The 57671-nt window shown below is 72.3% G+C and carries 49 protein-coding genes and 1 pseudogene (1 of these 50 running past the window's edge); 19 read left to right on the plus strand and 31 right to left on the minus strand.

What is annotated here, in order from left to right; all coding sequences use genetic code 11:
• The 5 genes and pseudogenes from ABZ815_RS14620 to ABZ815_RS14640 form a co-directional block, all read right to left on the minus strand.
• Positions 1-903 (minus strand): annotated as a pseudogene (locus ABZ815_RS14620) (hypothetical protein); the annotation flags it as partial.
• A 27-nt stretch (positions 904-930) separates the two neighbouring features.
• Entirely contained in the window at positions 931-2115 is a 1185-nt protein-coding gene (locus ABZ815_RS14625; protein ID WP_357697782.1) for an FAD-dependent oxidoreductase, read from the minus strand.
• Positions 2112-2852: a hypothetical protein gene (locus tag ABZ815_RS14630; protein WP_357697784.1), complete on the minus strand. Its 741-nt coding sequence runs from the start codon at positions 2850-2852 to the stop codon at positions 2112-2114. Before ABZ815_RS14630 ends, ABZ815_RS14625 begins: the two co-directional genes overlap by 4 nt.
• Positions 2853-2889: 37 nt before the next feature.
• Entirely contained in the window at positions 2890-3090 is a 201-nt protein-coding gene (locus ABZ815_RS14635; RefSeq protein WP_357697786.1) for a hypothetical protein, read from the minus strand.
• 495 nt (positions 3091-3585) lie between these two features.
• Positions 3586-4317 carry a hypothetical protein gene (locus ABZ815_RS14640; RefSeq protein ID WP_357697788.1) on the minus strand — a complete coding sequence of 244 codons (732 nt, stop codon included), beginning with the start codon at positions 4315-4317 and terminating at the stop codon, positions 3586-3588.
• A 222-nt stretch (positions 4318-4539) separates the two neighbouring features.
• On the opposite strand from ABZ815_RS14640, the gene ABZ815_RS14645 reads away from it, so the two are divergent.
• Positions 4540-5796 (plus strand): Scr1 family TA system antitoxin-like transcriptional regulator, encoded by a 1257-nt coding sequence (locus ABZ815_RS14645; protein ID WP_357697790.1) that lies wholly within the window; start codon positions 4540-4542, stop codon positions 5794-5796.
• 190 nt (positions 5797-5986) lie between these two features.
• The gene (locus tag ABZ815_RS14650; protein ID WP_357697792.1) at positions 5987-6796 is read left to right on the plus strand and encodes an SAM-dependent methyltransferase; all 810 of its coding nucleotides are present in this window, start codon (positions 5987-5989) and stop codon (positions 6794-6796) included.
• Positions 6797-6832: 36 nt separating this feature from the next.
• On the opposite strand, the gene ABZ815_RS14655 is transcribed toward ABZ815_RS14650, so the two are convergent.
• Genes ABZ815_RS14655 through ABZ815_RS14670 form a run of 4 tightly spaced genes read right to left on the minus strand, consistent with a single transcriptional unit; the run spans position 6833 to position 11295 of the window.
• Positions 6833-8452: an MFS transporter gene (locus tag ABZ815_RS14655; RefSeq protein WP_357697794.1), complete on the minus strand. Its 1620-nt coding sequence runs from the start codon at positions 8450-8452 to the stop codon at positions 6833-6835.
• Positions 8453-8489: 37 nt separating this feature from the next.
• On the minus strand, positions 8490-8909 hold the full coding sequence (locus tag ABZ815_RS14660) for a hypothetical protein (protein ID WP_357697796.1): 420 nt from the start codon (positions 8907-8909) through the stop codon (positions 8490-8492).
• On the minus strand, positions 8906-10423 hold the full coding sequence (locus ABZ815_RS14665; protein ID WP_357697798.1) for a hypothetical protein: 1518 nt from the start codon (positions 10421-10423) through the stop codon (positions 8906-8908). The genes ABZ815_RS14660 and ABZ815_RS14665 overlap by 4 nt, the downstream gene beginning before the upstream one ends.
• A 53-nt stretch (positions 10424-10476) precedes the next feature.
• The gene (locus tag ABZ815_RS14670; RefSeq protein WP_357697800.1) at positions 10477-11295 is read right to left on the minus strand and encodes a DUF4253 domain-containing protein; all 819 of its coding nucleotides are present in this window, start codon (positions 11293-11295) and stop codon (positions 10477-10479) included.
• 126 nt (positions 11296-11421) lie between these two features.
• On the opposite strand from ABZ815_RS14670, the gene ABZ815_RS14675 reads away from it, so the two are divergent.
• On the plus strand, positions 11422-12006 hold the full coding sequence (locus ABZ815_RS14675; RefSeq protein ID WP_357697802.1) for an HAD-IA family hydrolase: 585 nt from the start codon (positions 11422-11424) through the stop codon (positions 12004-12006).
• A 55-nt stretch (positions 12007-12061) separates the two neighbouring features.
• Here the strand turns inward: ABZ815_RS14675 and ABZ815_RS14680 are convergent, their stop codons facing one another.
• Positions 12062-12424, minus strand: coding sequence for a hypothetical protein (locus ABZ815_RS14680; RefSeq protein ID WP_357697804.1), 363 nt, complete (start codon positions 12422-12424; stop codon positions 12062-12064).
• A gap of 244 nt (positions 12425-12668) precedes the next feature.
• On the minus strand, positions 12669-13790 hold the full coding sequence (locus ABZ815_RS14685; protein WP_357697806.1) for a TIGR03118 family protein: 1122 nt from the start codon (positions 13788-13790) through the stop codon (positions 12669-12671).
• A gap of 119 nt (positions 13791-13909) precedes the next feature.
• On the opposite strand from ABZ815_RS14685, the gene ppgK reads away from it, so the two are divergent.
• From ppgK to ABZ815_RS14700, 3 genes are all read left to right on the plus strand, one after another.
• Positions 13910-14638, plus strand: a complete 729-nt coding sequence (ppgK, locus tag ABZ815_RS14690; protein WP_357697808.1) for a polyphosphate--glucose phosphotransferase — start codon at positions 13910-13912, stop codon at positions 14636-14638.
• Positions 14639-14742: 104 nt separating this feature from the next.
• Entirely contained in the window at positions 14743-18615 is a 3873-nt protein-coding gene (gene hrpA / locus ABZ815_RS14695) for an ATP-dependent RNA helicase HrpA (protein ID WP_357697810.1), read from the plus strand.
• Between the two features lie 31 nt (positions 18616-18646).
• A complete protein-coding gene (locus ABZ815_RS14700) occupies positions 18647-19312 on the plus strand; it encodes an HAD family hydrolase (protein ID WP_357697812.1) in 666 nt (221 codons plus the stop codon).
• 18 nt (positions 19313-19330) lie between these two features.
• Here the strand turns inward: ABZ815_RS14700 and ABZ815_RS14705 are convergent, their stop codons facing one another.
• The 4 genes from ABZ815_RS14705 to ABZ815_RS14720 all read right to left on the minus strand — a co-directional run bounded on the left by ABZ815_RS14705 (position 19331) and on the right by ABZ815_RS14720 (position 24407).
• A complete protein-coding gene (locus ABZ815_RS14705) occupies positions 19331-19657 on the minus strand; it encodes a DUF5709 domain-containing protein (RefSeq protein ID WP_357697814.1) in 327 nt (108 codons plus the stop codon).
• Between the two features lie 81 nt (positions 19658-19738).
• Positions 19739-21277: a gamma-glutamyltransferase gene (locus ABZ815_RS14710; protein WP_357697816.1), complete on the minus strand. Its 1539-nt coding sequence runs from the start codon at positions 21275-21277 to the stop codon at positions 19739-19741.
• Between the two features lie 26 nt (positions 21278-21303).
• The gene (locus ABZ815_RS14715) at positions 21304-22554 is read right to left on the minus strand and encodes an MFS transporter (protein ID WP_357697818.1); all 1251 of its coding nucleotides are present in this window, start codon (positions 22552-22554) and stop codon (positions 21304-21306) included.
• Positions 22555-22673: 119 nt separating this feature from the next.
• Entirely contained in the window at positions 22674-24407 is a 1734-nt protein-coding gene (locus tag ABZ815_RS14720; RefSeq protein ID WP_357697819.1) for an ABC transporter ATP-binding protein, read from the minus strand.
• Positions 24408-24477: 70 nt separating this feature from the next.
• On the opposite strand from ABZ815_RS14720, the gene ABZ815_RS14725 reads away from it, so the two are divergent.
• Positions 24478-24897: a MarR family transcriptional regulator gene (locus ABZ815_RS14725; RefSeq protein ID WP_357697821.1), complete on the plus strand. Its 420-nt coding sequence runs from the start codon at positions 24478-24480 to the stop codon at positions 24895-24897.
• Positions 24898-24959: 62 nt separating this feature from the next.
• Here the strand turns inward: ABZ815_RS14725 and ABZ815_RS14730 are convergent, their stop codons facing one another.
• Positions 24960-26048: a hypothetical protein gene (locus tag ABZ815_RS14730; RefSeq protein WP_357697823.1), complete on the minus strand. Its 1089-nt coding sequence runs from the start codon at positions 26046-26048 to the stop codon at positions 24960-24962.
• A 60-nt stretch (positions 26049-26108) separates the two neighbouring features.
• Positions 26109-27263, minus strand: a complete 1155-nt coding sequence (locus ABZ815_RS14735; protein ID WP_357697825.1) for a helix-turn-helix domain-containing protein — start codon at positions 27261-27263, stop codon at positions 26109-26111.
• Positions 27264-27373: 110 nt separating this feature from the next.
• Between ABZ815_RS14735 and ABZ815_RS14740 the strand changes: the two genes are divergently transcribed.
• Both ABZ815_RS14740 and ABZ815_RS14745 read left to right on the plus strand, forming a co-directional pair.
• A complete protein-coding gene (locus ABZ815_RS14740) occupies positions 27374-29485 on the plus strand; it encodes a M6 family metalloprotease domain-containing protein (RefSeq protein WP_357697826.1) in 2112 nt (703 codons plus the stop codon).
• A 161-nt stretch (positions 29486-29646) separates the two neighbouring features.
• The gene (locus ABZ815_RS14745) at positions 29647-32073 is read left to right on the plus strand and encodes a tetratricopeptide repeat protein (RefSeq protein ID WP_357697828.1); all 2427 of its coding nucleotides are present in this window, start codon (positions 29647-29649) and stop codon (positions 32071-32073) included.
• Between the two features lie 25 nt (positions 32074-32098).
• Here ABZ815_RS14745 and ABZ815_RS14750 read toward each other — a convergent pair whose 3' ends face one another.
• Positions 32099-33139, minus strand: coding sequence for a hypothetical protein (locus tag ABZ815_RS14750; protein WP_357697830.1), 1041 nt, complete (start codon positions 33137-33139; stop codon positions 32099-32101).
• A gap of 73 nt (positions 33140-33212) precedes the next feature.
• Between ABZ815_RS14750 and ABZ815_RS14755 the strand changes: the two genes are divergently transcribed.
• Positions 33213-33995, plus strand: coding sequence for a tyrosine-protein phosphatase (locus ABZ815_RS14755; protein ID WP_357697832.1), 783 nt, complete (start codon positions 33213-33215; stop codon positions 33993-33995).
• Positions 33996-34004: 9 nt separating this feature from the next.
• Here ABZ815_RS14755 and ABZ815_RS14760 read toward each other — a convergent pair whose 3' ends face one another.
• Positions 34005-35045, minus strand: a complete 1041-nt coding sequence (locus ABZ815_RS14760) for a Gfo/Idh/MocA family oxidoreductase (RefSeq protein ID WP_357697834.1) — start codon at positions 35043-35045, stop codon at positions 34005-34007.
• Between the two features lie 89 nt (positions 35046-35134).
• Positions 35135-36034, minus strand: a complete 900-nt coding sequence (locus ABZ815_RS14765; protein WP_357697836.1) for a PAC2 family protein — start codon at positions 36032-36034, stop codon at positions 35135-35137.
• Between the two features lie 196 nt (positions 36035-36230).
• Here ABZ815_RS14765 and ABZ815_RS14770 point away from each other — a divergent pair, with 196 nt between their 5' ends.
• The gene (locus ABZ815_RS14770; RefSeq protein ID WP_357697838.1) at positions 36231-36425 is read left to right on the plus strand and encodes a hypothetical protein; all 195 of its coding nucleotides are present in this window, start codon (positions 36231-36233) and stop codon (positions 36423-36425) included.
• 206 nt (positions 36426-36631) lie between these two features.
• On the plus strand, positions 36632-37552 hold the full coding sequence (locus ABZ815_RS14775) for a hypothetical protein (RefSeq protein WP_357697840.1): 921 nt from the start codon (positions 36632-36634) through the stop codon (positions 37550-37552).
• Between the two features lie 10 nt (positions 37553-37562).
• Here ABZ815_RS14775 and ABZ815_RS14780 read toward each other — a convergent pair whose 3' ends face one another.
• The gene (locus tag ABZ815_RS14780; RefSeq protein WP_357697842.1) at positions 37563-39683 is read right to left on the minus strand and encodes an AAA family ATPase; all 2121 of its coding nucleotides are present in this window, start codon (positions 39681-39683) and stop codon (positions 37563-37565) included.
• A gap of 431 nt (positions 39684-40114) precedes the next feature.
• Between ABZ815_RS14780 and ABZ815_RS14785 the strand changes: the two genes are divergently transcribed.
• Positions 40115-40591 carry a VOC family protein gene (locus tag ABZ815_RS14785; RefSeq protein WP_357697844.1) on the plus strand — a complete coding sequence of 159 codons (477 nt, stop codon included), beginning with the start codon at positions 40115-40117 and terminating at the stop codon, positions 40589-40591.
• On the opposite strand, the gene ABZ815_RS14790 is transcribed toward ABZ815_RS14785, so the two are convergent.
• From ABZ815_RS14790 to ABZ815_RS14800, 3 genes are all read right to left on the minus strand, one after another.
• On the minus strand, positions 40584-41432 hold the full coding sequence (locus ABZ815_RS14790) for an ABC transporter permease subunit (RefSeq protein ID WP_357697845.1): 849 nt from the start codon (positions 41430-41432) through the stop codon (positions 40584-40586). The two genes, ABZ815_RS14785 and ABZ815_RS14790, sit on opposite strands and share 8 nt — an antisense overlap.
• Entirely contained in the window at positions 41429-44215 is a 2787-nt protein-coding gene (locus tag ABZ815_RS14795; protein ID WP_357697847.1) for a CocE/NonD family hydrolase, read from the minus strand. The genes ABZ815_RS14790 and ABZ815_RS14795 overlap by 4 nt, the downstream gene beginning before the upstream one ends.
• Before the next feature lie 98 nt (positions 44216-44313).
• Positions 44314-44721 (minus strand): PaaI family thioesterase, encoded by a 408-nt coding sequence (locus ABZ815_RS14800; protein ID WP_357697849.1) that lies wholly within the window; start codon positions 44719-44721, stop codon positions 44314-44316.
• 25 nt (positions 44722-44746) lie between these two features.
• Here ABZ815_RS14800 and ABZ815_RS14805 point away from each other — a divergent pair, with 25 nt between their 5' ends.
• Complete coding sequence (locus ABZ815_RS14805) at positions 44747-46189, plus strand: cytochrome P450 (protein ID WP_357697851.1); 1443 nt, start codon at positions 44747-44749, stop codon at positions 46187-46189.
• A 78-nt stretch (positions 46190-46267) separates the two neighbouring features.
• Positions 46268-47452 (plus strand): hypothetical protein, encoded by a 1185-nt coding sequence (locus ABZ815_RS14810; protein ID WP_357697853.1) that lies wholly within the window; start codon positions 46268-46270, stop codon positions 47450-47452.
• Here the strand turns inward: ABZ815_RS14810 and ABZ815_RS14815 are convergent.
• Both ABZ815_RS14815 and ABZ815_RS14820 read right to left on the minus strand, forming a co-directional pair.
• Positions 47410-48444 carry a CopD family protein gene (locus tag ABZ815_RS14815; protein ID WP_357697855.1) on the minus strand — a complete coding sequence of 345 codons (1035 nt, stop codon included), beginning with the start codon at positions 48442-48444 and terminating at the stop codon, positions 47410-47412. The two genes, ABZ815_RS14810 and ABZ815_RS14815, sit on opposite strands and share 43 nt — an antisense overlap.
• Entirely contained in the window at positions 48441-49067 is a 627-nt protein-coding gene (locus ABZ815_RS14820) for a copper resistance CopC family protein (RefSeq protein ID WP_357697857.1), read from the minus strand. Before ABZ815_RS14820 ends, ABZ815_RS14815 begins: the two co-directional genes overlap by 4 nt.
• Positions 49068-49118: 51 nt before the next feature.
• Between ABZ815_RS14820 and ABZ815_RS14825 the strand changes: the two genes are divergently transcribed.
• Positions 49119-49880 (plus strand): class I SAM-dependent methyltransferase, encoded by a 762-nt coding sequence (locus tag ABZ815_RS14825; protein ID WP_357697859.1) that lies wholly within the window; start codon positions 49119-49121, stop codon positions 49878-49880.
• A gap of 58 nt (positions 49881-49938) precedes the next feature.
• On the opposite strand, the gene ABZ815_RS14830 is transcribed toward ABZ815_RS14825, so the two are convergent.
• The 4 genes from ABZ815_RS14830 to ABZ815_RS14845 form a co-directional block, all read right to left on the minus strand.
• A complete protein-coding gene (locus ABZ815_RS14830; protein WP_357697861.1) occupies positions 49939-50736 on the minus strand; it encodes an SDR family oxidoreductase in 798 nt (265 codons plus the stop codon).
• Entirely contained in the window at positions 50733-51704 is a 972-nt protein-coding gene (locus ABZ815_RS14835) for a diiron oxygenase (protein WP_357697863.1), read from the minus strand. Before ABZ815_RS14835 ends, ABZ815_RS14830 begins: the two co-directional genes overlap by 4 nt.
• Positions 51705-51773: 69 nt before the next feature.
• Positions 51774-52373, minus strand: coding sequence for a TetR family transcriptional regulator C-terminal domain-containing protein (locus ABZ815_RS14840; RefSeq protein ID WP_357697865.1), 600 nt, complete (start codon positions 52371-52373; stop codon positions 51774-51776).
• Between the two features lie 11 nt (positions 52374-52384).
• Positions 52385-53746: a HAMP domain-containing sensor histidine kinase gene (locus tag ABZ815_RS14845; RefSeq protein WP_357697867.1), complete on the minus strand. Its 1362-nt coding sequence runs from the start codon at positions 53744-53746 to the stop codon at positions 52385-52387.
• A 158-nt stretch (positions 53747-53904) separates the two neighbouring features.
• Between ABZ815_RS14845 and ABZ815_RS14850 the strand changes: the two genes are divergently transcribed.
• The 3 genes from ABZ815_RS14850 to ABZ815_RS14860 are packed head-to-tail and all read left to right on the plus strand — an operon-like array spanning position 53905 to position 57611.
• Positions 53905-55071: an acyl-CoA dehydrogenase family protein gene (locus ABZ815_RS14850; RefSeq protein WP_357697869.1), complete on the plus strand. Its 1167-nt coding sequence runs from the start codon at positions 53905-53907 to the stop codon at positions 55069-55071.
• On the plus strand, positions 55068-56102 hold the full coding sequence (locus ABZ815_RS14855) for an acyl-CoA dehydrogenase family protein (protein WP_357697871.1): 1035 nt from the start codon (positions 55068-55070) through the stop codon (positions 56100-56102). Before ABZ815_RS14850 ends, ABZ815_RS14855 begins: the two co-directional genes overlap by 4 nt.
• The gene (locus ABZ815_RS14860; protein ID WP_357697873.1) at positions 56103-57611 is read left to right on the plus strand and encodes an AMP-binding protein; all 1509 of its coding nucleotides are present in this window, start codon (positions 56103-56105) and stop codon (positions 57609-57611) included. It begins immediately after the preceding gene.
• On the opposite strand, the gene ABZ815_RS14865 is transcribed toward ABZ815_RS14860, so the two are convergent.
• On the minus strand, positions 57572-57671 hold the 3' end of the coding sequence (locus ABZ815_RS14865; RefSeq protein ID WP_357697875.1) for a C45 family peptidase. 1013 nt of this gene lie beyond the right edge of the window; only the last 100 of its 1113 coding nucleotides appear in the window; its start codon lies off the right edge, out of view; it ends in the stop codon at positions 57572-57574. The genes ABZ815_RS14860 and ABZ815_RS14865 overlap by 40 nt on opposite strands.

A 57671-nucleotide genomic window follows, 5' to 3' on the forward strand; every position in this document is an offset into this window, starting at 1 on the left:
CTTGCCCCCCCACACTCTTCCCCCCCCCCCCCCTCTCCCGATCGGGGGGGCGGCGGCCCCCCCCCCCCCCGACCAGGGCTTTCCCGGTGTCGCCGTCGTGGGGTCGGCGACCGGGGGCCTCGGCGTTGCCTCCACGCCCGGCGGGGCCCCGAGGGGCTCCACCAGGGTGCGTGCCTGCACGGGGAAGCCGTCAGCCCGCCAGAAAGGTGCGTCGGCGGGCAGCGGCTGCGCCGAGGCGAGCCGGGTGGGCAGTGTGCCGGGCAGCGCCGCGATCGGCAGCCGGCGCAGCAGCGTGGCGGCCGACATGGTGCGGGGCGCGGCCCGGCAGGCGGCGCAGCCCTGGATGTGACGGCTGATCCGGGCGCGGGCCCGCCGCCCCGGCGAGGTGACCCAGGCCGCCACCCGCGTGGTCAGATCAGGACATCCCGTATGGCCGCGCGCGGCGATGATCGCGGCGAACCAGCCCTCCAGCCCGTCGGACGCCCGCGTCACGACGGCCCGGACCTCGTCCTGGCTCAGGCTGAAGACGGTGGCCAGCTCGGCGTCGGACAGGCCGTGGCGCAGGGACAGGTCGAGCAGCTCGCGCAGCGGCCGGTCGAGGGAGAGCAGCGCCTCGGGCAGCAGCTCCGACATCCGCCCGGGACGCGACCACGAGCCGATGCTGGCCGGCTTGGCCACGAACGCGCGATGGGCGCGGGCCAGGGCGTAGAGCCAGGGCCGGTGCAGGGCGGGGTCGGGCAGCCGGCCCGCGTAGAGGTGGGCGGACACCAGCGCGCCCGCGACCGCCTGCTCGGCGTCGCCCGCGGCCAGCTCGGTGCGGCAGTAGTCGTAGAGGCCGGAGCCGTGCGTGTCGCACAGCTCGCGGATGGACTGGCGCGCTTCGTCCGAGAGCGTTCGCCACATGCGGTGTCACACCTCCTCAGCGGTGTCTCAGACGGGCCGGGCTCCGCCGGTGGAGCCGGGAACGGTGTCGAGCAGCGAGGCCTGCGCGAGATAGGCCCGCGTGGCCTCCGGGTCGCCGGCGATGGCCCGCAGCCCGGCCATCGCCGCGGCCAGCCGGGCGCTGTCGCGCTCGCGCACGCCGGCCGGCCGCGTCCCGCCGCGCGGCATCACCCGCTGCAGCAGCACGGACCGCCGCCGCCACGCCCACGCCTCCAGCGCGGTGGGCGGCGCGAAGCCGCCGAGCACGGCCGCGATCACCTGGCCGACCTCGGCGGCGTCGTGGATGCCGGCGTTCATGTTGAGGCCGCCGACCGTGGAGGTCAGGTGGGCGGCGTCGCCGACGAACAGCACTCGTCCGCAGCGGTAGGAGGTCAGCACGCCCCTGGACAGCCCGAACCGGTCGGCCCCGGTCACGTGGATGGGCCCGCTCGCCCCCGGCAGGGCGCGGCGGACCAGCATCGAGACGTTGGGCGAGGACAGCGGCTCGGTGGCGTCGCAGGGGATCCTGAAGATGATCCGCCAGTGGTCGGGCAGCGCGAGCAGCGTGCACGACTGCTGCACGTCGCGGACGTGGGTGAGCGGCGCCAGGCTCGGCAGCAGCCGGTCGAGCGGCGAGTCGGTGAACACCCGCAGCGCCTGCGTCGGGTAGGCCGACCGGGGGAAGGGCAGCCCGAGCGAGCCGCGTACCGTGCTGTGGCCGCCGTCGGCGGCGATCATGTACCGGGCCCGCGTCCAGGTGTGGCCGACGCGGACCCGGATGCCGGTGCCCCCCTCGGAGACCCCGTCGACGCGCGTGCCGAAGCGCACGTCGACGTCGGGGTAGGCGTTCAGGGCCGCGAGCAGCAGCGGGGTGAGCGCGGCCTGGTCGGCGTGGAGCTTGAACGGGTGCTTGGTCAGGCCGTTGAGCCGGTTCATGCCCATCTCGGCCAGCACGATCCCCGACCGGTCGCGCCACTGCACCCGGTCGACCACGCGGCCCTTGGCGACCAGTTGCGAGGCCACGCCCAGCTCGTCGAGCAGGTCGAGCGTGGCCGGGTGGAAGGTGCAGGCCCGCGCCTGCACGGCGAGCTCGTTCTCCCGTTCCAGCACGGTGACCGGGATCCCGGCCCTGGCCAGCGAGAGCGCCGCGGTCAGCCCCGCCGGGCCGGCCCCGACCACGATGACGCCGTTCATGCGGGGCGCCTCCCCTGTTCCGCCATGTGGCGGCGGTAGGGCACCCGGCTGAGCGTGACGTGCTCGCCGATGGCCCGCGACAGGGCCCACCAGGCGGTGCAGAGGTTGGACGTGAGCAGCGTGCGGTCGTTGCCGGCGCTGAGCGGCCCGAGCACGGGCAGCGTGGCCATGCCGGTGCCGGTGAACAGCAGCACCGCGTCGCCGGGCACCTCGGCCCGCTCGACCTGGGTGATCAGCTCGGCCGGGGTGACCGCGTAGGAGGAGTAGCCGCCCTTGGCGGCCCGCACCTGGACGACCTGCGTGACGTTGAGCCCCGCCGTCTTCCAGAAGCGCTCGGCCAGCTCGGTCAGCCACGGCTGGTACGGCGAGACCAGCACGATGTCGCTCGCGCCGACGTGCTCGACCGCCTCCCTGGTGGCCTGTGTGGAGGACGCGAACGGCACGCCGGTCGAGGCCGACAGCCGGGCGCACTGGTCGCCGTCCTCGTCGGGCCCCAGCAGGTAGCGCGCCTCGCTGCAGGCCATGACCAGGGCGTCGAGCGGCAGGCCGTCGAACGCGCAGACCATGCCGGGCAGCGCCTCGTTGTAGCTCTCCAGTCGTTCGGCGAGCGCCACTCCCCGGTGCACGGGGAAGCGGGTGACGTGCATGTCGGCGCGGGAGCCGAGCAGGCGGGTCAGCTCGGGCTCCGCCGAGGGATTGGCGGGGGCGACGATCACGCCCACCCTGCCGCGGCTCATCTCACACCTTCCGGGTCGTGGACCGTGCGCATGACGGTCAGGCCAGCGCCTGGTCGATCTCGCCGATCGCCTGGACGGACACCTGCCGGATCCGGCGCAGCCGGTGGACGGTGCGCGCCGGGGCCTCGGCCCGTGCCGGCTCGTCCCGGCCCTCGCCCCTGGGCTCCGCGGGCTGGGGCCGCGCGCCCCGGGCGTGCACTTCGTGCGGCTGCCGCCTGGACACCTCGTCGGTGAGCATGATCACTCCTGTCAGTCGCGGATCCGGGTGAAGCGGGCCGGGCGCGGCCCGCGGAGGTCATGGCCACCGGCACGGGGGCCCGCACGGATGCCGGCCCCCGGAGGGGGCGGTCGATCAGAGTCGTGGCGCCCGTCACGCCGATCGTCGCGCCCGGCGTCGCCGCCGTGCCGGTGGGGTCGATCGGGGGGCCGGGCGGGCCCGCCTCCCCGATCGCGGAGGCCGCCGCCCGATCACGGGCGGACGACCGCGAGGAAAGCCGGCCCCAGGCACTACCCCTTGAGTTGGCCGGCACGCCAGCCGCTACCGCGCCGGCCGTCAGCACCGTGCCGACTTTGTCGAGCACGTGACACACGGTGCCGGAGGGATGGGGTAGAGCCGGAGCCGGCCGCTTGAGGGCCGCCACCTTGGCCGTCGCAGCGGCAGCCGGCGTGGCCGCGTGCCGGGTCGGCGGGTCGGTGGGCGGCGAGGCCCGGCGTCGGGCGAGGAAGATCGGCGTCATCGCGCCGTCTCCGGATCGAGCGCGGCGGCGGTCCTGTTGGGCACGCTGACGCAGACCATGCGCTCGGTCAGCCCCGCACGCGGCCCGGAGGCGCGCGAGCGGACGGGCGGTGCGTCGCCGGCCACCGTGCGCGCGACCCTGGAGGCCAGCGCGAGGTGCTCGGCGCAGCGCCGGCCCACCTTCGACTCCAGCCCGGCCACCTGGGCCAGCCTGAGCCTGATGGGTTCCAGCGACGACCTGCGTTCGAGGCCGTCGAGGTCGGCCAGCCGGGCGGGCCAGCGCAGCGCGTCGCGGCAGCGGTCGACCACCGCGGCGGGCAGTTCGGCGGCGGGCAGCCCCTCGTGCCGCAGCCGGGTGGCGATCATGACGGCCGCGAACGACGTGCGGTCGAAGTGGGCCAGCCGGCCGGACAGGGCCGCGCCCAGCATCCTGGCGCGGTGGCCCAGGCAGACCGCGCTCCAGCCGAGCAGCAGCAGCCGGTCGGCCCCGGGCTCGGTGTGCCAGCCGGCCAGCCGCAGCTCGCGGGCCATGCGGTGGTGGAGCCGCCAGCGGTGGCGCGGGCTGTCCAGCCAGACCTCGACCCCGCCGAGCGGCAGCTCGGCGACATGGACGTCACGGCTCGTCAGCGGGCCGGCGACCCGCGCGCAGATGCGCCGGACCACCTGCTCCTGCCCCCGGGAGACCGGATCTTCCAGGAAGCGCGAGCCGCCGAGGGAGTCCATGGTCACGTCCGGCCACCTCCTCCCCGGAGACTCTCGCGAATCGTCCGGGCTGTTAAGCCACAGTTACCACGCGCTCCGATACTGTGCTGGAAAGAGGGGCTATGTCAACTCACACTTTGCGAATAAGTTGGTACCTACCCGCCGGGCAGAGCTGGCCCGCGTGGCAGGGGACAGTGGGGGTCTCGTACCTTAGGCTGGGAAAAGTTCACGGGCGGTAGGAGGTGCGCCGTGGCGAACTTCGCCGAACGGCTCGATCTCGCGCTGACCAAGCGCGGCTTCACAGGCGCGCAGGTCGCCTCCGCCCTCACCGAGGCGGGCATACCCATCACGCGCGCCTACGTCAGCCAGCTCCGCACCGGCAAGCAGACCAACCCGACGCTCCAGGTGCTCCGGGCGCTGGCCGCCTGCCTCCAGGTGAGCGTCGGCTGGCTGGTCGGCGACGAGCACTACGAGTCCGGCGCGGTCGAGGACCTGCAACTCCGGGCGGCCGCGATCGGCCTGTCGGCCTCCGGGCTGTCCGAGGGGTCGCTGGCCGTCCTGCGCGGCGTGGTCGAGCTCGCGCGCCGGGCCGAGGGGCTGCCCGGCGAGCCGGAGCCGGCCCCCGAGATCCCCGACGCCGCCACGCCGCTCAACGACTCCCAGCGCCGCGCGCTCGGCAAGCGGCTCCACGGCCTGCGCATGGGCGTGCAGCTCTCGGTCGAGCAGGTCGAGATCGCGCTCGGCAGGGGCGCCGCCGCGATCCCCGCCATCGAGGAGGGCCGCCTCGCGCCCACGCCGATCACCGTCGAGCGCCTGCTCGGCCTCTACGGCGTCACCGCCACGCCCGTTCGTGAGTACGTGCTCTCCCTGGCCAGGGGCGAGCGCGAGGCCGCCTGGTACGACGCCCAGTCGGTGCCCGTCTGGCTGGCCACCGCGTACGCGCTGGAGCAGCGGGCCACGGTGATCCGCACGTACCATCCGCAGTTCGTCCCGCCGATGTTGCAGACCGAGGACTACGCGCGGGCCGCGCTCACCGTGGCCGGGCCCGCCACGCTCGGGCAGCCGTCGGTGGAGGAGGCCCTGGCGCTGGTCATGGCCCGCCAGGAGGTGCTGTCCGCGGCCGGTGACACGGTGTTGTGGGCGGTGATCGACGAGGCCGTGCTGCTGCGCTCGATCGTCGGCCCGCACGCCCAGCTCCGCCAGCTCGACCTGCTGCTCGACCACGCCAAGCGGCCCAACGTCTCGCTGCACGTCGTGCCGGTCGACGACCCCGCGTACATGCCGCGCACCGGCCCGTTCACGCTGTGGCGCTTCGCCGAGGCGTTCGAGCCCGACGTCGCCTGCGCCCACGGCATCGAGTCCGACGAGCTGATCACCGACGTCGCCGCGGTCGAGACCTACCACCAGGCGTTCACGAAGTTGTCGGTGACGACCACCACCCGCGAGGAGACGTACGAGGTGCTGGAGGCCCACCGCGAACGCCTCTCGCGCTCGATCGGAAAATGATCTCCTGACGGGCGGGCCATTCAGGTAAGGCATATTTCCGTAGAATTAATGCTTTTCCTGTTGTCTTCCGGCGCGTATCGAGGATCATATGGTCTGGGTCATCGAGTGGGGTCCGAAAGGACATCTTTTCCCGAGATAGTGGGCGAGGGGAAAGGGGCAACACTCAATGCGTCAGCGTGCCATCCGAAACTTGGCAAAGCTGGAGATGACCCGAGCGACGACAACCCGGGTGCTCGACGCGGCCGCGGGCGGGAAGAACAACTTCTCGGCCGACCGCGATCTGGTGCGCCGATATGACCAGGCCGCGTCCGTGACGACCACCGCCGCACGGGCCGTCCTGCAATTCCTGGTGCGCGTGGTCCGTCATTTGGCGGCGGAAGGCGTGGACCAGTTCATCATTGTGGGAAGCGGCGTGCCCAGCGGTCTTCCCGCGGGCCGGCAATTGCACGACGTGGCCATGGGAGGCCCAGGCGGCGCGCCCGCCCGGGTGGTCTACGTGGAGAACGATCCCATGGTGCTGGCCCTCGCGCGGGCCACCATCGAGCCGATCACCGACCTGGTCCGCGTGGTCGAGGGCGACGTGCGGGAGATCGACGCCATCCTCGACGACGGGGTGGTGCGGCGCTTCCTCGACTGGGACCGGCCCTTGGCCGTGCTGCTGCTGTCCACCCACAGCCTGGCCGACGACGCGTACGTCCACTACGTGCTCGAACGGGTCCGCCGGGCGGCGCCGGACGGCAGTTACCTGTCGCTGCTGCAGACGACGTTCGACGGCGTGCCCGGCGAGCTGCTGCCGGCGATCCGCGACCTGCTGGCCATGACGTTGCCCGGCCACGCGATCCGCGGCAGGCAGGAGGTGGCGGCGCTGCTCGACGGTCTGGTGCTGGTCGATCCGGGGCTGGTGTGGGTCCCGGAGTGGCGGCCCGACGGCTCCGGCACCGCCTGCTCCGACCGGCCGAGCTCGTCGGGCACGTACGGCGCCGTGGCCCGCGTCCCCTGAAGCAGGGGCGGGGCCGCGGCGCGGCGTCTCCGGGGGTCAGGCGCCGGTGGAGGCGGTGGCGGGCGTGGCCGGTTCGCCGGCCGCGCCCTTGGACGGCTCGACCCCGAACGCCAGCACCGCCACCACGGCCAGGACCAGCGGGACCGCCCCGAGCAGCGCGGTCGTGCCGATCGACGGCGCCGCGGCCCCGGCCACCAGCACGGCGGTCACGGCCACGCCGCCCGCCTTGCCCATCCCCGCCGACAACCCCGAGCCGCGCGAGCGCACGCGGGTCGGGTAGATCTCCGAGCTGTAGGCCGCCAGCACCGCGGCGATCGTCGCCGTCCCCACGATCGGCCCGGCCAGCAGCAGGTACAGCCAGGTACGGTCGTGCGCCAGCGTCTCGCCGGAGAAGGCCAGCACCGCCAGCGCCGCCCCCACCAGCGCCGACAGCGTGACGATCGTCTTCTTCGCGCTCCACAGGCCGTACATGGCGGCCGAGATGAAGATCAGCGGCAGGCCCAGCAGCGTCGAGTCGCGCAGCGCCCGGTCGGCCGTCTGCTGGTCGAGGCCCAGTTTCTGCAGGTTCGACGGGATCCAGAGCTGGAAGCCGTACGTGACCAGGCCGATGCTCAGCCCGAGGACCACGACCGCCACCGTCAGCCCGGTGAACGGGCGGCGGAACAGCCGCGAGTAGCCGCCCGCGTGCTCGTCCTCGACGCGCTCGACGTCGGCGGTGACCTCCTGCGCGGCCTCCTCGCTGGTGGCGGCCGCGCCGTACCGGGCCAGGACCGCGCGGGCCTCGGCGTCGCGGCCGTGCGCGAGCAGGAAGCGCGGCGACTCGGGGATGAACCGGTTGAGCAGGATGAGGAACGCCCCGGTCGGCAGCCCGACCAGCCACAGGACCCGCCAGGAGAACGTCGGCGCCAGCGACGCCGACAGCCAGCTCGCCGCCAGGTAGGCGACGGCCAGGTTGCCGCCGATGAGCACCATCACCCAGCCCTTGTGCCGGGGCGGGATCGTCTCGGCCAGCAGCGAGAACGTGATCGGCAGCATGCCGCCCGCGCCCAGCCCCATGGCCACGCACATGGCCAGGTTCCATTCGAAGTCCGGCATGACGCCGCAGATCGCGGTGCCGATGAACAGCACCCCGGCGAACAGGATCGACGGCTTGCGCCCGATCTTGTCGCCCATCCAGCCCCACAGCAGCGAGCCGAGCACCGTCCCGGTGAGCCCGGCCAGCGGCAGCAGCGCCACGGGCAGCTCGCCGGCCGGGTTGAGCGCGGACTTCAGGCCGTACTCCTTGGCCATGCCGGGCGCGACGAAGCCGAGCGTGATCGGCTTCATGGCATCGATGATCACCGCGACGGACATGACCACGATCAGCCCGATGTGCGCCGGCCGCATGCGCGCGTCGTCCAGCGCCCGGACGCGTACCTCGGCGGCGGGCCGGGCGGTGAGCGCGCCGGGCGGGATCAGCCCGTACGCGGTGACCGCCAGCCCCGCCACGATCAGCGCCATGCCGATCGCCATCGGCGGGTCCATCGGCATGCCCGCCAGGCGGTAGTGCATGTCGGCGCCGTGCAGGTACATCGGCAGATGCAGCACGACCCCGGCCACCGTGGCCAGGAAACCGAGCCAGAAGTACAGCGGTCGAGCCAGCTCGACGCCCCCCATTGCCCCTCCGTGAGCAGATCAGTGAGCAGATCCGTGATCAGAGCAGGCGGCCGCCGCGCAGCCGCCATTCGACGAACAACACCCGCATCGGCCCGTTCACGAACAACCACTGGCCGAGCCAGACGAAGGCGAACATCACCGCGAACGCCCCCACGCCGACCGGGCCGGTGACCCCGGGAACGAGCCCGCCGTCCAGCAGCAGCCACGTCAGCAGCCCCTCGGGCACGGCCGTGACCAGCCCGAACAGCGTCGGCCAGTCCTTGTCCCAGCGGAACTGCATGAGCAGGTGGTACAGCAGCTCCCAGCCGACGCCCGCGACGGCGACGGCCAGCAGCACGAGATAGGCGTCCTTGAAGGACATCGGCAGCACCAGGGTGATCAGCGCGGTCAGCGCCGCGCCCACGGTGGCCAGCGTGAACAGCCGGGTCTGCAACCGCCCGGCCAGCGTCGGGATCAAGCGGGCCTCCTGTTCGCCGCCCACCGCAGCCACTGGGCGGCGGACCTCATCGGCCCGAGCCCCTTGCAGAACCCGCGCCTGGTCAGGTCGGCGGCGATGTCGAGCGCGGCGGTCTGCATGCCCAGGAAGCTGTCCACGGCCAGGAAGTGGTTGCCGGCCGTGGCGGCGCCCGAGGCGTACAGGACGCCGCCCTCGCTCTCGGCGCCGAGCACCTCGAAATGCGGGCCGACGCGCAGCCGGCCGGCCTTGTTGGGCTGGGCGCCGCCGTGCCGCAGCAGGTCGTCGAGCACGCGGTGCTCCGGCATGTCGGCCTCCAGCCCGGTGCAGTCGATGATGAAGTCGGACACGTACTGCATGGCGGCGGCGTGCACGCTGCTGGTGTGGGTGACCAGGCGGCCGTCGGGGGCCTGCTCGATGCGGTCGACCACGGCCTGGGTGGGGTGGTACCAGTTGCCCTGGCGGCCCCTGCGCATCTGCTCCTGCCAGCGGGCCAGCTTCGGGGTGGTGGTGCCGGCCACCGTCTTGGAGATCGCGGCGCGCTGCTCGGGCGTGGCCTTCCTGAAACGGGCCTTGAGCTGGCCGCCGAAGGCCGACTTGGGCATCGTGAACGCCTGGTAGGCCCAGCCGTCGCCGCCCTGGCGCCGCATGAAGACGCTGGGGCCGTGCGGGCCGGCCACGTACGTGCGGAACAGGTGGACGATCTGGGTGTGCAGGCCGTACCGCTCACGGTCGTCCATCAGGCGCTGGAGCACCCGCGAGGCCACGATCCCGGCGCCGCGCACGACCACCACCCCGGGACGCTTGCGCAACTGGTCGTAGACGTGCTCGTGCGGCTCGTACGCGTTGACCACCCGGTACCGCTCGCCCTTGGCCTGCCGGAACTCCTGGAGGTCGTCGAGGAACTTCAGCCCCGGGTAGCCGACGGCCAGGTGCACGTACTGGGAGCGCAGCACCACCCGCTTGGTCGGCGAGGTGCCCGACGGCGGCGTGAGCACGGTGAAGTACCCGCCGCCCAGCCGTTTCCTGACCATGCGCACCTGGCCCTTGGCCAGCATGTGCCAGTAGCCGATGCGGTCGGCCTCGCGCCGCACGGTCTGCGTGACCAGCCCGGCGCGCGGGCTGTAGAAGTCGGTGAACAGCGGCTCGGCGAGCACCTGGAGGATCGGCTTGAGCGAGCCGTCCTGCCACGCCTCCTGCACCGCGTACGAGGGGAAGCCCCAGATGTTGTCGGGACGCGCGCCGGCGTCGGAGCGGATGCGCTCGTGCGCGGGCAACTGGGAGACGCGGGTCAGGTACTCCCACGTCTGCCACGGGGTGTCGCTGGTGGACAGCACCCGCATCGCGGGGATCGGCACGCCCCGGACGCGCAACACGTCGACCAGGGTGAACGAGCCCAGCCCGCCGCCCACCGACACCAGCGGCACGTCATGGACGGGGATGCCGGCCGCCTGCACCAGCCGGTCCGTCCAGGACGAGGAATGCAGTAGCTCCGGAGTCAGATCTCCCCGTGACATTCTGTGACCGAGCCCTCCCTGTCGCGGTTAAAGCTAGCGTAAAAGCCGGGCATTCAGTCCCACCAGAACGACCAGGCGTGTTGCCCGATGATCTGGTCGGCGTACCCCTGGAGGTCGCCCGGCCCCTGCACGACGTTGTCGGGGCAGAACGCCCAGTGCTCGGCGGCGACGTGCAGGGCGTGCTCGGGGTCGGCGGGCGGCGCGGCCACGCTCAGGTCGAGCGTGTTGAACCCGACGCTCACCACGCGGGCCCCGAACCGGTCCTCCCAGCTCCGCACCACGGCCGCCAGCGGCACCATCCACTCGTTGTGGTGCAGCGCGCCCTGCCAGCCCATGACCGCCAGCGCGTCGGCCCCCCGCCCGGCCGCCACCAGCCCGAGCGGCATGCCCTTGGGCGCCAGCTCGCGGGCCAGCCAGTCGGCCACGTCGCCGGGGTCGGCGCGGGGCACCCCCGGCGGCGCCAGCCCCGGGCAGAGCGCCCCGTACGGCTCTAACTCCGCCAGCGCGTCGCGCGGCATCTGCGACACCCACTCCTGCCACACCTCGGTCATGAACCCCTCGGCGGTGAAGTGGCCGATCAGCAGCGGGTCGTCGGGCACGATCTGCCCGATCGCCCACGGCTGGGCCGACTCGTCGAGCAGGACCGGCCACAGGCCGCTGTGCGGATGCCAGACCCGCATGAACGACCAGTCCTCGCCCGCGGCGCGCTCGTCGCTCATCCAGAACGCCGGCCGGGCCGCCGCGACCTGCCGGGTGTAGGCCGGGTCGGGCCAGACCACGTCGCCTTCGGGCAGGCCCGGGGGCAGTCTGCGCCCCTTGCCGCCGTCGGCGAACAGCTGGCACAACTCAGGTGGCAGCTGGTGATCGTCCATGCCCTACCGTTCCGATACCGAATCCCGTCTCGGAGATGGTAGTGCCGCGGGTCGCCCCGGGTCTTTGGTGGCACGCGAAACCTTCTCGGACCAGCGGATGCGGTGCTTCACGGCACAATGATGGCTGTGATCCCCTTCGACGCGGTTCTCACCGATCTTGATGGCGTGCTCCGCCTCTTCGACCACACCGTCCAGGCCGAGATCGAGGCCAGGTACGCCCTGCCGCTCATGGCCACGGCCTTCGCCCCGGAGCTGATCGAGCCCGCCACGCTGGGCCGGATGACCGAGCGCGAGTGGCTGGACGCGGTCGCGGTCGCCCTCGGCGGCGACGAACGCGCCAGGCAGGCGGTGGCCGAGTTCGGGGCGGTGCCGTTCCGGGTGGACGAGGAGGTCAGGGCGCTGCTGGCCCAGGCACAGCAGCACGTGCCGGTGATCATCGTGACCAATGCCATGGACACCGTGGAGGAGCACCTCGACCGGCTGGGCCTCACCTACTTCGCCGACGACCTGGTCAGCAGCGCCAGGGTCGGGGTGGCCAAGCCCGATCCGCGCATCTACGAGATCGCCGCCGAACGCGCCGGGGCCGACCCCGCGCGCTGCCTGTTCGTCGACGACCGGCTGCCGAACGTGGAGGCCGCCAGGGCGCTCGGCATGACGGGCGTGCACTACCGGAGCGTCGCCGACCTGGCGGCCGTCCTCGGTCACCTCTGAGCGAGGACGTGCGACGGCCCCGCCCGCGGGGAAGCGGGCGGGGCCGTCGGCGAGGTCAGTCGGCGCAGATGGCGAACACGCTGATGCCGACGTCGTTGTAGCCGATCTGGCGGCCGAGGGCGATCCAGCCGCGGGCGTCATCGGTGGGGAACGACCCCACCAGGATCGCGCCGTTGCCGCGGGCCTCGCCGCCGCCGCCGAGGACGTGCTTGCTCCCCGGGCAGTAGACCGTGCGGCGCTGGAAGTTGGGGACGTTCGCGTTGGGCAGGGTGACGAGCTGGTAGCCGGGCGGCAGCGCCGCCTGCCGGGTGGCCGCCGAGACGGGGCTGGACGCCTGGAGCGCCACGACGGTGGCCGTCACGCAGGCCGCGGTGGCGAGGGCGGCGACGGAAAGGAACAGAGACTTCTTCGATGGCATGGTCTCTCCTTGGCCTGTTCCCTGACGGTCACGGTTTCCGGGCAGCACGCGGCACGCCGGCTTGTGCGGTGCTGTGGGGGGAGACGTGAGGGCAGGGACGAGGGTGCTGACACGTTGAGTATCTGCTCCGTCGCATTCCGTGTCCATACGTGATTCTCAGGTTTTCCGGAGATCCCGCCAGGTGGGAGGTGTTTCCGGCGCGGCTCGCGCCGGCCGCGCCGGAAACGTCGAGGGCCCCCGGGGGTCAGTAACCGCCGCCGCCGTAGGGCGACTTCGTCTTGGGGGCGGAGCGCGGCGTGGGCGCCGGCGTGCTCGCGGGGGCGGCCGAGGAGGTGGGCTTGGTGCCGGCGGGGGCGATCATCCCGATCAGGCCGTGCTTGGCGCCGTCGATGCCGGCCGAGAACCACAGCGTGTTGACGCCGCCGGTGGCCGCGGTGCCGGGTTCGAGGTCCCACAGGCCGGGGAGCGTGACGGGACGGCCGTTGGACGTGGTGATCGCGCCCAGGTGGCGGTTGTTCTTGTAGGCGTGCACCGTGCCGTCGCCGAAGTTGCCGACCAGCAGGGCGCCCGCGTACTGGCCCCAGCCGCGCGGCGCGGCGGTCATGGCCCAGGGGGCGTTGAGCCCGACCTTGGAGATGCGGCCGGTCAGGCGGCCGTCGGCGTTGAAACGGCTCACGAAGCCCTTGCCGGCGCCGAAGACGGGCTTGCCGGTGGCACGGTCGCGCAGCGCGTACGACACCCAGACGCTGCCGTTGACCACGGCCACGTTGTAGGCGTTGTAGCCGCGCGGGACCTGCGAGTCCTGGAACTGCCAGCCGGCCAGGCGGATGCGCCGGAAGTTCTCGTCGAAGGCGTGCACGCGCCCGTGGGCGAAGTCGGCGGCCAGCAGGAAGTCGCCGTCGCCGGTCCGGACGAGTTCCAGGCCCTTGTAGTCGGCGCCGCGGGTGAACGCGGCGATGACGGCGTTGGCCGGGTCCGCCTCGGCGTTCCAGCCGGTGATCGCGCCGCTCGGGCTGCAGAAGATGAACGTGGCGGGCCGCCCCTTCACGGTGAAGCCGTCACCCGGGTTGAACACCTGGCCGGTCGGGGAGCCGCCCGGGATCCACACCTCGGTCTTCTCCTTCTTGCCCGTGCCGGAGTAGACGGTGGCGGTGCCGGTGCCCGCGTTGGAGACCCACAACGTCTTGCCCATGGCCAGGCCCCACGGGTTGACGACCTTGGGGTCGGTGACCGGGGCCTTGCCCTTGACGTCCGACACCAGGTTGATGACGTCGAAACGGGTCCTGGTGGTCGCGTGTGCGGGGGCGGTGAGAGTCGCTCCCGCGACGGCCGCGACAGCGCAGAGTGTGATGATGCGGAGTCGCATCCGTGCCTCCTAGTTAGCGCTTGTGACGCGAGATACGCGGAGGGCGTGGAGCGGGTTCAGCCGGGCCGGAAATATCGGTAGGCGAGTTTTCCCGTCCAGGGCGGGGGAGAAGGAGAGTCATGAACGTGTTGGGCATCGACATCGGCGGCTCGGGAATCAAGGGCGCCCCGGTCGACACCGAGGCCGGAGAGCTCGTCAAGGAGCGGTTGCGCATCGCCACGCCCCAGCCGGCCAAGCCCGAAGGGGTGGCCGAGGTGGTGCGTCAGATCGTCGAGCACTTCGACTGGGACGGCCCGGTCGGCGTGACCTTCCCCGGCGTCGTCGTCGACGGGGTCGTGCACACGGCGGCCAACGTCCACCACTCGTGGATCGGCGTCGACGCCGCCCGGCTGTTCGGCGGCGCGACGGTGCTGAACGACGCCGACGCCGCCGGCATCGCCGAGATGACCTTCGGCAGGGGCCGCGACCAGAAGGGGACCGTGCTGATCCTGACCTTCGGCACGGGCATCGGCAGCGCCCTGTTCGCCGACGGCACACTCGTCTGCAACACCGAGCTCGGCCACCTGGAACTGCGCGGCAAGGACGCCGAGGAGCGCGCGTCGGCGCGGGCCCGCGAGGAGCACGACCTGAGCTGGGAGAAGTGGGCCGATCGGGTCGAGGAGTACCTCAGGCACGTGGAGATGCTGTTCTCGCCGGGCCTGATCGTGATCGGCGGCGGCGTGAGCAAGAAGGCCGACAAGTTCCTGCCGCACGTCACCCTCGACACGCCCGTGGTCCCCGCCGCCCTGCAGAACGAGGCCGGCATCATCGGGGCCGCCCGCCACGCCGCCAGCCGGACGGCCGGATAGGGGGACGGGCGGCGCGGCGATATTGGGATGCGGGAGGCGGCCCGTGTCGGGCACCATGGGCCGTTGGCTCCGGGGCCACGGGGCTCAAATATCCTGAAAGCAGTATGGGAACGCCTCCGTTGTCCTCTCCGCTCGCCGACCTCCAGTCCCGCCTGCCCGAGCTCATGCCGCGCGACCAGCGGCGGCTGCGGCGCAGGCTCGACGGCATGCGCCGGGTCCGCTCCCGTGACGCCCGGGACAAGATCGCCACCGAGATCCTCGCCGACGTCGAGCGGGCCGAGCAGCGGCTGGCGCGCCGCCGCGAGGCCGTGCCGCAGGTCCGGTATCCGGAGAACCTGCCGGTCTCCCAGCGCAAGGACGACATCCTGGCCGCCATCCGCGACCACCAGGTCGTGATCGTCGCGGGCGAGACCGGGTCCGGCAAGACCACCCAGATCCCCAAGATCTGCCTTGAGCTCGGGCGCGGCGTGCGCGGCCTGATCGGCCACACCCAGCCGCGCCGCATCGCCGCCCGCACCGTCGCCGAGCGCGTCGCCGAGGAGCTCGGCACCGAGCTCGGCGAGGTCGTCGGCTACAAGGTCCGCTTCACCGACCAGGCGAGCGACCGCACCCTGGTCAAGCTGATGACCGACGGCATCCTGCTGGCCGAGCTGCAGAACGACCGCATGCTCGACCAGTACGACACCCTGATCATCGACGAGGCCCACGAGCGCAGCCTCAACATCGACTTCATCCTCGGCTACCTCAAGCAGCTCCTCCCGCAGCGCCCCGACCTCAAGGTCATCATCACCAGCGCCACCATCGACCCCGAGCGCTTCTCCCGCCACTTCGGCGACGCGCCGATCATCGAGGTCTCCGGCCGCACCTACCCGGTCGAGGTCCGCTACCGCCCGCTGGCGGAGGACGACGACCAGACCGGCGGCATCGTCGACGCCTGCCGCGAGCTGGTCACCGAGGGGCCCGGCGACATCCTGGTCTTCCTGTCCGGCGAGCGGGAGATCCGCGACGCCGCCGACGCCCTGACCAAGGCCGACTTCCGCAACACCGAGATCCTGCCGCTCTACGCCCGGCTGAGCGCCGCCGAGCAGCACCGCGTCTTCCAGCGCCACACCGGCCGCCGGATCGTCCTGGCGACCAACGTGGCCGAGACCTCGCTGACCGTCCCCGGCATCAAGTACGTGGTCGACCCGGGCTTCGCGCGCATCTCCCGCTACAGCCACCGCACCAAGGTGCAGCGCCTGCCCATCGAGCCCATCTCGCAGGCCAGTGCCAACCAGCGCAAGGGCCGCTCGGGCCGCACCTCCGACGGCATCTGCATCCGGCTCTACGAGGAGGAGGACTTCCTCGGCAGGCCGGAGTTCACCGACCCGGAGATCCTGCGCACCAACCTGGCCTCGGTCATCCTGCAGATGACCTCGATCGGGCTGGGCGACATCGAGGCGTTCCCGTTCGTCGAGCCGCCCGACCGCCGCCAGGTCAAGGACGGCGTCAACCTGCTCCACGAGCTGGGCGCGTTCGACGCCCAGGGCAAGCTCACCGGCGTCGGCCGCAAGCTGGCGACCCTGCCGGTCGACCCGCGCCTTGGCCGCATGGTGCTGGAGGCCGAGAAGAACGGCTGCCTGCGCGAGGTGATGGTGATCGCCTCCGCGCTGTCCATCCAGGACCCGCGCGAGCGGCCGTCCGACAAGCAGCAGCAGGCCGACGAGAAGCACCGGCGCTTCGCCGACCCCGAGTCCGACTTCCTGACCTACCTCAACCTGTGGAACTACCTGCGCGACAAGCAGAAGGAGCTGTCCTCCAGCGCGTTCCGGCGGCTGTGCAAGGCCGAGTTCCTCAACTACCTGCGGGTCCGCGAGTGGCAGGACATCTACAGCCAGGTCCGCCAGGCGCTCGGCGCACAGCCCGGCAGCGTGGCCGCCGACCCCTACCAGGTGCACGTGTCGCTGCTGGTCGGCCTGCTGTCGCACATCGGCGTCAAGGACGTCATGGACAAGCAGCGCGCCGCCGACGGGCGGCGGCCCATGCAGGAGTACATCGGCGCGCGCAACGCCCGCTTCGCCATCTTCCCGGGCTCGGCGCTGGCCAAGAAGCAGCCGCAGTGGGTGATGTCGGCCGAGCTGGTCGAGACCTCGCGGCTGTGGGCCCGGGTCAACGCCAAGATCGAGCCCGACTGGGTCGAGCCGCTGGCCCAGCACCTGGTCAAGCGCACCTACTCCGAGCCCCACTGGGAGAAGAACCAGGGCGCGGTGATCGCCCTGGAGAAGGTCACCCTCTACGGCGTGCCGCTCGTCGTCGGCCGCAAGGTCAACTACGGTCGCGTCGACCCCGACCTGTCGCGCGAGCTGTTCATCCGGCACGCCCTGGTCGAGGGCGACTGGGACACCCACCACCGCTTCCTGAAGGACAACCGCCGGCTGCTCGAAGAGGTCGAGGAGCTGGAGAACCGGGCCCGCCGCCGCGACATCATGGTCGACGAGGAGGTCCTGTACGACTTCTACGACCAGCGCGTCCCCGCCGATGTCGTCTCGGCCAGGCACTTCGACTCCTGGTGGAAGAAGGCCGGGCGGGAGCAGCCCGAGCTGCTCACGTTCTCGCCGGAGATGCTGGTCAACGAGGGCGCCGACATCAGCGCCCGCGACTATCCCGACACCTGGAAGCAGCTCGGTCAGCGGATGAAGCTGACCTACCAGTTCGAGCCGGGCGCCAACGCCGACGGCGTCACCGTCCACGTGCCGTTGCAGGTGCTCAACCAGGTCAACGCCGACGGGTTCGACTGGCAGATCCCGGGCCTGCGCGAAGATCTGATCACCGCGTTGATCCGGTCGCTGCCCAAACACGTGCGCCGCAACTTCGTGCCCGCCCCCAACTACGCCAAGCAGGTGCTGGCCGGGGTCAGGCAGGGCGGCGAGCCGCTGCTGGAGGCCGTCGAGCGCGAGCTGCTGCGGCTCACCGGCGTCCGGGTGCCGCACGACGCCTGGCAGCTCGACCAGGTGCCCGACCACCTGCGCATCACCTACCGGGTGATCGACGAGCGCAAGCGCACGGTCGCCGAGGACAAGGACCTCGACGCGCTCAAACGCCGGCTCGCGCCGCGCCTGCGCAAGACCCTGTCGGAGGCCGGCGACGACCTGGAGCGCACGGGCCTGCGGACCTGGAGCTTCGGCACCCTGCCCAAGGTGTTCGAGCAGGGCCGGATGAAGGGCTACCCGGCGCTCGTCGACGCGGGCGACTCGGTCTCCGTCAAGATCTTCGAGACGGCCGCCGAGCAGCGCCGCGCCCACTGGCCCGGCACCCGCCGGCTGCTCCTGCTCAACGTCACCAACCCGGCCAGGTCCCTGCTCGGCGGCCTGTCCAACCAGGCCAAGCTGGCCCTGTCCCGCAGCCCCCACGGCGGCGCCGTGGCGCTGTTCGACGACGTGGTCAACGCGGCCGTCGACAAGCTGATGCTCGACCTCGGCGGCCCGGCCTGGGACCCGGCCGGGTTCGACCGCCTCTACCAGCACGTCCGGGCCGAGCTGCACGACACGGCGGCCGACGTGCTGGCCAAGGTCGAGCAGATCCTGAGCGTCTGGCACGCCGTGGGCACCCGCCTCGACGGCCTGCGCGCGAGCGCCTCGACCGACGACGTGCGCGACCAGCTCGGCAAGCTCGTCTTCAAGGGCTTCGTCACCGCCACCGGCACCCGCCGCCTGCCCGACGTCCTGCGTTACCTGCGGGCCATCGAGCGCCGTCTCACCAAGCTCCCCGAGGAGCCCTGGCGGGACGAGGAGTGGATGGACCGCGTGCACAAGATCGAGGACGACTACCAGGACCTGCTGGCGAGCCTCCACCCGGCCCGCCGGGGCGACCCCGACGTGACGGAGATCCGCTGGATGATCGAGGAGCTGCGGGTCAGCTTCTTCGCCCAGACCCTCGGCACCCCCACGCCGGTGTCGGAGAAGCGCATCACCAAGGCGATGGAGAAGCTGCGGCCCTGAGCTCGGGGCGGCACACGGACGAACAGGGGGAATGATGGTCAAGGCCGTCAAGGCCGTCGTGCTCGACGTCGGCGAGACGCTGATCGACGAGACGCGCATCTGGTCGCGCTGGGCCGACCGGCTGGGGGTGAGCAGGTTCGTGCTCATGGGCGCGCTCGGCGGCATGGCGGCGCTCGACCGTTCCCACCGGGAGGCGTTCGAGCTGGTCCGGCCGGGGCTCGACGTGAAGGCCGAGATCGCCGCCTGGGAGCGCGACGACCCCGACGGCCTGCGCAACCACTTCGACGCCGACGACCTCTACCCCGACGTGCGGGTGGCCCTGGCGGCGCTGCGCGCGGCCGGGCTCCAGGTGATCATCGCCGGCAACCAGCCCCGCCGGGCCTTCGACGCCCTGGTGGCGATGGACCTGCCGGTGGACTCCGTGCACACCTCCGAGGGCTGGGGGTTGTCCAAGCCCGCTCCGGAGTTCTTCGCCAAGGTGGCCTCGGTGGCCGGGCGCGAGCCGGCCGAGATCCTCTACGTCGGCGACCGGCTCGACAACGACGTGCTGCCCGCCGCCCGCGCGGGCATGCGCACCGCGTTGCTGCGCCGCGGTCCGTGGGGCTTCCTGCACGCCGAGCGGCCGCAGGCCAAGACCGCCGACGTGATCGTCGACGACCTGCACGACCTGCTGCCGGCGCTGCGGCGGCTCACGTGAGGGTTTCCGGCACCCCCCTCAGGTGAGGTCCTCGTCGGGGTCGATGCGCAGGGCGCGTTCCTCGGCCGACAGGTCCTCCCGGTCGGCGTCCCAGTCCACGCCGATGGCCTCGTCCTCGGTGTCGGGGTGGGCGCCCTCGTCGGGCTCGGTCAGGCGGTGTTCCGCCCGCGGGGCGCGCCGCGGGCGGTCGGGCAGCTCCTGGCGCAGCCGCTCGTCGAGCGTGGCCTCGCGCTGGGGGTCGTCCTCTTTGACCTCGTGGTGCAGGCCGAGGTCGTCGGTCCACTCCCTGACCTCGATGTCCTGCTCGTCGGCCATGCCGAATCGGTCCGGAGGTAGTTCGCTCATACTGCGCCCCTACCCACCATGCGGACCGAAATCCTATGACTTGGCCCGGTTTAGGGCGTCCGGTAGCGCATCCTTGTCCATTCAGCGGCCGATCGCGGCGCCGACGAGGGAGCGGGGGTCGGCGGCGCCCGCCAGCATGCCGTCGGGACGCACGTCGATGAGGTGGGCGTGGCCGAAGGCGCCCCCGTACGGCAGCGTGCGCACCGGGTGGCCGAGCGCGGTCAGGCCGTCGGCCCAGGTGGTGCCCTCCTCCAGGTCGAGCACGGCGTCGTCGGGGGCGTCCCAGGTGTCGAAGCCGTTGCCGCCGCCCAGCCGCCAGCGCGGGGCGGCCAGCGCCTGGCCGGGCTCCTCGCCGTGGCGCAGCAGGCGGGTGATGACCTGGGCCAGGATCTGCGGCTGCGCGTCGCCGCCCATCGTGCCCACGACCGTGCGCAGCCCGCCGCCGGGACGGGTGATCAGCGCGGGGGCCAGGGTGTGCGGCGGACGGCGGCCGGGGCCGTACTCGGCCGGGTGGCCGGGACGCAGCGAGAAGCCGATGCCGCGATTGTGGAGGTTGATCCCGGTACGCGGCTCGAAGAGCATGCCGCCGAACCCGGACGCGTTCGACTGGATCAGCGACACGCCCATGCCGTCGCCGTCGACCGCGCACAGGTACGTCGTGTCGCCGTCGGCGGACGGCGCCCGCAGCCGGTTGCGCCTGACCGGGTCGACCAGCGCCCGGCGGCGGGCGATCTCGCCGGGGTCGAGCAGGTCCTTGGCGTCTTCGTGCAGCAGGGCGAGCCGGTCGTGCCCGGCGGCCCTGGCGGCCTCGGCCAGCAGGTGCGCCCAGGCCGGATGGCGGGGCGAGCCGGGCAGGTCGAGCCCGTCGAGGACGGCCAGGGACATCAGCAGCAGGTAGCCCTGGGAGTTGGGCGGCATCGACCAGACGTCGTGGCCGAAGGCGCGCACCCGCAGCGGCTCGACCCAGTCGGCGCCGGGGGCGGCCAGGTCGGATTCGGTGAACTCGCCCGCGCCGAGCTCGATCAGGCCCTGCCCGAACTCGCCGAGGTAGAAGCCGTCGCGGCCGCCGTCGGCCACGGCCTGAAGGGCGCGGGCCACGCCGGGGCGGGTGATCCGGTCGCCGGCCTGACGTACGTGGGCGAAGTCGCCGCCGCCGGGCCGCCCGGCCGCCGTACGGGCGCCGGGGACCAGCAGCGGGGAGGCGGGGAAGCCGTCGCGGGCCAGCGCGATCGCGGGCCGCAGCAGTTCGGCCATGGGCAGGCGGCCGTGCCTGGCATGCAGGGCGAACCACCCGTCGACGCAGCCGGGCACCGGCGTCGACCGGATGTCGTGCAGGTGCGGCATGCGGGTGTGCCCCTCGGCGCGCAGCCGGGCGGGGTCGGCACCGGACCCGGCCCGGCCGGAGGCGTTGAGCGCGGTGACCGTGCCGTCGTGGACGAGCGCGAACAGGTCGCCGCCGAGGCCGCACATGTGGGGTGCGACCACGGCGAGCACGGCGTTGGCCGCGATCGCCGCGTCGGCCGCCGAACCGCCGCGGTCCAGCGCGCCCACCCCGGCGGCCGAGGCCAGGTGGTCGACGCTGGACACCATGCCGTTCGGGGCGTATCTGGTGTTGTGCACGTGAAGAGACTAAGCCCGTCCCGGAGTCAGGCGTTCTCCAGCCGTGGACGGAAGGCCGCCTGACGGACGGTCCGGCCGGACAGGCGGGCCAGCACGAGCGCCGCGAGCAGCGTCGCGGCCACGCACGACACGCCGCCGACGCCCAGCGACAGGCGCGGCCCGAACGCGTCGCTCAGCCAGCCGAGCAGCGGGCCGCCGATCGCGCCCGCGCCCGCGCTCACCATGCCGAGCGCGGCGAGGACCCGCCCGCGCATCTCCTCGGGGCTGTCGAGCTGCGCCCGCGCCGAGACCGTGGTGTCGATGATCACCGCGCCCGCCGCGATCGGCAGCATCATCGTGGCGAACGTCCCCAGGGCGGGCATCAGGCCGCTCAGCGCCTGCGCGACCCCGGTCAGGAACGCGGTGACCAGCAGCAGCCGGATCGTCAGGTGCGGCCGGGCGGCGGCCAGGAAGCCGCCCACGACGGTGCCGACGGCGAACACGGTGGACAGCAGGCCGTACCCGCCGGCTCCGGCGGCCAGCGGGCCCGCGCTCATGGCGGCCATGGTGACCTGGTAGTTGCGGCCGAGGCTGCCCAGCACGAGCGAGAGCGCCAGCACCACCAGCAGCCAGGGGGTGCGCAGGACGTACCGCAGGCCGGCGGCGACCGCGCCGGGCTGCCGCTCGGAGGCGGCGAGCCGGTGGAACTCCGCGCGCCGCATGGCCGCGACGGCCCCGATCACGACGAAGAAGGTGGCCGCGTTGAGCAGGAAGAGCCCGCCGTTCCCGGTCAACGGCAGCAGCACGCCGGCCAGGCTCATGCCGAGGATGCGCCCGGCCGAGTTCAGGACCGAGCCGAGCGCCATGGCGTTGGGCAGGTCGTCCGGGGGCACCACCTCGGCCCCGAACCGTCCCAGCGCCGGGCCGCCGAGCGCGGAGACCACGCCGCCCGCCAGCGCCACCGCGTAGATCGGCACGACGGAGTCGACGCCGGAGAAGGCGATCAGCGCCAGCACGGCGGCCAGCGCGGCCTGCGCGAGCTGCGCGGCGACGACGACGGGCCGGGTCGGCAGCCGGTCGGCCAGCGCGCCGCCCCACATGCCCAGCAGCAGCGTCGGCAGCGCCTGCATGACCAGGCTCAGCCCCACGCTGGTGGCCGACCCCGTCATGGTGAGGATGAGCCAGTTCACGCCCAGCACCTGCATCCAGGTCCCGGTGACGGAGACGATGTCGGCTCCGGCCCAGAGCCGGTAGTTGTGGTGGCGCAGGGCGCGGAAGGTGGAGGAGCGCGGTGGCAAGACTGGTCCTAGCCTCGGAAGGGGCAAACGGGGGAGTCAACGCGCGGCTCGATCGCGACGATACCGATTTGCCCGAAATGTGAGGTAAGACACGTTTAAAACTGGTTTAGGGCGAAATTTCAGACCAATTCGAGCGGGCGGTCCCGGTCCACCAGGGCCGCGTAGTGGCCGCCGAGGGCCATCAGCTCGTCGTGGGTGCCGCGCTCGACGACCTTCCCGCGGTCGAGCACGACGATCTGGTCCGCGTCGCGGACGGTCGACAGGCGGTGGGCGATCGTGATCGTCGTACGGCCCCGCGCGAGCGTGTCCAGGGCCTCCTGCACGGCTCGCTCGGTCTGGGTGTCGAGGGCGCTGGTGGCCTCGTCGAGGATCAGCACCGGCGGGTTGCGCAGCAGCGTGCGGGCGATGGCCAGGCGCTGCTTCTCGCCGCCGGAGAACCGGTAGCCGCGCTCGCCCACCATCGTGTCGTAGCCGTCGGGCAGCGAGGCGATGTGGTCGTGGATGCGCGCGGCCCGCGCCGCCTCCTCCAGCTCCTCGTCGGTGGCCGCCGGGCGGGCGAAGCGCAGGTTGTCCGCGATCGAGGCGTGGAACAGGTACGTCTCCTGCGAGACCACCCCGACCACCTCGCTCAGCGTCTCGAACGTCAGGTCGCGCACGTCCACGCCGTCGATGGTGACCCGGCCGCCGGTCACGTCGTACAGGCGGGGGAGAAGGTAGCTCAGGGTGGTCTTGCCCGAGCCGGTCTCGCCCACGACGGCCAGCGTCGTGCCCGCGGGGACGGTGACGTCGACGGCGTCGAGCGTGCGCTCGTCCTCGTAGGCGAAGTCGACCCGCTCGAAGCGCACCTCGCCGTGTACGCGGTCCAGGGTGCGGGTTCCGGGGTGGATGTCCACCGACAGGTCCAGGTACTCGAAGATGCGGCCGAACAGCGCCAGCGAGCTCTGCACCTCGACGCCCAGCCGCAGCAGCGACACCGTCGGCCGGAACAGGCTCGACTGCAGCGTGGTGAAGGCCACGAGGGTGCCGACGGAGATGACGCCGGTGTGGCCGACGGCCCAGTAGATCAGGGCGGGCATCGCGGCCATGATGATCTGGATCGACGACTGCCGCCAGCGTCCGGCCATGCTCGTCCGCACGCCCAGCTCGGCCAGCTCGTCGGAGGCGCGGCCGAACCGTTCGGTCAGCTCGGCGGAGCGGCCCATGGTCCGGCCCAGCAGGACGCCGCTGATCGACAACGACTCCTGGACCATCGAGGAGATCACGGCGAGCTTGCGCTGCCGTTCGCCGGTGATGCGCTTGCGCTCGCTGCCGACCTTCCTGCTGATCCACACGAACACCGGCAGCAGCAGGAGCGAGATCACCGTCAGCCGCCAGTCGAGGGCGAGCATGGCCACGATCGTGGCGAACACGGTGGTGAGGTTGGAGATGATCGAGGTGGCGGTCGAGGTGACCACCGACTGCATGCCGCCGATGTCGTTGGCGATGCGCGACTGCACCTCGCCCGTCCTGGTGCGGGTGAAGAAGGCCAGCGACATGCGCTGCAGGTGGGAGTAGACCGAGATGCGCAGGTCGTGCATCACCCGCTGGCCCACCGTGGTGGAGATCAGCGTCTGCAGCACGTCGAACACGCTCGTGGTGACCGCGACGGCGATCATGCCGAGCGCCAGCAGCGTGAGCAGCAGCGCGTCGCGGGACGGGATCGCCACGTCCAGCACCTCGCGCAGCAGGAACGGCGAGGCCAGTCCGACCAGGGACGACAGCAGGATGAACGCGCCCACCAGGGCCAGCCGGCCGCGGTAGGGGGTGAAGAGCCCGATGATGCGCCGCAGTGGCGCGCGTGGTTCGTCGGCCAAATGAGGCCTCCTTTCGGATGTCCACTCAAACAGAGGCTAACTCATAATTGTTCCGGCTAAACTCATCGGTATGGGAGAGAAGGAGCTGGCGGAGCTCTTGCACCTGGTCGGCAGGCGTCTACGGCACGGATACGTGCATGGGCTGGTGCCGCTCGGGCTCAATCCGGGGCAGGCGCGGGCGTTGCGGGTGCTCGGCGACGCCGACCGGCCGCTGCGCATGGTGCAACTGGCCGACGAGCTGCGGATCGTGCCGCGCTCGCTGACCCCCGTCGTGGACGCGCTGGAGGAGGCCGGGCTGGTGCGCAGGGAGGTCGATCCGGCCAACCGCCGCTCGACGCTCGTCGTGATCACCGACGCGGGCCGGGCCATGGCCGAACGGGCGAGGGACGCCCGCAGGGCGGCCGGCGAGGGCCTGTTCGCGGTGTTGTCGCAGGAGCAGCGGGACCAGCTCAGGGACCTCCTGGCCGTGGTGGACGGCCAGTTCGGATGAGCGCCGTGCCGAGGAGAGGTGGCCGGTCCGGATGACCGCCGTGTCCGGGTGAAGCCGCCGGTTCAGACCGGGGTGCCGCCGATGACCGTGCCCAGGCAGGGCGGGCGGGCCATCAGCGCCGAGTACGGGTAACGCCCCCGGGCGTCGAAGACGGCGAAGTCGGCCCGGCTGCCCGGCCCGAGCGAGCCGACCCGGCCGGGACCGGCGTCCAGGCCCAGCGCCCGCGCCCCGCCCAGCGTAGCGGCCTCGACCAGGCGGCGGTCCAGCCCGCGTAACCGCAGGCCGAGCTCCCGGGCCCGCCGCCGGACGCCCGCCGCGAGCCCCAGCAGGTCGCCGGTGCAGCCACGGTCGGGGTCCTGGCCGCCCGGGTTCCGGCAGTCCGGGGCGTGGCTGCCCAGGGCGAGGCGGTTGCCCTCCTCCAGGAGGGCCAGCACGTCGGCGGCCCGCGCGGGGTCCGGCGGGCAGACGGCGACCACGCTCCGCCGCAACCGCAGCAGCTTGCGCTCGCCGGGGTCGAGCGGCCGGGCGCAGGTCACGTGACAGTGGGGGCCGAGCACGCCCGCCTCGTCCAGGGCCATGGGCGAGTGCCGGTCCAGCCCCGCCAGCAGCCGCAGGCCGAACGTCCTGGCCAGCACGGCGACGTCCTCCAGCACGTGGGGGTCGCGGGTGCGGGCCGCGATCCCGACCGGGCACGGCCGGTCCACCTCGCGCAGCGCCGTGATCAGCGCGTCCCGGTCGTGGTCCTCCCACTCCTGCTCCGAGGCGCTGGAGGCGGCGACGTACGCGATGTCCGGCACGCCCGGCACGCCCGGCACGCCCGTGAGGTCGGCGGGCTCGGCGGGGTCGGCCACCACGGAGGCCCGCGTGGTCACGCCCGGTCCCGGCGGCGCCGGGCCGCAGCAGGCGTCCACCAGCCCGGGCACGATCGCCCCCGGCCAGCGGATCTCCTCCGCGACGGGGAAGCAGGACAGCAGTTCGGCCCGCGAGCCCACCTGGAGCACCCGCTCGCCCCTGATCACCACCGTGCCGTCGCGCACGGGCTCGGCGCAGACCGGCAGCACGAGGGGAGCGGAGTGGGCCACGACGGGCGCGGGCGCGCGTCTGCCCAGAACCGGCCCGGAAGCCCGGACAGCACGCTTCGCACCCGCCATAGGCGCTCCCGTCGGATTTTCCCTTTTGGCATTAAACGCGAGCGATGCCGGGGAAGGCAATCAGTCGCCGCGGGTGCCTCGGGGCTGGTAGCGCCCGGACAGGCGGGCCAGTTTCAGGCCGAGGTGCAGGGCCAGCCGTTCGCCGCCGTCCTTCAGGTCCGTACGCGCCAGCTCCTCCACCCGTTGCAGCCGGTAGTACAGCGAGGTGCGGTGCAGCCGCAGCGCCCGGGACGTCGCCACCGCGCTGCCCGCCAGGTCCAGGTACGTCTCCAGCGTCTCCAGCAGCGGCAGGTACTGCTCGTCGGCCAGCAGCCCGTCGAGCCCGGGATGCACCTCCTGGTCGGGAAGCTGGGTGAGCATCCGGTAGACGCCGAGCCGGGCCCACTCGGCCGACCGGCCGAGCCCCGGCACCCGCGCGGTCACCTCGGCCGCGTGCCGGGCCTCCGCGTACGACCCCGCCGCCTGCGCCAGCTCGTCCCGGGTACGCCCCACCCCCACCACCACGGGCACCGGCATGGCCGCGTGCAGCTCGTCGGGCGGGACCGGCGGCCCGGCGGTGAGCAGCACCGCGTGGTCGTAGCGCACCAGGTGCAGCGGATGGTGGCCGCTCAGCCGCCGCCGCAGCGCCAGCAGCCCCTGTTCGAGCGCCAGGCGCAGCCCCTCGTCGGGCTCGGCCGAGCGGGGCCGCGCCACCAGCACGGTCACCGGCTGGCCCTGCGGGAACGCCCCGGCCTCGATGAGCTGCCTGGCCGCGTCCCGTTCGCCGCGCAGCAGCCCGGTGACCGCCTCCAGCTCCCGGTGCGAGGCCAGCCCGGTGGCCAGGCTCTCGTGGAACAGCGCGAGCGCCAGCCCGGGGACGGCCGCCACGGCCTCGGCCACCTGCTCGGCGGACATCGACGGCCCGGCGTCGATGAACCACAGGAAGCCGAGCAGGCCGTCGGAGTGCCGCAGCGGGACGCACACGCGTGGCAGCAGGCCCAGGTGCGGCGCGCCGGCCGTGCGCAGGGGGGCCTGTGCCTCGTGCACGCCCGCCGCCCGCAGCCACTCGCGCACCTCGGGGGTGGTGTGCCGGCGCAGGATGGAGTCGCGGCGGATGTCGTCCATGGCGCCGTTCTGCTCGCTGTAGGCGATCACGCGCTGCACGCGGTCCTCCAGCAGCAGGGGACGTCCGAGACGGACGGCGAGGTCGTCCACGATCCGCTGGAGATCCGCCAAAGCTCCACCTAGGTCACGCTGGACATTTCGACAAATGTCGGAAGGGTTGATACACGTCTTCCCTACAGCTGATCGGTGATCTCCGTCAATAACGTCTATACCGTCAATCCGTGAATGCCCCGAAGAAGCTGCTGAAGGGTTTGCTGGCGGCCATCGTGCTGATCCCGGTGAGCCTGATGGCGACCCCTGCTTCCGCAGCACCCCCCACCGCTGACCCCGAGTACCCCTGGCGGCAGAACCACTGGCCGCAGACCCAGCCCTGGCAGCAGGACGAGTCGGCCGACGCCCAGACGTTGCGCGCCCGTCCTCCCGGTGGCCTCACGCCCCTTGACCCGCAGAACTGGGAGAACCCCGACCACATGACGTGGGCGGACTACAAGAAGCCTCCCGGCACGAACTGGAGCGACCCGGCCGTCAAGGGCTCCAAGCGCACCTTCAAGGGCGCGCTGGTGCTGCTCGACTACCCCAACCAGGCGTTCGTCGTCACCCAGCCCAAGGGCTCGACGATCTACGCGAACCCGAGCGCCGAGGCCCACGACGTCCCGCGTGACCAGGTGGCCAAGTTCTACCAGGACTTCCTCAACACCCCGAACGCCCTCAACAAGGGGCACACCATCCACGAGTACTGGATGGAGGACTCCGGCGGCCGGTACGGCGTCGACCTGACCGGATTCGGCCCGTACACGATGCCGGGCAAGGACCACGAGTACGCGCTGGAGCCCGGCTTCAACGGCACCTCCGGCTGCCCGGCGGGCGACACCTGCAACAAGAACCTGCGCATCGACGGCCACAACGCCTGGATCAACGCCGTCGGCGAGGACGTCGCCAAGCAGTACGACTTCGTCTTCTACCTCAGCGCCGGCCAGGACGAGTCGTCCACCTGGCAGGAGTTCGGGATGATGAAGTTCCCGACCAAGGAGGACGTGCCCGACGAGTGGGGCCCGCCGGACCCCGCCCTGCCCAACTGGCTGAAGACCCGTTACGTCGACTGGTCCTCCTGGCAGGCGGCCTCCAACTTCTGGCCCAACGCCAACATCGGCGTCGACTCCGTCCAGGCCGAGAGCTCCGGCATGGCGGTCTACGCCCACGAGTTCAGCCACATCCTCGGCGTGCTGGACAACTACAACAACCCGTACGGGGTGCCGCCGGTCCGGGCGTACACCGGCGTGTGGGAGATGCTCAGCCGCGGCAGCTTCAACGGCCCCGGAGGACCGCACTCCCGCTGGCTGATCCCGCCCACGGCCGGCGCGTCCATGGGCGCCCAGCACATGCTGCGCAACAAGCTCAAGCTCGGCATGGTGGACGAGCAGAACGTCCTGCGCCTGTCGCGTGAGGCGCTCGACGAGTCCGGCCTGGTCACGGCCAAGATCCTGGCCCGCGCCGTACGGCCTGGACAGGACGACCTGTCGGGCGTCAACATCACCTTCGACGCCCCCGGCGACAAGAGCAGCTGCTCGGCGACCGACCCGCTGTGCGACCGCGGCGGTTACCAGAACTACACGGTCGAGGTCGTGGACCGGATGGGCTCCGACTCCTTCACCCCCGACTCCGGCGTGCTGCTGGCCAAGACCAAGAACGAGGACCGGGCGCCGTTCGAGTGGGTGATCGACGCCAACCCGCAGGACATCGGCATGACCGACTACGTGATGCCCGACGGGACCAAGGTGCCGATCACCGTAGGCGACTACCGCCAGCTCTCCGACGCCCTCTTCCACGCCGGCACCGACTCCGGCAGCCAGTACGAGTACGTCGACCAGGCCAACCGCCTGCACTTCTACGTCACCGACCTCAAGCGCAACCGGAACGGCGAGCTGTCCTACACCGTCGCCATCCGCTCGCTGGACGGCTCGGGCCCGCAGAAGCGCGGCGTCCGGGTGCTGCCCGGGGCCGGCGTCCCCACCGGCAAGAACGTCTCCACCTGCACGTTCCCGGTGTTCAACACCGGGAAGGCGGCCCCCGCCCAGGGGCAGCACCCCGAGGACGTCAGCTCCTACCTCAACTCCGACGTCTATCGGGTCAAGGCCGAGGTGCAGGGCAAGGGCTGGACCGCCCAGGTGCCCAACGCCCTGGCCTCCGTCGCCTTCGGCAAGCAGGCGCCGGTGACGGTCAACGCGGTGCGTGCGCCCGGCGGCGACCGGCTGGCCCGCGTCAAGCTCACCGCCACCTCGGAGAGCGACCCGAGCAAGACCGCCACGGCCACCTGTCACGTGATCGGCCTGTAGCGGAACGATGGGGCACGGCTGGCGCTCGCCGTGCCCCATCGGCTTGAATCACCCTCGGAAGGGGGTGTTCGGTGCCGGGAAACTTACCGGACAAACCACAACGTAGGCGGGCAAAGTGGGCGGCGCCCGTCTCGGCGGGGCTCGCGGCGGGAGCCGCCAGCGTGCTGGCCGCCTCCCTGGAATGGGACATCCCGCCGCTCGCCAAGATCGGGGTGACGCTCACGGCGGCGCTGCTCGTCGGCGTGACCACCTGGGCCACCACCGAGTCCAAGCCCCGGCGGCAGGCCGCGCCCGAGCCCGGCGTCCTGCCGCCCGACCAGTGGCCGCCCGTGCCCGAGCACTTCACCGGGCGCGCCGACTCCCTCGCCGACCTGCGCGCCGTCTTCGCCGCCCGGCGGAAGTCCTCCGACCTGTCCCCGCCCCTGGTCGTCTCCGTGTACGGCCGCGGCGGCGTCGGCAAGTCGGCGCTGATGACCAGGTTCGGACAGGAGGTCGCCGGCTGGTTCCCCGACGGCCGGCTCCACGCCGACCTGCGCGGCGGCGTCGACGCCCCCGTACGCCCCGAAGAGGTGCTGATCGGCTTCCTGCGCGGCCTCGGCGTGCGCCTGGCCACCGACCCCGGCGGCCTCGACGAACTGCGCACCCTCTGGCTGACCTGGACCAAGGGCCGCAAGATCCTCATCGGCCTGGACAACGCCCACGACGCCGCCCAGGTCAAACCGCTGATCCCGGCCGAGCCCGGCTGCGCGGTGCTGGTCACCTCGCGCTCCCCGCTGTTCCTGGACGGCACGCAGGACACCCGGCTCGGCGTGTTCAGCGAGGCGCACGCCGTGGAACTGCTGGCCCGGCTGGCCGGCGGCGCGCGGGTCGTCGACGACCTGGAGTCGGCCAAGGAGATCGTCCGGCTCTGCGACCACCTGCCGCTGGCGATCAACATCTGCGGCGGCCGGCTGGCCACCCGCGAGCAGTGGACCCTGCGCGAGATGGCCGGGCGGCTGGCCGACGAGCGCCGCCGCCTCGACCAGCTCCAGGTGGCCCAAGGCGTGGACAAGAGCGTACGGGCCTCGGTGCAGCTCAGCTACGACGACTGCACCGGGATCCAGCGCCGCCTGCTGCGCCTGCTCAGCGCGCTGCCCGCGCCGGACGTGCCCGGCTGGGTGGCCGGGGAACTGCTCGACATCTCCGGCCTCGACGGCGCCGACCAGCTCGAAGCCCTGATCGACGCCCAGCTCGCCGAGTGCTCCGGCACCGACCAGGCCGGCGCGATGCGCTACCGCCTGCACGACCTGGTCCGGGTGTTCGCCGCCGAGCTGTCCGGCCAGGACGAGGACGAACGCCGCAGGGCCGCCGTCGAGCGCGTCCTGCACGGCTACCGCCGCCGGGCCGAGGAGGCGGCCCAGAACCGCTGGCCGCAGAACTGGAGCAAGGGCGGCCGCCGCGCCGGGCCCGAGGGCCGGTTCGGGGCGGGCGACTGGCTCAACGCCGAGCGGCTGTCACTGCTCGCCATGATCAACCTGGCCGAGCAGCTCGGGCTCTGGGAGCTGACCTGGGGGCTGGCCAGGGCGTTCTGCTCGCTGTGTCACTCGCTGCGGGCCTACTGGGCCGACTGGGCGGCCGTCGCCGACATCGGCTGCGAGGCGGCGCGGCGTACCGGCGACCGGCGCGCGCTGGCCATCGCGCTGCTGGACAGCGCGGCGGTGCGCGGCGGCATGGGCCTGCGCGAGCGCGGCCTGCGCGAGGCCGAGCAGGCGCTGGAGATCTTCGACGGCCTCGGCGAGACCTGGTGGGCGGCCCGCGCCACACGCACGGTCGGCATGACCCTGTTCAGCGGCGGGCACCTCGACCGCGCCCAGGACTACCTGGTCAGGGCGATCACCGCGTTCAAGGCCGAGGACGACCTGTGGTGGACGGCCCGCACCCAGCGCAACCTGGCCGAGATGCGCATGGCGGAACGCCGCCCCGAGGAGGCCCGCGACCTGCTCGAAGACGCCCTGGAGATCTTCCAGCGGGCGGGCAACCGCTACTCCGAGGCCCAGACCCTGCGCGTCTACGGCGAGGTGCTGGCCGCCCAGGCGCGCGGCGAGCGCCTGGCCGGCGACCACCGGGCCTCCGACGCCCTGTTCGTCAGGGCCGGGTTCAGCCTCGACCGGGCGGCCGAGATGTTCCGGCAGCGCGGCGAGCTGTGGGAGGAGGCCCGCTGCCTGCGCGCCGCGGGCGAGGTGGGCGATCCGGCGAGCGGGCTGCGGGAGCTGGAGTACGTCCGGCGGGCCGATGAGATCCTGGTGGCGCTCGGCGACTCCTGGGGGGTGGCCCGCACCGCCGTGTCGGCCGGGCGGGCGCTGGCCCGCCTGCAACGGATCGAGGAGTCCGAGCACGAACTGCGCCGCGCCGTCCGCGGGTTCCAGGAGCTGGAGGACCGCTGGTGGATGGCCAGGAGCCTGCGCTACCTCGGCGAGGCGCATCTGGACGCGGGCGGGTCCGGCGCGGCGGTCGGGCCGCTGGAGCAGGCCAGGGAGATCTACCGCAGCCTGGGCAACGAGGCGGGCATGCGCCGCACCCTGGAACTCCTGCGCCAGGCCCGGCCCTGACCGCCCGCCGGGGGGACCCGGGGGGTCAGGAGTCGCGCGAGGGGTGCCGCTGCGGGCCGCTCGGGCGGTGGGCGTTCGTGTCGGTGTGGCGGGGCGTCCCGTGGGGCTGCGTGTCGCCGTGGCGGGTGCCGCGGTGCGCGCGCCGGTCGGGTCCGTCGGTGCGGGGGCCGATCGCGCCGGTGCCGTACGCGTCGCTGAAGGGGCTTCTCAGCAGCTCGCCCGCCGCCTGCCTGGCCTGCATGACGCTCTCCTCGAACAACTTGCGCACGTGGGCCGCCTGGTCGGACAGCTCCCTGATGCGCTCGTGCGCCAGCTCGTCCCGGACGGTGTCGGCCAGGAGCTGCTGGTACTCGGGGGTCTTGGCGGCCAGCGTCTCCAAGCGCCTGTGGGCGTGGTAGACCTTGTCCGCCTTGAGCACCTGCTTGGCGTACTTCTCCAGGTGGCGTACGCGGTGCGAGAGCGACGTCCAGGCGGCGTCGAGGGCGCTGGTGTACGGCTTGAACGCGTCCTCCATGCCCGGCGGCAGCTCGTGGGGGATGATCCGGCCGTGCTCGGCGTGCATCGACGACAGCCGCCGCAGCCGGTGCGCGATCTGCCAGACCTCCTCGGGCAGCGACACCTGGTTCTCCACCGAGTCGATCAGCCCGGCCTTGTGCACCTTGGAGTTCAGCACGGCCGAGGCCGCGTCCTGGGCGCGGCGCAGCAGCACCTGGCAGGGACGGTCGAGGTCCTCGGGGAGCACGTAGCGGTCGGCGTACGTGGTGGCGAGACGCAGTCTTCGTTTGACGATCCGGTGGGAACTGTCCAACGCCATCCACCGGATCAGGGCGATCAGCCCCATGCCGAGCCCGGCCACGAAGGCGGCCGAAGGGCTGCCGGTCACGATCAAGATCATCGCCAGCAGGGCCGGAAGCGCGAAAAGCAGGACGGGGCTGAAGCTGGGATCCATCCGCCTGCCGGAACGGGCCATATGAAGGATGTGCGGGCTCGACCGCAACTCGACCGAGATCTCCGGGGGCAGCGATGGATCGATCACCAGCCGGGGAGGCAGTGCGCGTGGATCCATACGTTCATGCTGCGTTATGAACTAGGAATTCGCTCATGATTGGCCGACATATAAGGTCGAGATGATGAATGAGATGACAAGATGGATCGATCTGGAAGGCGCCGTCAACGTACGTGACCTGGGCGAGCTTCCCACCCGTGACGGCGGGGTCACCCGCCGCGGCCGGATCCTCCGGGCCGACAACCTGCAGGGCCTCACACCGGCGGACGTGTCGCTCCTGGTGAGCGAGCTGAACCTGCGCCACGTCGTGGACCTGCGCTCGACCGCCGAGGTCTCCCTGGAAGGCCCCGGCCCGCTGACCCGGGCGCCGGAGGTGACCCACCACCATCTGACGCTCTTCGCCGAGGGGGGCAGGCACACCGACGTCGAGGCCGACTCCATCGACGGCGACCGCGTGCTGCCCTGGCAGGAGCGCGTCGTCGACGAGGAGCTCCGCGTCACCGGCTTCTACTTCGGCTACCTGCGCGACCGCCCGGACGCCGTCGTGGCGGCCCTGCGCGCCATGACCCTCGACGACGGCGCCGCGCTCGTGCACTGCGCGGCGGGCAAGGACCGCACCGGGGTGCTGTCGGCCCTGGCGCTGGAGGTCGCCGGCGCCACCCGCGAGGCCATCGTGAACGACTACGTCGCCACGGGCGAGCGCCTGGAGCTGATCCTCAAGCGCCTGCGCGCCAGCGACACCTACCGGGACGACCTCGACTCCCGCCCGACGGACGACCACATGCCCCGGGCCCGTTACATCGAGCAGTTCCTCAAGGTGCTGGACGACCGCTTCGACGGCCCGCTGGGCTGGCTGCGCGGCCACGGCTGGACCGAGGCCGACAACGCCGCCCTGCGCGCCCGCCTGCGCGACTGATCGCGGCGATCAGCCCAGGCGGACGACCACGCGCTGGTCGGCCGACAGGCGGGCGGCCTCGATGACGGCCAGCGTGTCGATCGCGCCGCGCGGGTCGACCGGGGGCGGCGCGCCTTCGCGCAGGGCGCGTTCCACCCCGCGGTAGAAGTCCAGGTACGCGCCCGGCTCGGTGGGCACCGGCCGGGCGTCGTCGTCGGTGCCGAGCAGGCCCCAGCGGCTCTCCTCGTCGGCGCCGAACCCGGGCGAGCCGGGCGCCAGGCCCGCCCGCAGGCGCTCCTCCTGCACGTCCATGCCGTGCTTCACGTACGCGCCCGCCGAGCCCAGCACCCGCATCCGTGGGCCGAGCCGCGCCGCCACCGAGCTGGCCCACAGGTGGGAACGCACGCCGCCCGCGTGCCTCAGCGCGATGAACGTGTCGTCGTCGGAGGCCACACCCTCCCGCCGGACGTCGCTCTCGCAGTAGACCTCGTGCGCCGGGCCGAACAGTTGCAGCGCCTGGTCGACCAGGTGGGTGCCCAGGTCGTAGAGCAGGCCGCCGATCTCCTCCGCGCCGCCGGTCTCCCGCCAGCCGCCCTTGGGCACCGGCCGCCAGCGCTCGAACCTCGACTCGTAGCGCAGCACGTCGCCGAGCCGGCCCTCGGCGACCAGCCGCCGGACGGTGAGGAAGTCGCCGTCCCAGCGCCGGTTCTGGAACACGGTCAGCATGACGCCGGCCTCCTCGGCCAGCCGGACCAGCTCGCGGGCCTCCTCGGCGGTGCGGGCCACCGGCTTGTCCACCACGACGGGCAGGCCCTCGGCGAGCGCGGCGGCGGCCATGCTCACGTGCGTCCGGTTGGGCGAGGCGACCACCACGAGATCGCTGTGCTCCCACAGCTCCCGCACGTCCGCCACGCCGGCCGCGCCGTACCGGTGGGCCACCTCGGCCTGCCGCTCCGGATTGCGCGTCACGACCGCGGACAGCCGCAGGCCCGGCGTGGCATGGACGAGCGGGGCGTGGAAGTACGCGCCCGCGGTGCCGTATCCGATCAGGCCGACCCGGAACTCGCTCATCAGCCCAGGTTAACCGGTACCGCCCCGGAGCCTTCCGTCACTCGTCGTCGTTCGGCGAGGAAACGACGGTACGGCCCCGGAGCCTTCCGTCACTCGTCGTCGCGTTCGGCGAGGAAACGCTCGAACTGGGCGGCCAGCTCGTCGCCCGTGGGCATCGGGGTCGTCTCGGCCATCAGGTTCTCCCGCTCCGCGCCGCCCGCGAACGCGTCGTACTGCTGCTCCAGCCCGCCGATGGCGGTCGACAGCTCCGAGGAGGCCTGGATCTGCTCCTCGATCTCCGTCGTCGTACGGTCGGCCGCGTCGCGCAGCGCCTCCATCGGGAACACCAGGCCGGTGCCCCGCGTCACCGCCTCCAGGCCGGTCACCGCCGCCGTCGGGTACTCCGCCTGCGACAGGTAGTGCGGCACGTGCACCGCGTACCCGACCGCGTCGTGCCCCTGCGCGCCCAGCCGCAGCTCCAGCAGCGCGGCCGCGCTCCCCGGCACCTGGACCCGGCCGAAGGCGCTGGTCTGCGAGTTGATCAGCTCAGGACGGCTGGCGTGCATGGTGATGCCCAGCGGACGCGTGTGCGGCACCGCCATCGGGATGCCGTGCAGCGTGACGATCTTGCTCACCTTCAGCCGTTCCAGCAACTCCCCCACCGCGCGGGTGAACAGCTCCCACTCCCGATCCGGCTCCGGGCCGCTCATCAACAGGAACGGCGTGCCCGTGGCGTCATGGGTGACATGGACGGCCAGTTCGGGGGTCTCACACTCGACCCAGCGGTCGGTGTCGAAGGTCATGATGGGCCGCCGGGACCGGTAGTCGAGCAACCGGTCCACGTCGAACGTCGCCACGACCCGGTGCTCCAGCTCGGCCAGCAGGTGGCCCAGCGCGAGGCGTCCGGCGCCGCCCGCGTCGACGAAACCGTCGAAGTGGTACAGCAACACCGGATCGGTCAGCTCGGGCGCGTCGTCTGCGAGCCTGTAGAGATCCTTCGGGTCGAACACGGTTGGACAGCCTTTCCCTAGGTACTCTTCCCCAGAACCTACGGCGAGTCGGATCGATTCCGCGCAAGGCACCCTATCGAGGGGCAATCCATCGCCTGGACGGGGACCGGGCGGTCCGGGCCGGCGGCTCCAGGACGCCGCGCGCCGGCCGGGGGCTGGCGTTCCGGTCAACTTCGCCATCATCGAAGGTGACACTTTGCTGATGATCGCGGACCGGCTCGGGCGCGTGCGGCCGGATGAAGGCTTCTCGCGTACGGATCCGGCTGCGGCCGCGCGGACGGCGTCGCTCGCCGGGGCCGTGTTCGAACAGAAGTCGGTCGTGGTCAGAGCGCTGCCGGAGACGGAGGCCGATCGGCGGGACGGCACCCCGTCGGCATCGAGCCCAGCCTGAATGATGGCGAATGCCTAGTTTATCCACCGGTTCCCTTGGAGGGTTCCATAGTGTGAAAAAGGCATTAAAGGGCTCCAAGTTGCCGAGTGTGGCCTTTTGAACAACAGATGGTCATGCTGAAGGACGTGGCAACTTCTGCGCATTCCTTCGGTAGCCGACCACTGCACGTCCCTCCGCTCCCGTGCCCGTTCCCCAACGAGATCAACGTGCATGCGACGGAGGTCGACGCGGAAAGTCACGCGTGGCTGGCCGCCTCCAACATGCTCAAGGGCGCCGACACCATCGAGCACTTCCGGCGCTCCAAGATCGGCCTGCTCGCGGCCCGTACCAACCCCGAGGTCCCGCGAGACAGCCTCCGGCTGATCAACGACTGGTACAACTGGCTCTTCGCGTTCGACGACGCGTTCTGCGAGGGCGAGCTGATGGGCCACCGGGCCTCCGCGCTCGCCCGCGCCCTGCCGCCGCTCCTGGAGATCCTGGACGACCGCAGAGAGCCCGACGACAAGGACGCCTTCGGGCTCGCCCTCAACGAACTCCTCCACCGCATCGTCGCCACCTCCACCCCGGCGCAGGTGGACCGGTGGCGCATCACCGTCAAGGAGTACCTGTTCGCCCAGATCTGGGAGGCGGCCAACCGCGAGGTCGACCTGATCCCCACCCCCCAGGACTACGTCCTGATGCGCCGCATCACCGGGGCCACCTACACCTGCTTCGCCCTCGTCGACGCGGGCGGCGGCTACCGCCTCGAAGCCGAGGAATGGCACCACCCCGACGTGCGCATGCTGTCCGACCTGGCCTGCGACCTCATCGGCTGGGACAACGACCTCCTCTCCTACGCCAAGGAGCGGGGCAACGACAAGGCCAGGCACAACCTCGTCACCGTGCTGGCCACCCACAAGGACCTCACCCTCCAGGAAGCCCTCCTGGAGGTCTCCGACATGCACAACCAGGCGATCGCGGCCTTCCTCGACCGGCGCAAGGCGCTGGAGGAGTGGGCCTCGCCGCCGGTCCTGAAATACGTCCGCGGCCTTGAGCACTGGGTGCGCGGACACATCGAGTTCTCGCTCGGCAGCGCGCGTTACGTGCACGCGTGGCCGGAGGGCACTCGCTGGCCACAGGCCGTCTGAGGCCCCGAGGTCAGTCCTCGGCCGGGGCGTCTAGGTCGCCGAGCGCGAGCGCGGACGCCTCGTCGAGGTCGAGGCGGGCGCCGTTCTCGAAGGCGTTCTTGTAGGCCAGCTCGCCCATCATCGACTTGCAGTCCTCGACGCACGCGTCGTGATCGTCGGTCAGGAACGGCGCGCCCAGCTGCGGCAGACCCGCCGAGCGCCAGTTCTGCTGCAACGCGCCCAGCAGCTTGGCCGCCGTCGGCGCCTGCTTGAGCGCGATGAGGATGCGCGCGGTCGTCTCCAGGACCAGCAGCGTGCCCAGCGTGTCATGGAAGTGCCGCTTGATCCGCAGGCCCTCGCGGGCGTTGTGCAGCGCCTCCGCCGGCCTGGCGGTGGCGAGCCGCGTGCGCGACATCGCCCACTGGGCGTACGAGCTGACCCACAACTCACCGCGCTCGCGGCACACCTGGAGGCAGTCCTGGAGCAGCGACTCGGCCTCGAACAGCTCACCCTGCGACGACAGCACCAGCGACAGCTCGACGATCGCGGGCAGCAGACCCGGGTTGAGCTCCTTGTTGTCGGTGTTGAACTCGATCGCCACGCCCAGCAGCGCGCTGGCCTTCTGCAGGTCGCCCTGCAGCAGCGCGGCCGTGCCCTGCATCTTCGAGGCCAGGATCACCGCTCTGGAGTCGCCCACCCGGACGGCCTCCGTGCTGCACTGCTCGGCCGCCGCCAGCGCGCCGACGCTGTCACCCTGGGCGCTGCGCACGTAGGACAGCACCCACAACGCCTTGCAGCGCTCCTTGCTCGGCGCCGGGTTGGCCTCCAGCGCGCGTTCGAGGTAGAGCCGCCCTTCCCGGACGAAACCACAGCACACCCACATGAACCACAACGACGCCAGCAGCGTGAGAGCCGAGGCGCTGCGCAGGGGCGAGGACAGCGCGTGCTCCAGCGCGACCCGCACGTTGTCGTGCTCCTGACGCATGCGCACGAACCAGTAGATCTGCCGAGGGCCCGACCACGCGTCCTCGCTGCGCTGGGCCAGGCTCAGGTAGTACTCCAGGTGGCGCTGCCGCATCTGCTCGGACTGGCCGAGCTTGTCCAGCCACTCCTCGCCGTACTCGGCCAGCGTGTCGATCAGCTTGTAGCGGACGCCGGAGTGGTGGCTCCTGATCAGCAGGATCGACTTCTCCACCAGCCCGGTGACCAGGTCGGTGATGTCCTCCGACGGCAGGCGCCCGTCGGAGCAGACGAACCTGGCCGCGTCGAGCTCGAAGTCGCCGGCGAACACCGACAGCCGCGCCCACAACAACCGCTCGGCGGGCTCGCACAGCTCGTGGCTCCAGCCGATCGCCGCCCGCAGCGTCGCGTGGCGCGGCAGCGCTGTGCGGCTCGCGCCGGCCAGCAGGCTGAACCGGTCGGTCAGCAGCCCGAGGATCTGCTCCACCGACAGGGCGCGCAGCCGCACCGCCGCCAGCTCGATCGCCAGCGGGATGCCGTCGAGCCTGCGGCACAGCTCGGCCACCGCGCCGATGTTCTCCTCGTCGAGCTGGAAGTCGGGCACGACCGCCCCCGCCCGCAGCGCGAACAGCTGGACCGACTCGTTGGTGAACAGGTTCTCCGCCGGGTCCTCGCCGGGCACCAGCAGCGGCGGCACCGGCACCACCTGCTCGTACGGCAGGTGGAGCGACTGCCTGCTCGTGGCCAGCACCTTCAGGTTGGGCGCGGCCTCCAGCAGCTCGTGGACCAGCTCGGCGCAGCCCTGCACCAGGTGTTCGCAGGTGTCGATGATGAGCAGCATGTCGCGTTCGCCGACCCACTCCGACAGCGACTCCAACTCCGCCCGCGAGGACTGGTCGGCGATGCCGAGCGCCGAGGCGATCGTGTGCCTGACCATGCCCGCGTCCTGCAACCGGGCCAGGTCGGCGAACCACACGCCGTCGGGGTACTGGGTGCGGACCTGGTGCGCCAGCCGCAGCACCGTACGCGACTTGCCCACACCGCCGATGCCCGTGACGGTCACCAGCCGGGATTCGGCGAGATGCCGCTTGAGGTTGGCGAGTAACCGGGTCCGCCCCACGAAGCTGGTGAGCTCCGCCGGTAGATTGCCTTCTCTCCGCCAGCCTGAAGGGGTGGCCATGCGCAGCCTCACGGGGGATCGGCGACACCTGCCCTGGCATCGTACCGCCGGGCGCGATGGCTGTCCGTGGAGCCGGGAAGACGACCGGTGTTGGTTTGTACATCTCGGTAGCATGTTTCCCGTGGACGAATTTCTCCCGGAGCAGACTTCGGACGACACCGACCTCGGCTGGGGCGATTGGCGCGAAGCCGACGCCGACGCCTTCTACCTCGACAACAAGCCTCCGCACTGGGGCTGAACCGGGGCTGACCAGGCCACCCGGAGCCTGACCCGCTCCGGCGCGCCCCGCGCATGGCCGGGCTTCTCCGCCCGCCTCAGACCTTCTCAAAAATTTCTCGGGACGTGTGTCGATCCGGCCCGATCCCGTTCGACGCGTCGATGAAAAGAGGGGGACGGGCACGGACCCGCCCCCCGCGACACGTCTCGGAAGGACGACCGGCGACATGCAGAAGATCACGACCTACCTGTGGTTCGACAACCAGGCCGAAGAGGCGGCCGAGTTCTACACCTCGCTCTTCGCCGACTCCCGCATCGTGGAGGTCCAGCGCTACACCGAGGGCGGCCGCGGGTCCGCCGGGCAGGCCATGCTGGTCACCTTCGAGCTGGCCGGACAGCGCTTCCACGCCCTGAACGGCGGCCCCCAGTACACCTTCAACGAGGCGACCTCCCTCTACGTCGACTGCGGCTCCCAGGAGGAGGTCGACGAGCTGTGGGACAAGCTCACCGACGGCGGCGAGGAGTCGCAGTGCGGCTGGCTGAAGGACCGGTACGGCCTGTCGTGGCAGATCGTCCCCAGGGCCATGCAGGAGCTGATGAGCGTGCCGGACCCGGCCGCCGCCCAGCGGGTCGTGCAGGCCATGCTGGGCATGCGGAAGATCGACATCAAGGGCCTGGAGGACGCCGCCAAGGGCGTCAGCTGACCACGTCCTTGCGCCGGAACCTGCGGAAGGCGACGGCGATCAGGATCGCGGCGTAGGTGATCGACACCGAGGCGCCCTTGGCCATCCCGCTCCAGTCGAGCTCGGGGGCCAGGGCGTCCAGCCACGCGTTGTTCCAGAACGTCGGCAGGAACTCGCGCAGCGTCCCCAGCGCCTCGACCGCCTGCAGGATGGTGCACACGATCCACAGGCCCACCGCCCCGCCCACCGCGCCGAGCGGCGAGTCGGTCACCGTGGAGACGAGGAACGCCAGGGCCGCCACGACGAGCTGGCTGACCAGGGCGTAACCGATCACGATGCCGAACCGGGGCAGCACGTCGAGCGCCGGGATCGTCTCGCCGGTGCCGGGCACCTGGATGTCGTTCCAGCCGAACGCGACCGTGCCGGCCAGCAGCGCCATCAGCGGCAGGCAGATCACCGCCGCCGCCGAGAAGCCGAGCGCCACGATCAGCTTCTGCCGCAGCAGGCGGTCGCGGGGGACCGGCGCGGCCAGCAGGTAACGCAACGACGACCAGTTGGCCTCGGCGGCCACCGTGTCGCCGCAGAACAGCGCGACCGCCACCACCAGCAGGAAGCTCGCCGACACCGACAGGGCGAACGCGGCGAAGTTCAGGCCGCCGGCGGTGGCCAGGTCGCTGATCCGCACCGAGGACTGCCCCTGGTTGCCGGACTGCGGCCCGAACTGGAACGCGATCACCAGCACCCACGGCAACGCCAGCAGCAGCCCGAACATGACCAGCGTCCGCCGCCGCTTGAACTGCCTGACGATCTCCACGCGCAGCGGCAGCGTGCGGCGCGGCGCGTAGCCCGGCGCGGCGGTCATGATCTGTCTCCGATGAGGTCGAGGAACACGTCTTCCAGGCGCGGACCGCCGTGCCCGTTGCCGGCCGCCGAGCTCAGCAGCCGCGACACCGGCCCGGTGGAGACCAGCCGCCCGCGGTGCATGACCACCACGTGGCTGCAGGTCTGCTCCACCTCGGCCAGCATGTGGCTGGAGACGATCACGGTACGGCCGTCGCGCGCGTAGCGCTTGAGCACCTCGCGCATCTCCCTGATCTGGGGTGGGTCGAGGCCGTTGGTGGGCTCGTCGAGCACCAGCAGGTCGGGCAGGCCGAGCATCGCCTGGGCGATGGCCAGGCGCTGGCGCATGCCCTGGGAGTAGGTGCGCACGGCACGTTCGAGCGCCTTGCCCAGGCCCGCGATCTCCAGCGCCTCCTCGAAGTGCGCGTCGGCGGCCGGGCGGCCGGTGGCGGCCCAGTAGAGCTCGATGTTGTCGCGGCCGGACAGGTGCGGCAGGAAGCCGGGGCCCTCCACGAACGAGCCGAGCCTGGACAACACGGGCGCGCCCGGGGTGACGGGGGCGCCGAAGATCCGGATCTCGCCGTCGTCGGGGCGGATGAGGCCCATCATCATGCGCATGGTGGTGGTCTTGCCGGCGCCGTTGGGCCCGAGGAGGCCGAGGACCTGGCCCTGCTCGACCCGGAACGACAGGCCGTCGACGGCCCGCTCGCCGTTGCGGTACGCCTTCGTCAGCCCGACGATCTCCAACGGCACCTCCCGCCCATCAGCCACCCGCTCGCCGTCGACGCCCGGCACCGACGGTGCCGCCGCCTCGGCCGCCCGCTCGCCGTTGTCGCTCGCCGCGGCCTTCGCCGCCCGTTCGCCGTTCCTGACCGCGCCGGGTTCGGCTGCTGATGCCGCCGTGAGGACGGCGGCCGGGGACGGTGCCTTGGTGGGGGTTTGGGGCGGTTCCGTTGCGGGGTGCGGGGGAGCCGAGGGTGCGGGGGTGCGGCGCAAGGAGCCGCCGCGGCCCGAGGTGCGGCCGGTGGCCAGCAGGAGGGCGGCGAGGAGGACGGCGGCCAGCGGCATCGCCCACACCCACCAGGCCACCCCGGTCGGCGGCGCGGCCAGCGCGCGGACCGTGGGGACGGCCAGCGCGGGCGAGGCCAGGGAGACCCCGAACGCGGCGGGCTCGGCCGGGGTCGCGAACCCCATGTCCGTCGTGGTCACCACCAGCCGCAGCCGGTGGCCCACGGCGAACTGGTGATCGACGGCCGGCAGGGTGACCGTGGCCTCGGCGGAGCCGGCCCCCTCGGGGATCGTGACCCGGAAGGGCGCCACCAGCCCCGCCGGCAGCGTGGGCGGCTGCGCGGCGTCGGCGACGTCGTAGAGCTTGGCGAACAGCGTGGCCCGGCCCTTGCCCGACACCTTGATCTTGACCGTGGGGCTGCCGGTGAGCTGGAGCGGAGCCGTCAGCGGCGCCGACTCGAACGCCGCGCTCTGGCCGGGCATGTCGATGGACACGCCCGCGCCGCCCTGGCCGCTCAGCAGCCCCCCGACGCCGGGGACGGTCGAGATCGAGGCGGGCGCGCCGCCGGGCGGGTTGATGACGTTCTGCTCGGGGCCGGCGAGCTGCACCGTGGTGGTGTCGGTGCCGGCCAGGCCGGGGTAGGAGCCGGCCTCGGGGTGCAGCCTGATGCGCTGGCGGGTGCCGGGGTCGCGGCCTCCGTCACGGGTGACGGTGAACGCGCTGACCGCGGGCCCGGCCTCGCCCTTGAGGTGGCGGGCGAACCAGGCCGAGGACTGGTCGTAGAGCCAGTCGGCCTCGCCGTTGCCGCCGTCGTGCCCGCCGTCGAACCAGGCCAGGCTCACCGGCGTGCCGGCGGCGGCGATGGCCTTGGCGTTGGCGTCGGCGTGGGAGAGCGGGAACAGGGAGTCGCGCTGGCCCTGGAGGAGCAGGGTGGGCGCCTTGATCCGGCCGGCCACGGTGACCGGGCTGGATCTGCGCAGCAGCGCGACCGCCTCGGGCGTCGCCCGGCCGTCTTCGGCGACCTGCTGGTAGACGTCGCAGATCGCCGGCAGGAAGCGGCCGCACCTGGCCTGCTCGACGGTCAGCGGGGCGGCGGCCTCGCGGCGGGACTGGGCGGCGAAGGTGTCGAGGGAGACGCCCTGGCCGAAGAAGATGCCCGCCCACATGCGCTTGAAGACGCCGTCGGCCGCGCCCTGACCGATGGTGGCCTGGGCGCCCGACCCCGTGGCGGACCCGCCGGCTGCCGCGTCGGGGAAGAGGGCGTCGGCCAGGTCGGCCCAGGTGATCTGCGGGACGATGGCGTCGATGCGCTGGTCGAAGGCGGCGGTCATCAGGGCGATGGCGCCGCCGTACGAGCCGCCCGTGATGCCCACGCGAGGGTCGCCGGCGGCGTCGAGCTGGACCTCGGGCCGCTTGGCCAGCCAGTCGACGAGCTGCTTGACGTCCTTGACCTCGTAGTCGGGGGAGTTGAGCGCGATCTCGCCCGTGGAGCGGCCGAAACCGCGCGCCGACCAGGTCAGTACGGCGTAGCCGTCCTGGGCCAGGCGGGCCGCCTGCTGGCGGACGCTCTGCTTGCTGCCGCCGAACCCGTGGGCGACCAGCACGGCGGGCGCCTTGCCACCCCCGGCGGGCGGGAAGAACGTGGTGTCGAGCTCCACCCGCTGATCGTCGGCGGGCCCGTCGACGACCGTGATCCGCTGGTCCTGACCGCGCGCCTCCCCGGCGGACGGCCACACCAGCCACGTCGTCACCCCGAGGACGGCGAGCACCGCGACCAGCGCGGCCACACGTTTCATGGCGGTGAGCCTACTTTCCGCACCTGAGAGATCCCTGAGACGGACCGCCGCCCGGGGAAGGCGGCAGCCGTCGACCAACAGTCGTCGACCAGCAGCCGTCAGCCGAGGATCGCGTAGACGGTCGAGGCGTGCGCGGCCGGGTCGCCGTCGCCGTCGGGCGTCAGCGTGACCTCCGAGAAGGCCAGCGAACGCCCCAGCTTGGTGACGCGTACGTCGAGCAGCACGTCGCGCCCGATCACCGGTCGCTGGAACGTGGTCGACTGCTGCACGGTCGTCATCGGCACGAACCCGCCCCTGGCGGAGGAGATCGCGATGACGGTGGCGGTGTCGGCGGCGGCCATCATCGCCTGGCCGCACAGCCCGCCGCCCTCCCTGGCCAGCGAGTCGGACCAGGGGAGCCGGACGAGGGCGTGGCGCTCGCCCACCTCCTCCACCCGCAGCCCGAGCTCCTGGATCCAGGGAGCGAAGTATTGCCGGAGAATCGCCTCTGCGTCTTCTGGAGTCACGCGCTCATCATGCACGCTGTAGGGCATGGCGGAGGAGCGGAGCGAGCGTCCTGTGGATAACCCGGCGAGCCCCCGGCCCGGGCCCCCGGCACCCGCCCCGGCCAAGAAGCCGCCTTCGGCGTCCGAGCAGCCCAAGGAGCCGCCTTCGGCGGGTGAGCCGGTCAAGGAGCCGCCTTCGGCGGGTGAGCCGGTCAAGGAGCCGCCTTCGGCGGGTGACCTGGCTGAGGTGTTCTTGCCGTCCACCTATGCAGCGGGCGTCCCCTATGACCTGTACGCCCGGCTGCGCCGCGAGAGCCCCGTCTGCTGGATCCCCGAGCCCGCCGTGGGCCCCTGGCGCGAGGGGCCGGGCTACTGGGGGGTGTTCCGGCACGCCGACGTCAAGCGGGTGCTGCGCAGCCCCGACGACTTCTCCTCCCACCTCGGCGCCACCCAGATCCGCGACCCCGACACCCCGGCCGACCTGGAGTTCGTCCGGTCGATGATGCTCAACATGGACCCGCCGGACCACTCCAGGCTGCGCCGGATCGTGGCGGCCGCCTTCACGCCGCGCGCCGTCCGCGCCCTGGAACGCACGATCAAGGACCGGGTGGCGGCGCTGCTCGCACCGGGCGAGTGCGACTTCGTCGAGGTGGCCGCCGACCTGCCGGTCTGGACGCTGGCCCACGTGATGGGCGTCCCCGAGCAGGACCGGCGGCTGCTGTACGACTGGGCCTCCCGCGTCATCGGCTACCAGGACGACGACTATGCCGGCCTGTCCACGGCCGAGGTCGAGTCCCTGACCCCCGTGGGCCGCCTGGCGGTCGCCGCCCGTCCTGAGCTCAAGCCGGGCATGAACCCCAGGTCCAGGGCCGCGCTGGCCGACATGTTCGCCTACGCCCACGCGCTGGCCGACACCCCGCACGAGTCCGTCATGTCCGCCATGAGGAAGGGCGGCCTGACCGAGGCCGAGTTCGAGAACATGTTCTTCCTGTTCGCCGTGGCCGGGAACGAGACCCTGCGCAACGGCATCCCCGGCGGCCTGCTCACCCTGCTGAGCCATCCCGCCGAGCTGGCCCGGCTGCGCGCCGACCCGTCGCTGCTGGAGCCGGCGGTCGAGGAGATGCTGCGCCACTGGCCCCCGGTGATGGACTTCCGCCGTACGGCCACCCGCGACCTCACGCTCGGCGGCCGGCGCATCCAGGCGGGCGAGAAGGTGGTCGTCTACCACGCCTCGGCCAACCGCGACCCGGCGGTCTTCGCCGACCCCGACCGCTTCGACGTCGCCCGTACGCCCAACGACCACGTCAGCTTCGGGTTCGGCCCGCACTTCTGCCTCGGCGCCCACCTCGCCCGCGTCCAGCTCCGCGCGGTCTTCGCCGAGCTGCTCGCCTGGGACGTCGAACCCGCAGGCCCCCCGGTGCGGCTCACCTCCAACTTCCAGAACGGGCTCAAACACCTCCCGGTACGCCTGACCCGCCGCCTGACGTGAAGCCACCCCGAAGGCATCCATAGTCACACAAAGGAGACATCTGAGACCGACGCGCCGGATGACCGTAAGATTTGCGCCGTGAAGTCACCAGCATCGTTCAAGAAGGCCGCAGCGTGGGCCTTGCCGTACTGGACCAGAGGCCAGGCGGGGCGCGAGACGCCGCAAGACCTGTTCCGGGTGCTCTACCTCGGATGGCTGGTGGCGCTCACGCTCAAGCTGCTCGGTTCGGCCTGGGACGTGTCGTGGCACTTCAAGTGGCTGCGCGACGACCTCGCCCCGCCCCACCTGCTCAACTCCGCCGGCACCGCCCTCGTCGTCGTCCTGACCGTCATCCACGGTTACACCGGCTACGGCGTGGACAAGGCGGCGCTGCGGCTCATCCAGTGGGGAACCGGGATCTTCCTCGTCGCGGTGCCGCTCGACCTGATCAACCACCGCGTCAACGGGCTCGACATCACCTCGTGGAGCCCGTCGCACATCATGCTCTATGTTGGAACGTTCTTCATGATCATGGGCGTGATCAGGGGTTGGTTCATGGGCGCGCCCCCCGGACGCGAGCGCACGGTCGTGCTCGGCGCCTTCCTCGCGTTCTTCCTGGAGAACGTGCACTTCCCCGAGCAGCACCAGGAGTACGGCATCCTCTCCCTCGGCGCCTGGGACAACCACGCGACCTACGCCGAGCAGATTTTGCTGCGCTTCGCCGCCGACCAGATGGGCCGTCCGGTCGACCGGATCATGATGAGCGGGTTCACCCTGCCCGTGCCCGACTACCTCTACCCGGTCTACGCGGTGGTCGGAGGGCTGTCGGTGCTGGTCGCGGCCAGGCTGCTGATCGGCAGGTTCGGCGCGGCGACGCTGGTGGCCGGCGCGTACGTCGGGTTCCGCACGCTGATCTGGCCGCTGCTCACCTTCGGCGGCTTCCCGCCGTCGGCGCTGCCGGTCTTCCTCGTGGTGGCGGGGCTGCTGGTGGACCTGGCGTTCCTGGTGCGCGTCCCGGCCGTGCGCGCGGTCGTGGGGGCGGCCGCGGTGACCGCCGGCGCCTACGGCGCGCTGGCCGCGCAGAACGCGGTCATGGGCCCGGTCTACGGCGCGATCAAGGGCCAGACCGGCCTGTACGGAGCCCCGCCCCTGGCCACGTCGTCGGCCGTCTGGGCCGGGCTCGGGCTGCTGGCCGCCTGGCTGGCCGCCGAGTGGCTGGCCGGGCGGCGTGACCGGCGGCCTCAGCCGATCGAGGCCCGCGTGATCGCGACCGCCACCCCGTAGGCCAGCCCCATCACGCCCACCTCGGCCGCCGTCCAGCTCACCAGGGCGGTGGCCCCGCCGCGGCGGATCACCGGCAGCAGGCGGAAGCGGATGTGGGCGGCCAGCGGCACCAGCAGCGCCACCAGCACCGTCTTGATCACGACGAGCACACCGTAGTGGCTGGTCACGATCGCGCCCGGCAGCTCGACGCCGGGCGTGAGCGCCATCGTGCCGAGCCCGGTGACCAGCCCCGACAGTGAGACCAGGAGCAGGCAGACGGTGGCCATCCTGGAGAACTTCGGCAGCGCCACGGCCAGCAGACCCCGGTGGGGCGCGACGAACACGGCCGTGGCGGCCAGGCCGCCCGCCCAGGCCGCCGCGCCCATCACGTGGATCTCCATCGAGATCATGATGGGGTCGTGCCAGACGGAGTTGACCGCGTGCCCGGTGACCGGGATGGGCAGCAGCCCGAACAGCGCGACGATGATCCGCAGCTCCGCGGGCACCTTCTCGCCGAACCGCACCGCCATCAGCCCGATGCCCGCCGCCGCCAGCGCGCACGCCGCGCTGAACAGCAGGCCCTGCCCGGTGCCCACCTCCTCGACGTAGGAGGCGATCAGGCCGAACGTGGGCACCCGCCCCGGGTTGAGCTCGGCCGTCTGGAACACGATGGTGAGCAGCGCGCAGATCGCCCACGTCCAGGCAGCCAGCACGGCGAGCGGACGCACCCGGCGCAGGACCGGCTCGGTGGCGTCGGGGTCGTCGAAGCCGAGCAGCTTGGGCACGAGACTCAGGCCGACCACGGCGACCGCGGCCAGGTCGAGCAGAACCCGGACGACGGGCAGGCCGTAGGCCACGATCGGCCCGGGCATGGGGATGCCCGGCACGGACTCCTGGGCGGTGAGCGTGGAGGCCGCCACCGCGGCGACGATCCCGCACACGACGAACGCCCCGGCGACGAGCCGCCCGCCCGCGACGCGCTGCCCGGAACGGGACGTGAGGGTCGCGGTCACGCCCGGGTCCCCTCCGACGGCCGCGCCTCGGCCTCTGCTTCAGCCGTGGAGGCGGCGGCGGTGGAAGCGGCGGGGGCGCGGCGGAGGGCGACGGCGGTGCCGGCGGCCAGGAGCAGCAGCGCGGCCACGATCCACACGACCGCCATGCCGGCCCCGCCGTTGGCCGCGGCCTCGGCCGCCTTCGCGCTGTCGGCCCGCTGGTCCTGGCCGGCAGCCGTCGCGCCGTCGCCCTGCTGGGGCTGCCCGGCGGGGGCGCCCGCGGCGGACGCGGCCACGCTGAAGCCGATCTTCCCGGTCACCGGATGCCCGTCGGAGGACAGGATCCGGTAGCCCACCACGTACGAGCCGCCCGCGGGCAGCGGTTTGACCTTGACGGAGACCTGTTCGGCCGACACCTCCGCCGCGCCGTCGGCCCACGACGAGCCGTCCGCCCCCGTCACGCCGACCTGCGCGTAGCCCTGGCGCACCGCCTGGTCGAACACCAGCGTCACCCGCGCGGGCGAGGCGGACAGCGTGGCGCCGTCCTTGGGATCGCTGCTGACCAGCACGTTGTGCGCCTGCGCCGGCAGGGCGAACCCGACCGCGGCGCACGCGAGCAACAGGACCGTGAGTAGCCGCCTCACCGATCAAAACCTTCCATCGAACGAGTCTCGAACCCGTATATGGTCCCACCCATGACGGACCTCTTCGGCGGCGCGGCGCCCTACTACGCCAAGTACCGGCCCGGCCACGGCGATCCCGCCATCGATCGGCTGGCTCGCGCGTTCGGCCCGGACGGCGTCGTGCTCGACCTCGGCTGCGGCCCTGGGACGATCGCGATCCCGCTGGCCCGGCGGGTACGCGAGGTGCTGGCCGTGGACCCCGACGAGGAGATGCTGGCCGAGGGCCGGCGGCTGTCGGCGGACGTGGCCGGCATCCGCTGGCTGCGCGGCGACTCGACGACGCTGCGGGAGCTGCCGCCGTTCGGTCACGTCGTGATGGGCCGGTCGTTCCACTGGATGGACCGCCGCGCGGTGCTGGCCGACCTGGACGAGCTGCTGCCGCCCGGCGGCGTCGTCGCGCTCGTCGGCCCCACCCGCGACCCCGTCGAGGAACCGTGGGAGCCGGTCATGCGCCGGGTGCGCGAGCGGTTCGGCGTGAACACCTGGACGGCCGCCGGCTCCTTCCAGAAGACCGGCGAGCACCACCACGACGTGCTGGCCGGATCGCCCTTCTCCGCCCTGGAGTCCGACCGGTACGAGCACCGCCTCGCCTACGACCTCGACGCCCTGCTCGGCCTGCAGCTGTCCTACTCCTACACGGCCCCGGCCAGGCTCGGCGACCGCCTGCGCGCGTTCGTCGAGGCGGCCAGGGCCGCCCTGCTGGCCGCCGAGCCGTCGGGCCGCTGGGAGCTGACGACGACGACCGAGGTCCTCATCGCCCGCCGCCCCGCCTGACCGCCCGACCCAACCGCTCGACCCCGCCGCCCCGGCTGACCGGTGCGGTTCGTCCGTCTCATTGCTTGGTGAGGCGTCCGACCGCCAGGCCCGCCACCCGTACGGCGGCCGACGGCCACAGCCGGGCCGCCCGCCAGGCGACCCGCGCCGAGGCCGGCGCCACGATCAGCGCCTTGTTCCTGGCCACCCCGCGCAGGACGTCGGCGGCCAGCGCGTCCACGGGATAGAGCCGCCCCTGCGCCCGCACCGCCGCGCTCCGGGCGTGGGCCGCCACCTCGTTCTGCGGCAGCCCCGGGTTGGCGTGGTCGAGCAGCGGCGTGTCGACGAACCCCGGGCACACCACGTTCACCCGCACCCCGTACGCGGCCGCCTCGGCCCGCAGCGCCAGCGAGAGCCCGACCACGGCGTGCTTGCTCGCCGTGTACGGCAGCATCAGCGGCGCCGGCACCAGCCCGGCCAGCGAGGCGGTGTTGACGATGTGCCCGAACCCCTGGTCCGCCATGACCGGATAGGCGGCGCGCACGCCGTGCACGACGCCGCGCAGATTGACGTCGATCGTCCGGTTCCAGTGGTCGAGCGTCAGCTCGCGGGTGACGCCGCCGACCGCGATGCCGGCGTTGTTGAACATGAAGTCGAGCCGCCCGCGCTCGGCCCTCACCCGCGTCACCAGCGCGGTCACGGCCTCGGCGTCGGTGACGTCGAGGCGGGCGAACTCCAGGCCGAGGTCGGCGGCGGCCCGCTCGCCGGCCTTCTCGTCGACGTCGGCGATCACCACCGCCACGCCCCTGCGCCGCAGCTCCCGCGCCACCGCGCGGCCGATCCCGGAGGCGCCCCCGGTAACCAGTGCGACCTTCACCGGCGCGGCTCCGCCCAGATCCCCATGGCCTGCCACACCTTCCTGCTGACGACGTTGACGAGCCCGATCTCGGCGCACAGCTCGCGCGTCCTGGCGACCGAGTCGCGGACCGCCTGCCGGGCGGCCGGGTCGGCACGGTGGATCCCGGCCACGACGTCGGGCGGGATGCGGAAGTGCCGGACCATCGAGCCGGGCGGCGCGAGCATGATCCGGGCCATCACGCCGAGCACGACCGGCGAGATCACGCTGAGCATCGTGCGCCGGTGACGGGGCATGCGCGGCACCCGGTCGCGGAGGTAGTGGCGGGCGAAGGAGATGTGCCTGGCCTCCTCCGCGATGTGGATGCGCATGATCGTCTCTTCCAGCGGATGGTGGACCTGGCCGTCCTTGAGCACCTTACGCTGCACGTGGTCGATCGGGTCCTCGCCGCCCAGGACGAAGACGAAGAACAGCTCGGTGGAGACCAGCGGGATCCACGGCACGGCCTGGGCGATCAGCGACAGCGGCCGAGGCATGCCGCGGATGGGGAGCTTCGTACGGTTCACGAACTCCTGGAACATCATCCCGTGATGTCCCTCTTCGATGGTCTCGTGGTAGACGTAGCGGAACTCGGGGGAGCCGTTCGGCAGGCGGTAGGCGTAGTTGAGCAGGCCGCGTTTGAGCAGGTTCTCGAACTGCAGGCCGATCTTCATGGCGGTGGCGACCCGCCACAGGCCGATCCTGGCGCGGACCTCGGGAGAGCGGGCGCGGTACCAGGGGTGGCCGCCCAGCCTGTCGGTCTCGGGCAGTTCCCAGCGCGGGTCGTCCTGGTCCACGAGGAACTCCGGGTCGTCCCACGGGATGTCGCGGTAGGGCTCCCAGTGCTTGTCGACCGACGCCTTCGAGAGGCGTTCGACGACCGCTTCGTAGGCGCCGGCGGTCCTCTCGTCGTTCTCCCTGGCGGCGGCAGAGCTCGGTGCGCTTGTCATCGCGGGTGCTCCTCTCCTCCCGCCATCAATTGTACGAAGCATCCAATAGACGGGGAAGAGCGGCCCGGGTCACAGGTTCTCGACGGGCAGCCCCAGTTCCCCGGCGACCGCCGTACGCAGCAGGACGGCGGCCCGGCGGCGCGAGAGCACCCTGGGATGCACGTGCGTCTGGACCGCCAGGCCGTCGATGAGCGCGAAGACGCGCCAGACCGCCTCCTCCGGATCGGCGCAGGAGAACGCGCCCGAGCGCACGCCGTCCTCGATGATCGACCGCAGCAGCGAGCGGTTGCGCGCGTCGATCCCGCGGGAGATCTCCTCCAGTTCCGAGCTGCGCATCGCCTCGGCCCACGCGTCGATCCACAGCCGCCGCTCGTCCGAGGGGATCGCCGGCGAGCAGCGCCTGAGCAGGGCGCGCAGCCGTTCGAGCGGGCCGGCGGGGCACTCCTCGATGTCGGACAGCGCCTCCAGGTGCAGCCTGGCCGCATAGCCGAACGCCTGCGCGAACAGCCGGTCCTTGGTGTCGAAGTGGTAGAAGAGCAACGCCTGGCTGACGCCCGCCGCCCGGGCGATGTCGAGGGTCCGGGTGTGGCCGAACCCCTGCTCGGCGATCACCTCGCAGGCCGTCTTGAGGAGGTCTTCGCGCCTTAATCGGCTGAAACTGGGTGTCACAGCGAGTAACTCTAACTACTGATCAACGGTATTTGTAGGACAAACCGGGCACCGCGTTCGGAGGGCTCGATGGTGAGCGTCCCCGCGTGGGCCTCGGCGATCTCGCGGGCGATGGGCAGGCCGAGCCCGGTGCCGCCGGCGTCGCGGCGGCGGGAGTCGGCCAGCCGGATGAACCGCCGGAACACGGCCTCGCGCTCGTCGGGGGCGATGCCGCCGCCGTCGTCGAGCACCTCCAGCACCGCCTGCCCCTTCCGTTCACCCACAGTCACAGTGATCATGGTATCCGCGTGCCGCTCGGCGTTGTCGAGCAGGTTCGCCAGCAGGCGGGACAGGCGCAGCGCGTCCCCCTCGACGACCACGCCGGTGCGCAGCCGGGTCTCCACCGGCTTGCCGTCCGTACGGCGGCCCAGCTCTTCGCTCACCAGCCTGGCCAGGTCGACCGGCTCGCGGCGGCCGGGCGCGCCGGCCTCCAGTCTGGCCAGGGTCAGCAGGTCGGCGACGATGTTCTGGAGGCGGTCGAGGCCCTCCATCATGCGCCGGCCGGTCTCGCGCCAGTCGGCCTCCTCGGGGGCGAGCATCGCCTCCTCGACCTCCATGCGCATGGCCGTGATGGGGCTGCGCAGGTCGTGGGAGGCGTCGGAGGCGAACCTGCGCTGCTGCTCCACCGCGCGTTCGAGCCGGTCGAGGGTCTCGTTCACGGTACGGGCCAGCTCGTCGAGCTCGTCCCGGTACCGGCCCCTGGGCACCCGGCGGCCGAGGTCGGTGGCGGTGATCTCGGCCAGCTCGTTCCTGATCGCCGAGACCGGGGTCAGCGCCTTGCGCGCGGTCAGCCAGGCCACGCAGGCCGTGACGCCGGCCAGCAGCAGCACGCACAGCGTGGCCGCCGGCGGGTACAGGGGGCTGACGTACCAGGGCGGCGCGGGCATGTAGGCGTAGGCCATCCAGGGCCTGCCGCCGACGTTCGCCCGGAAGCCGACGGTGATCAGGCAGTGGACGCCCGGCACCCGGTTCGTGCAGGACGTGGTGGTGAGGCGGGCGTCGGTGCCGGTGCCGGTGGCGGTGGCGGTGCTGAGCGGCGGCTGTCCCGTCAGGCGGGGGCTGGCCTGCCGGATCCGGCCCCTCTCGTCGACGACCTGGATGAGGTCGGTGCCCTCGGTGACGGCCACGGGCCGCAGGCGGGCGGGGGCGTCGCGCTCGACGACGAAGGCGATGCGGCGCGCGGCGCCGGCGGCCTGCTCGGTGAGGAAACCGGTCGCCACCGTGTGCATGATCGGCGTGACGAGCAGCGCGATGGCGCCGTAGCCCGCCAGCGCGCACAGCAGGGCGGCCAGCGTCAGCCGCCGTTGCACGGACCAGCGCCTGAACACGATCACGCATCCCTCCGGTGACCAGGTGATCACAGGGGGCGGTGATGGTCCTAATTAGCGGAGATTCGGCCGCAAATACGGTCGAAAGGCCCTCCAGAGCATTGCTCTATGCGTGCCGCCGCGACCTGACTAGAGTAAGTGAACACTGATGCCAAGGAGTCGATGTGGACCTTGCAGAGTATCGGCGTGCCGCCGCGGAGTGGCTGCGCGACAACGTCCCGGCCGGCGATCAGCCGGGGGCCGACGCCCTCGCCCACGCCAAGGAGTTCATGGCCAGGCTCTACGACGCCGGCTACTCCGGCATCACCTGGCCGCGGCAGTGGGGCGGCCAGGGGCTGACGCAGGCCGAGGAACGCGCCTTCGCCGCCGAGGCCCGCGACCACACCCTCCCCACGTACGTCTTCTCCATCGGCCTGGGCATGACCGGGCCGACGCTGGTGGACCGGGGCACCGACGCGCAGCGCGAGCGCTTCGTCCGGCCGCTGCTGCGCGGCGAGGAGATCTGGTGCCAGCTGTTCTCCGAGCCGGGCGCCGGCAGCGACGTGGCCAGCCTCCAGACCCGCGCCGTACGCGACGGCGACACCTGGGTCGTCAACGGCCAGAAGGTCTGGACGTCGGTCGCCCACCACGCCGACTGGGGCCTGCTGCTGGCCCGCACCGACGTCGAGGTGCCCAAGCACCGCGGCCTGACCATGTTCGTGGTGGACATGCACCACCCCGGCGTGACCGTCAGGCCGCTCAAGGACATGTCCGGCAGGGCCAACTTCAACGAGATCTTCTTCGACAACGTGACGATCCCCGACGAGCACCGGATCGGCGAGGTCGACGACGGCTGGAGCGTGGCCGTCACCACCCTGCTGCACGAGCGGCTGTCGATCTCCGCCGGCGTCGGCATGGGCGGGCAGAAGGACAACCCGGCCACGTTCGAGGCGCTGCGCGAGACGCTCGACACCAGCGACCCGCTGGTCCGCGACCAGCTCGTCGAGCTGCACATCCGCAGCCGCGCCCTGGCGCTGTTCAACCAGCGGCTCGCCCAGGAGACCAGGGCCGGGATCTTCCCCGGCGCCCGCGGCAGCGCCGCCAAGCTGCTGCTGGCCGAGCTGACCCTGTTCCAGGCCGACCTCGCCACCCAGCTCGCCGGCCCCGAGTCGGTGGTCGGCGACCATCCGCTGTCCCGGTCGATCTCGCTGGCCCCCGGCATGGCGCTGGGCGGCGGCACCAACGAGATCATGCGCAACATCGTCGGCGACCGGGTGCTCGGCCTGCCGCCGGAGCCGAGGATGGACAAGACCGTGCCGTTCAAGGACCTGAAGGTGGGGACGCAGGGGTGAAGCTCGTACTCAGCGAGGAACAGCGGCAGCTCCGCGAGGCCGTGCGCGACTTCCTGCGCGCCGCCTCGCCGCTGCGCAAGGCCCGCGAGGGCTACGACCCCCAGGTGTACGCCCGGCTCAACGGCGAGCTGGGCCTGTCCGGCCTGGTCGTCCCCGAGGAGCACGGCGGCGCGGGGGCCGGGCTCGCCGACCTCGCGGTGGCCCTGGAGGAGACCGGCGCCGCGCTGCTGCCCGGCCCCTTCCTCGCCACCCAGTTCGCCGCGCTCGCGCTCACCCAGGTGCCCGACAAGGAGTTGCTGGGCGGCATCGCCGAGGGCCGCGTCGCCGCCACGCTCGTCCAGCCCGAGCAGGACCTCGCCTTCGACGGCGCGGCCGTCACCGGCGCCCTGCCCCGCGTGCTGTCCGGCATGGAGGCGGACGTGCTGCTCGCGCCCGTCCCCGCCCCCGACGGCGGCGTGCTGCTGGCGGCCGTCGACCTGGCCGGACCCGGTGTCACGCGGACGCCGCTGGAGACCCTCGACCTCACGCGCGGCCAGGCCCGGGTGACCCTGGAGCAGGCCCCCGCCCGCGTGCTCGGCCGGCCGCCCGCCGGCAGCGGCATCGGCGACCGGCTGTGCGTCGCGCTCGCCGCCGAGCAGCTGGGCGTGCTGCGCGCCTCACTGGACGCCATCGTCGCCTACGCCAAGATCCGCGTCGCGTTCGGCCGCTACATCGGCTCCTACCAGGGCGTCAAGCACAAGCTCGCCGACATGCACGGCAAGCTCGAACAGGCCGAGTCGATCGTCAGGTACGCCGCCTGGGCCGCCGACGAGTCCCCCGGCGAGCTGCCCGGCGCCGCCGCCCTGGCCCAGGCGTACGTGGGCCGCGCCTGCTTCGAGGTCGCCCGCGACCACCTGCTCCTGCACGGCGGCATAGGCTTCACCTGGGAGCACGACGCGCACCTGTTCTACAAGCGGGCCAAGGCCGACGAGGTGCTGCTCGGCCCGCCCCGCATCCACCGGGCCCGGCTAGCGGAACTCCTGGAGTTGTAGATGGACATCAGCGGCCTTCCCGGCTTCTACGCCATCGCAGCGGCCGACCCAGGCCGCCTGGCCGTGATCGACACCGACGGCGCCGAGACCACGTACGGCGACCTGCTCGCCAGGGTCAACCAGGTCTCCCACGGCCTGCGGGCGCGCGGGCTGGTCAAGGGCGACGTGGTCGCGGGCGTGCTGACCAACGGCCTCGACGCCGTCGTCATGCTCATGGCGACCGGCCAGATCGGGCTCTACTACGTGCCGGTCAACTGGCACCTCACCGACTCCGAGGTGGCCTACATCCTGTCCGACTGCGACGCCAAGGTCGTGGTCACCGACGCGGCGCACACCGTCCCGGGCGGGGAGGTCGGCACGTCCGGGCTGGCCGAGGGGCAGCCCGCGGACGCGCCCGCCGGGCGGACCGCGGGGGCGGTCATGTGGTACACCTCCGGCACCACCGGCTTCCCCAAGGGCGTGCAGCGCGCGCTGCCCGACGCCGAGCCGGAGGCCATCGTGCCGCTGTACACGTGGTTCCTCGGCGAGGTCGTCGACCTCACGCCGGGCGACGCCGTGCACCTGGTGACCTCGCCGATGTACCACTCGGCGCCCTGCGCGCACACCCAGTTCGCGCTGCACCTCGGGCACACGGTGGTGATCACGCCCAGGTTCGACCCGGTCGACATCCTGGAGCTGATCCAGCGCCACCGCGTCTCCAACGCCATGATGGTGCCGACCATGTTCCACCGCATGCTGCAACTGCCCGAGGACGTCAGGGCCAAGTACGACGTGTCGAGCCTGCGGCAGGTCATCCACACGGCCGCGGCCTGCCCGGTCGCCGTCAAGCAGGCGATCATGGACTGGTGGGGCCCGGTGCTGTACGAGTACTACGGCTCGACCGAGTCCACGATCGCCTTCTCCGTCAAGCCGCACGACTGGCTGGCCAGGCCGGGCACGGTCGGCCGCCCGGCGCCGACGTTCGAGGCCAGGATCTGCGACGAGAACGGCGAGGAGCTGCCGCCCGGCGAACCCGGCATGATCTACGTCAAGTCGTCGATGGGCTCCTTCGAGTACCGCAAGGACCCGGCCAAGACCGCCGCCAGCATGCTGGGGGAGTGGTACGCCCCCGGCGACATCGGCTACCTCGACGAGGACGGCTTCCTGTTCCTGTGCGACCGGCGCACCGACCTGATCGTCTCCGGCGGGGTGAACATCTACCCCGCCGAGATCGAGGCCGCGCTGCTGGAGCATCCCGCGGTGGCCGACGTCGCCGTCATCGGCGTGCCGGACGAGGAGTGGGGCCACAACGTGGTCGCCCTCGTGCAGCTCGCCGAGGGCGTCGAGCCGGGCCCGGCGCTCACCGCCGAGCTGCTCGAACACTGCGGGCCCAGGCTGGCCCGGTTCAAGCACCCGAAGGTCGTCGAGTACCGCGAGCGGCTCCCGCGCACCCCCACGGGCAAGCTGTCGCGCTCGAAGGTGCGCGAGGGCTACCTGGCCGAGGCGGGGAACACCAGCTCCTCGCTGTAGTCGCGGCCGTCGCCGAGGTAGAAGCGGGTGGCGAGGGTGCGGTCGGCGGTGTCGAAGACC

This window comes from Nonomuraea sp. NPDC047529 (assembly GCF_040642995.1).
Taxonomy (GTDB): domain Bacteria; phylum Actinomycetota; class Actinomycetes; order Streptosporangiales; family Streptosporangiaceae; genus Nonomuraea.

What these genes read in the sequence shown, in the direction of transcription:
- ABZ815_RS14730 (WP_357697823.1), bottom strand. Translation starts at nt 26,048, where the DNA reads ATGGCGGGTGCGAAGCGTGCTGTCCGGGCTTCCGGGCCGGTTCTGGGC.
- ABZ815_RS14680 (WP_357697804.1), bottom strand. Translation starts at nt 12,424, where the DNA reads ATGCCATCGAAGAAGTCTCTGTTCCTTTCCGTCGCCGCCCTCGCCACC.
- ppgK (WP_357697808.1), top strand. Translation starts at nt 13,910, where the DNA reads ATGAACGTGTTGGGCATCGACATCGGCGGCTCGGGAATCAAGGGCGCC.
- ABZ815_RS14670 (WP_357697800.1), bottom strand. Translation starts at nt 11,295, where the DNA reads ATGGACGATCACCAGCTGCCACCTGAGTTGTGCCAGCTGTTCGCCGAC.
- ABZ815_RS14630 (WP_357697784.1), bottom strand. Translation starts at nt 2,852, where the DNA reads ATGAGCCGCGGCAGGGTGGGCGTGATCGTCGCCCCCGCCAATCCCTCG.
- ABZ815_RS14790 (WP_357697845.1), bottom strand. Translation starts at nt 41,432, where the DNA reads ATGACCGCCGCGCCGGGCTACGCGCCGCGCCGCACGCTGCCGCTGCGC.
- ABZ815_RS14835 (WP_357697863.1), bottom strand. Translation starts at nt 51,704, where the DNA reads ATGACAAGCGCACCGAGCTCTGCCGCCGCCAGGGAGAACGACGAGAGG.
- ABZ815_RS14685 (WP_357697806.1), bottom strand. Translation starts at nt 13,790, where the DNA reads ATGCGACTCCGCATCATCACACTCTGCGCTGTCGCGGCCGTCGCGGGA.
- ABZ815_RS14665 (WP_357697798.1), bottom strand. Translation starts at nt 10,423, where the DNA reads ATGTCACGGGGAGATCTGACTCCGGAGCTACTGCATTCCTCGTCCTGG.
- ABZ815_RS14705 (WP_357697814.1), bottom strand. Translation starts at nt 19,657, where the DNA reads ATGAGCGAACTACCTCCGGACCGATTCGGCATGGCCGACGAGCAGGAC.
- hrpA (WP_357697810.1), top strand. Translation starts at nt 14,743, where the DNA reads ATGGGAACGCCTCCGTTGTCCTCTCCGCTCGCCGACCTCCAGTCCCGC.
- ABZ815_RS14805 (WP_357697851.1), top strand. Translation starts at nt 44,747, where the DNA reads ATGGCGGAGGAGCGGAGCGAGCGTCCTGTGGATAACCCGGCGAGCCCC.
- ABZ815_RS14825 (WP_357697859.1), top strand. Translation starts at nt 49,119, where the DNA reads ATGACGGACCTCTTCGGCGGCGCGGCGCCCTACTACGCCAAGTACCGG.
- ABZ815_RS14655 (WP_357697794.1), bottom strand. Translation starts at nt 8,452, where the DNA reads ATGGGGGGCGTCGAGCTGGCTCGACCGCTGTACTTCTGGCTCGGTTTC.
- ABZ815_RS14725 (WP_357697821.1), top strand. Translation starts at nt 24,478, where the DNA reads ATGGGAGAGAAGGAGCTGGCGGAGCTCTTGCACCTGGTCGGCAGGCGT.
- ABZ815_RS14625 (WP_357697782.1), bottom strand. Translation starts at nt 2,115, where the DNA reads ATGAACGGCGTCATCGTGGTCGGGGCCGGCCCGGCGGGGCTGACCGCG.
- ABZ815_RS14750 (WP_357697830.1), bottom strand. Translation starts at nt 33,139, where the DNA reads ATGGATCCACGCGCACTGCCTCCCCGGCTGGTGATCGATCCATCGCTG.
- ABZ815_RS14700 (WP_357697812.1), top strand. Translation starts at nt 18,647, where the DNA reads ATGATGGTCAAGGCCGTCAAGGCCGTCGTGCTCGACGTCGGCGAGACG.
- ABZ815_RS14755 (WP_357697832.1), top strand. Translation starts at nt 33,213, where the DNA reads ATGACAAGATGGATCGATCTGGAAGGCGCCGTCAACGTACGTGACCTG.
- ABZ815_RS14785 (WP_357697844.1), top strand. Translation starts at nt 40,115, where the DNA reads ATGCAGAAGATCACGACCTACCTGTGGTTCGACAACCAGGCCGAAGAG.
- ABZ815_RS14860 (WP_357697873.1), top strand. Translation starts at nt 56,103, where the DNA reads ATGGACATCAGCGGCCTTCCCGGCTTCTACGCCATCGCAGCGGCCGAC.
- ABZ815_RS14795 (WP_357697847.1), bottom strand. Translation starts at nt 44,215, where the DNA reads ATGAAACGTGTGGCCGCGCTGGTCGCGGTGCTCGCCGTCCTCGGGGTG.
- ABZ815_RS14760 (WP_357697834.1), bottom strand. Translation starts at nt 35,045, where the DNA reads ATGAGCGAGTTCCGGGTCGGCCTGATCGGATACGGCACCGCGGGCGCG.
- ABZ815_RS14635 (WP_357697786.1), bottom strand. Translation starts at nt 3,090, where the DNA reads ATGCTCACCGACGAGGTGTCCAGGCGGCAGCCGCACGAAGTGCACGCC.